Source organism: Clostridium tanneri, assembly GCF_033659955.1.
Lineage (GTDB): Bacteria > Bacillota > Clostridia > Clostridiales > Clostridiaceae > Clostridium_AM > Clostridium_AM tanneri.
The window spans coordinates 1-57,671 of the sequence record NZ_JARUJP010000004.1; the positions used below are offsets into that span (position 1 = coordinate 1).

50 protein-coding genes, 1 riboswitch and 2 other annotated features are annotated in these 57,671 nt (G+C 33.0%); of the genes, 11 read left to right on the forward strand and 39 right to left on the reverse strand.

Annotated elements, in window-relative coordinates; genetic code table 11:
• Positions 1-508 precede the first annotated feature (508 nt).
• The 3 genes from P8V03_RS04515 to P8V03_RS04525 all read right to left on the reverse strand — a co-directional run bounded on the left by P8V03_RS04515 (position 509) and on the right by P8V03_RS04525 (position 2,360).
• Positions 509-913, reverse strand: a complete 405-nt coding sequence (locus P8V03_RS04515; RefSeq protein ID WP_318796928.1) for a ribosomal maturation YjgA family protein — start codon at positions 911-913, stop codon at positions 509-511.
• Between the two features lie 99 nt (positions 914-1,012).
• The gene (locus P8V03_RS04520; protein WP_318796929.1) at positions 1,013-1,951 is read right to left on the reverse strand and encodes an EamA family transporter; all 939 of its coding nucleotides are present in this window, start codon (positions 1,949-1,951) and stop codon (positions 1,013-1,015) included.
• Between the two features lie 100 nt (positions 1,952-2,051).
• Positions 2,052-2,360, reverse strand: a complete 309-nt coding sequence (locus P8V03_RS04525) for a hypothetical protein (RefSeq protein WP_261673140.1) — start codon at positions 2,358-2,360, stop codon at positions 2,052-2,054.
• Positions 2,361-2,643: 283 nt separating this feature from the next.
• On the opposite strand from P8V03_RS04525, the gene P8V03_RS04530 reads away from it, so the two are divergent.
• Positions 2,644-4,506 (forward strand): sensor histidine kinase, encoded by a 1,863-nt coding sequence (locus P8V03_RS04530; protein WP_318796930.1) that lies wholly within the window; start codon positions 2,644-2,646, stop codon positions 4,504-4,506.
• Positions 4,507-4,602: 96 nt separating this feature from the next.
• Here the strand turns inward: P8V03_RS04530 and P8V03_RS04535 are convergent, their stop codons facing one another.
• Positions 4,603-5,154, reverse strand: coding sequence for a rhodanese-like domain-containing protein (locus P8V03_RS04535; protein ID WP_318796931.1), 552 nt, complete (start codon positions 5,152-5,154; stop codon positions 4,603-4,605).
• A gap of 266 nt (positions 5,155-5,420) precedes the next feature.
• Between P8V03_RS04535 and P8V03_RS04540 the strand changes: the two genes are divergently transcribed.
• The 3 genes from P8V03_RS04540 to P8V03_RS04550 all read left to right on the forward strand — a co-directional run bounded on the left by P8V03_RS04540 (position 5,421) and on the right by P8V03_RS04550 (position 10,030).
• Positions 5,421-6,281 (forward strand): YitT family protein, encoded by an 861-nt coding sequence (locus P8V03_RS04540; RefSeq protein ID WP_318796932.1) that lies wholly within the window; start codon positions 5,421-5,423, stop codon positions 6,279-6,281.
• Positions 6,282-6,500: 219 nt separating this feature from the next.
• Positions 6,501-8,243, forward strand: a complete 1,743-nt coding sequence (locus P8V03_RS04545; protein WP_318796933.1) for an ABC transporter ATP-binding protein — start codon at positions 6,501-6,503, stop codon at positions 8,241-8,243.
• Positions 8,243-10,030 carry an ABC transporter ATP-binding protein gene (locus P8V03_RS04550; protein WP_318796934.1) on the forward strand — a complete coding sequence of 596 codons (1,788 nt, stop codon included), beginning with the start codon at positions 8,243-8,245 and terminating at the stop codon, positions 10,028-10,030. The genes P8V03_RS04545 and P8V03_RS04550 overlap by 1 nt, the downstream gene beginning before the upstream one ends.
• An 82-nt stretch (positions 10,031-10,112) precedes the next feature.
• On the opposite strand, the gene P8V03_RS04555 is transcribed toward P8V03_RS04550, so the two are convergent.
• Positions 10,113-12,068 carry a translation factor GTPase family protein gene (locus P8V03_RS04555; RefSeq protein WP_318796935.1) on the reverse strand — a complete coding sequence of 652 codons (1,956 nt, stop codon included), beginning with the start codon at positions 12,066-12,068 and terminating at the stop codon, positions 10,113-10,115.
• 39 nt (positions 12,069-12,107) lie between these two features.
• Positions 12,108-12,320, reverse strand: a complete 213-nt coding sequence (locus tag P8V03_RS04560; RefSeq protein WP_318796937.1) for a hypothetical protein — start codon at positions 12,318-12,320, stop codon at positions 12,108-12,110.
• Positions 12,321-12,507: 187 nt separating this feature from the next.
• Positions 12,508-12,691, forward strand: a riboswitch (Lysine riboswitch).
• A 139-nt stretch (positions 12,692-12,830) separates the two neighbouring features.
• On the opposite strand from P8V03_RS04560, the gene P8V03_RS04565 reads away from it, so the two are divergent.
• A complete protein-coding gene (locus P8V03_RS04565; protein ID WP_318796939.1) occupies positions 12,831-14,204 on the forward strand; it encodes an APC family permease in 1,374 nt (457 codons plus the stop codon).
• Between the two features lie 115 nt (positions 14,205-14,319).
• A complete protein-coding gene (locus P8V03_RS04570; RefSeq protein ID WP_318796940.1) occupies positions 14,320-15,945 on the forward strand; it encodes an amidohydrolase in 1,626 nt (541 codons plus the stop codon).
• A gap of 251 nt (positions 15,946-16,196) precedes the next feature.
• Here the strand turns inward: P8V03_RS04570 and P8V03_RS04575 are convergent, their stop codons facing one another.
• Positions 16,197-17,870 (reverse strand): sensor histidine kinase, encoded by a 1,674-nt coding sequence (locus P8V03_RS04575; protein ID WP_318796941.1) that lies wholly within the window; start codon positions 17,868-17,870, stop codon positions 16,197-16,199.
• Positions 17,871-18,161: 291 nt separating this feature from the next.
• Here P8V03_RS04575 and P8V03_RS04580 point away from each other — a divergent pair, with 291 nt between their 5' ends.
• Complete coding sequence (locus P8V03_RS04580) at positions 18,162-19,163, forward strand: ABC transporter substrate-binding protein (RefSeq protein WP_318796942.1); 1,002 nt, start codon at positions 18,162-18,164, stop codon at positions 19,161-19,163.
• Complete coding sequence (locus tag P8V03_RS04585; RefSeq protein ID WP_318796943.1) at positions 19,135-19,881, forward strand: ABC transporter permease; 747 nt, start codon at positions 19,135-19,137, stop codon at positions 19,879-19,881. The genes P8V03_RS04580 and P8V03_RS04585 overlap by 29 nt, the downstream gene beginning before the upstream one ends.
• 5 nt (positions 19,882-19,886) lie before the next feature.
• On the opposite strand, the gene P8V03_RS04590 is transcribed toward P8V03_RS04585, so the two are convergent.
• Positions 19,887-20,891: a 2-hydroxyacid dehydrogenase gene (locus P8V03_RS04590; protein ID WP_318796944.1), complete on the reverse strand. Its 1,005-nt coding sequence runs from the start codon at positions 20,889-20,891 to the stop codon at positions 19,887-19,889.
• 358 nt (positions 20,892-21,249) lie between these two features.
• Here P8V03_RS04590 and P8V03_RS04595 point away from each other — a divergent pair, with 358 nt between their 5' ends.
• Positions 21,250-21,849 (forward strand): ABC transporter ATP-binding protein, encoded by a 600-nt coding sequence (locus tag P8V03_RS04595; RefSeq protein WP_318796945.1) that lies wholly within the window; start codon positions 21,250-21,252, stop codon positions 21,847-21,849.
• A 68-nt stretch (positions 21,850-21,917) separates the two neighbouring features.
• Here P8V03_RS04595 and P8V03_RS04600 read toward each other — a convergent pair whose 3' ends face one another.
• The 16 genes from P8V03_RS04600 to P8V03_RS04675 all read right to left on the reverse strand — a co-directional run bounded on the left by P8V03_RS04600 (position 21,918) and on the right by P8V03_RS04675 (position 39,027).
• Positions 21,918-22,433, reverse strand: coding sequence for a shikimate kinase (locus P8V03_RS04600; protein ID WP_318796946.1), 516 nt, complete (start codon positions 22,431-22,433; stop codon positions 21,918-21,920).
• A 42-nt stretch (positions 22,434-22,475) separates the two neighbouring features.
• Positions 22,476-23,288 carry a shikimate dehydrogenase gene (gene aroE, locus P8V03_RS04605; protein ID WP_318796947.1) on the reverse strand — a complete coding sequence of 271 codons (813 nt, stop codon included), beginning with the start codon at positions 23,286-23,288 and terminating at the stop codon, positions 22,476-22,478.
• A complete protein-coding gene (locus P8V03_RS04610; protein WP_428978963.1) occupies positions 23,289-24,422 on the reverse strand; it encodes a chorismate mutase in 1,134 nt (377 codons plus the stop codon).
• A gap of 107 nt (positions 24,423-24,529) precedes the next feature.
• Positions 24,530-25,600, reverse strand: coding sequence for a chorismate synthase (gene aroC, locus P8V03_RS04615; RefSeq protein WP_261673158.1), 1,071 nt, complete (start codon positions 25,598-25,600; stop codon positions 24,530-24,532).
• Positions 25,581-26,861 carry a 3-phosphoshikimate 1-carboxyvinyltransferase gene (gene aroA, locus P8V03_RS04620; protein WP_318796949.1) on the reverse strand — a complete coding sequence of 427 codons (1,281 nt, stop codon included), beginning with the start codon at positions 26,859-26,861 and terminating at the stop codon, positions 25,581-25,583. The genes aroC and aroA overlap by 20 nt, the downstream gene beginning before the upstream one ends.
• Positions 26,862-26,902: 41 nt before the next feature.
• Positions 26,903-27,970, reverse strand: coding sequence for a 3-dehydroquinate synthase (aroB, locus tag P8V03_RS04625; protein WP_318796950.1), 1,068 nt, complete (start codon positions 27,968-27,970; stop codon positions 26,903-26,905).
• On the reverse strand, positions 27,967-28,824 hold the full coding sequence (locus P8V03_RS04630) for a prephenate dehydrogenase (RefSeq protein WP_318796951.1): 858 nt from the start codon (positions 28,822-28,824) through the stop codon (positions 27,967-27,969). Before P8V03_RS04630 ends, aroB begins: the two co-directional genes overlap by 4 nt.
• A 33-nt stretch (positions 28,825-28,857) precedes the next feature.
• On the reverse strand, positions 28,858-29,871 hold the full coding sequence (aroF, locus tag P8V03_RS04635) for a 3-deoxy-7-phosphoheptulonate synthase (protein WP_318796952.1): 1,014 nt from the start codon (positions 29,869-29,871) through the stop codon (positions 28,858-28,860).
• Between the two features lie 248 nt (positions 29,872-30,119).
• Positions 30,120-30,290 (reverse strand): hypothetical protein, encoded by a 171-nt coding sequence (locus P8V03_RS04640; RefSeq protein ID WP_318796953.1) that lies wholly within the window; start codon positions 30,288-30,290, stop codon positions 30,120-30,122.
• 112 nt (positions 30,291-30,402) lie between these two features.
• The gene (gene leuB / locus P8V03_RS04645) at positions 30,403-31,482 is read right to left on the reverse strand and encodes a 3-isopropylmalate dehydrogenase (protein ID WP_318796954.1); all 1,080 of its coding nucleotides are present in this window, start codon (positions 31,480-31,482) and stop codon (positions 30,403-30,405) included.
• The gene (leuD, locus tag P8V03_RS04650; RefSeq protein WP_318796955.1) at positions 31,482-31,973 is read right to left on the reverse strand and encodes a 3-isopropylmalate dehydratase small subunit; all 492 of its coding nucleotides are present in this window, start codon (positions 31,971-31,973) and stop codon (positions 31,482-31,484) included. The genes leuB and leuD overlap by 1 nt, the downstream gene beginning before the upstream one ends.
• A gap of 39 nt (positions 31,974-32,012) precedes the next feature.
• Positions 32,013-33,275 (reverse strand): 3-isopropylmalate dehydratase large subunit, encoded by a 1,263-nt coding sequence (gene leuC / locus P8V03_RS04655; RefSeq protein WP_318796956.1) that lies wholly within the window; start codon positions 33,273-33,275, stop codon positions 32,013-32,015.
• A gap of 260 nt (positions 33,276-33,535) precedes the next feature.
• Positions 33,536-35,065 carry a 2-isopropylmalate synthase gene (locus tag P8V03_RS04660; protein WP_318796957.1) on the reverse strand — a complete coding sequence of 510 codons (1,530 nt, stop codon included), beginning with the start codon at positions 35,063-35,065 and terminating at the stop codon, positions 33,536-33,538.
• Positions 35,066-35,265: 200 nt separating this feature from the next.
• Entirely contained in the window at positions 35,266-35,472 is a 207-nt protein-coding gene (locus P8V03_RS04665; RefSeq protein ID WP_318796958.1) for a hypothetical protein, read from the reverse strand.
• A gap of 109 nt (positions 35,473-35,581) precedes the next feature.
• Positions 35,582-35,832 (reverse strand) — a binding site (T-box leader).
• 38 nt (positions 35,833-35,870) lie between these two features.
• Positions 35,871-36,125, reverse strand: a binding site (T-box leader).
• A 142-nt stretch (positions 36,126-36,267) separates the two neighbouring features.
• Positions 36,268-37,140: a DUF1002 domain-containing protein gene (locus P8V03_RS04670; protein WP_318796959.1), complete on the reverse strand. Its 873-nt coding sequence runs from the start codon at positions 37,138-37,140 to the stop codon at positions 36,268-36,270.
• Between the two features lie 504 nt (positions 37,141-37,644).
• Positions 37,645-39,027: a rhodanese-like domain-containing protein gene (locus P8V03_RS04675; protein WP_318796960.1), complete on the reverse strand. Its 1,383-nt coding sequence runs from the start codon at positions 39,025-39,027 to the stop codon at positions 37,645-37,647.
• Between the two features lie 319 nt (positions 39,028-39,346).
• Between P8V03_RS04675 and P8V03_RS04680 the strand changes: the two genes are divergently transcribed.
• Complete coding sequence (locus tag P8V03_RS04680) at positions 39,347-39,619, forward strand: DUF1294 domain-containing protein (RefSeq protein ID WP_261673174.1); 273 nt, start codon at positions 39,347-39,349, stop codon at positions 39,617-39,619.
• Positions 39,620-39,678: 59 nt separating this feature from the next.
• On the opposite strand, the gene P8V03_RS04685 is transcribed toward P8V03_RS04680, so the two are convergent.
• From P8V03_RS04685 to P8V03_RS04705, 5 genes are all read right to left on the reverse strand, one after another.
• A complete protein-coding gene (locus tag P8V03_RS04685) occupies positions 39,679-40,254 on the reverse strand; it encodes an ECF transporter S component (protein ID WP_261673175.1) in 576 nt (191 codons plus the stop codon).
• A 209-nt stretch (positions 40,255-40,463) separates the two neighbouring features.
• A complete protein-coding gene (locus P8V03_RS04690; RefSeq protein ID WP_318796961.1) occupies positions 40,464-41,216 on the reverse strand; it encodes an exodeoxyribonuclease III in 753 nt (250 codons plus the stop codon).
• A gap of 159 nt (positions 41,217-41,375) precedes the next feature.
• Complete coding sequence (locus tag P8V03_RS04695; protein WP_318796962.1) at positions 41,376-42,617, reverse strand: NAD(P)-dependent oxidoreductase; 1,242 nt, start codon at positions 42,615-42,617, stop codon at positions 41,376-41,378.
• Between the two features lie 194 nt (positions 42,618-42,811).
• A complete protein-coding gene (locus P8V03_RS04700) occupies positions 42,812-43,183 on the reverse strand; it encodes a pyridoxamine 5'-phosphate oxidase family protein (RefSeq protein WP_261673178.1) in 372 nt (123 codons plus the stop codon).
• Between the two features lie 203 nt (positions 43,184-43,386).
• Positions 43,387-43,542: a hypothetical protein gene (locus P8V03_RS04705; RefSeq protein WP_261673179.1), complete on the reverse strand. Its 156-nt coding sequence runs from the start codon at positions 43,540-43,542 to the stop codon at positions 43,387-43,389.
• A gap of 383 nt (positions 43,543-43,925) precedes the next feature.
• On the opposite strand from P8V03_RS04705, the gene P8V03_RS04710 reads away from it, so the two are divergent.
• Positions 43,926-44,885, forward strand: coding sequence for a 3D domain-containing protein (locus tag P8V03_RS04710; protein WP_318796964.1), 960 nt, complete (start codon positions 43,926-43,928; stop codon positions 44,883-44,885).
• A gap of 112 nt (positions 44,886-44,997) precedes the next feature.
• On the opposite strand, the gene P8V03_RS04715 is transcribed toward P8V03_RS04710, so the two are convergent.
• The 10 genes from P8V03_RS04715 to P8V03_RS04760 all read right to left on the reverse strand — a co-directional run bounded on the left by P8V03_RS04715 (position 44,998) and on the right by P8V03_RS04760 (position 57,604).
• On the reverse strand, positions 44,998-46,347 hold the full coding sequence (locus tag P8V03_RS04715) for a Na+/H+ antiporter NhaC family protein (protein WP_318796965.1): 1,350 nt from the start codon (positions 46,345-46,347) through the stop codon (positions 44,998-45,000).
• A 157-nt stretch (positions 46,348-46,504) separates the two neighbouring features.
• Positions 46,505-47,311, reverse strand: coding sequence for a pyrroline-5-carboxylate reductase (gene proC / locus P8V03_RS04720; RefSeq protein ID WP_318796966.1), 807 nt, complete (start codon positions 47,309-47,311; stop codon positions 46,505-46,507).
• A gap of 49 nt (positions 47,312-47,360) precedes the next feature.
• Complete coding sequence (gene hypD / locus P8V03_RS04725) at positions 47,361-49,736, reverse strand: trans-4-hydroxy-L-proline dehydratase (RefSeq protein WP_318796967.1); 2,376 nt, start codon at positions 49,734-49,736, stop codon at positions 47,361-47,363.
• Positions 49,737-49,742: 6 nt separating this feature from the next.
• Entirely contained in the window at positions 49,743-50,645 is a 903-nt protein-coding gene (locus P8V03_RS04730) for a trans-4-hydroxy-L-proline dehydratase activase (protein WP_261673184.1), read from the reverse strand.
• A 165-nt stretch (positions 50,646-50,810) separates the two neighbouring features.
• The gene (locus P8V03_RS04735; protein ID WP_261673185.1) at positions 50,811-51,368 is read right to left on the reverse strand and encodes a helix-turn-helix domain-containing protein; all 558 of its coding nucleotides are present in this window, start codon (positions 51,366-51,368) and stop codon (positions 50,811-50,813) included.
• A gap of 316 nt (positions 51,369-51,684) precedes the next feature.
• Complete coding sequence (gene fliY / locus P8V03_RS04740) at positions 51,685-52,803, reverse strand: flagellar motor switch phosphatase FliY (RefSeq protein ID WP_261673186.1); 1,119 nt, start codon at positions 52,801-52,803, stop codon at positions 51,685-51,687.
• 2 nt (positions 52,804-52,805) lie between these two features.
• A complete protein-coding gene (locus tag P8V03_RS04745; RefSeq protein WP_318796968.1) occupies positions 52,806-53,750 on the reverse strand; it encodes a flagellar motor switch protein FliM in 945 nt (314 codons plus the stop codon).
• A gap of 194 nt (positions 53,751-53,944) precedes the next feature.
• Entirely contained in the window at positions 53,945-55,096 is a 1,152-nt protein-coding gene (locus P8V03_RS04750; protein ID WP_318796969.1) for a CapA family protein, read from the reverse strand.
• Positions 55,097-55,214: 118 nt separating this feature from the next.
• Positions 55,215-57,218, reverse strand: coding sequence for a M56 family metallopeptidase (locus tag P8V03_RS04755; RefSeq protein WP_318796971.1), 2,004 nt, complete (start codon positions 57,216-57,218; stop codon positions 55,215-55,217).
• Positions 57,219-57,229: 11 nt separating this feature from the next.
• Positions 57,230-57,604 carry a BlaI/MecI/CopY family transcriptional regulator gene (locus tag P8V03_RS04760; protein ID WP_318796972.1) on the reverse strand — a complete coding sequence of 125 codons (375 nt, stop codon included), beginning with the start codon at positions 57,602-57,604 and terminating at the stop codon, positions 57,230-57,232.
• Positions 57,605-57,671 lie beyond the last annotated feature (67 nt).

Below are 57,671 nucleotides of genomic sequence, written 5' to 3' on the forward strand. Positions count from 1 at the left end.
CATTGAGAAGACTCATTAAAGAATTGCTGGTTTATATTATAGATAAGTTTTACTTACCTTACTCTGTTTAATTTTCAAGGATCATTTCGTCTTATCTCGACTGCTTGTACATCTTATCATCTTTGTTTGCTCTTGTCAACAATATTTTAAATGTTTTTTATCTTTAATTCTTGTTGAAAGATTTTACTATTGACTAGCCGCCTATTTATTTTGTTACCCATCAAGCGACGAAGACTATCTTACCATCTTTAATACTATTTAATATAATAGATTTATACTTTAAGAATAAGTTAAATAACGTATACTCCTTTTTACTTCTAATATCTTTGTAATGATTCTATTGATACACCTGATTCAGTTTATTTATATTACAACTAATGTTAGTTCTATTTTCCCCTTAACTTTGCCAATAGTTTGAAATTCATCTATAACATTTTCTTAGTTATCTCAGTTGTTATTTGGTTAATTAAAAATATAGAAAAGGATGTCATAAGGTAGAAAATACTTTCTACCTTGTGACACCCCTTACCATAGCTAAATATACTAATTCTATAATCATACCTATTCCAACTCCTACAGCATAGGCTATCAAGTCACTCCATAAAAATCCATATCCCAATACTAATCCGCCTAACGTTGTCTTTCTGATATTGTCTATCCAGTTTGCATGATATAATTGGCTTAATTCAATAAGGTAACAAAAAGATATTGCCATTACTGCAACTGTCTTTGTTGTCTTAGCTCTTAGGATGAAAGCAAAAGCAATAAAAATCACTAATGCCCAGAGGATATCCCCTAAGTATATATTTAAAAATTCCGGTATAAAACTTTTCATTCGTCTTGAGTATAGTCCTAAAAAAACTACAACCATTGTCATAAATCCATATAACACTCTATTACGTTTATAGATCATCCAAAAATTTCTCCCTAGTATCATAAAAAATAGGTATTTAGCTAGTTCTAAATCTATTCAAGTTTCTTATATTAATTTTTCTCTAAATTCATCAATCTACTATTCCGCAATGCTCTCCCCATTTACCTTCTCTTGTTGGCTAACTTCAGCGGCTCCAGAAGTCTGAACTAAAAATACTCCAACTAGAATAACAACAGTTGATACTAATATAGTTATAGATACAGCCTCTTTCAAAATAACTGCCCCTAAAAGCACTGCAACAACAGGATTAACGTAAGCATAAGTGCTTGCTTTAGATGCTGGCCATTTTTGTAGTATATAGATATAACAGCTGTAACCTACTATAGAGCCAAATAAAACTAAATATAAAAGTGCTCCTACGCCTCTACCTGTTAAATGAATTTTAGACAGTTCTCCAAGAAATGTTCCTATAATTGAAAGCCCTATACCGCCTGATAACATTTGAATACCTATATGAGTTACTACTGACCCAGAAGCCTTAAAACTTTTTGAATAAATAGAACCACTAGACCATAGAATTGCACTTAACATTACAAAAATTACTCCCTTTGCACTAGTTGCACCTGTACTTAAGTTTGGTAGCACAAGTAATCCAACTCCTACAAATCCCATTAAAATACCGCACCATCCTTTAATATTCATTGACTTACTTCTCGTAAAAAATGTCTCTATTATAGCTGTATAAAGTGGGCCTGTAGCCACAATAAGAGAAGTCATGCCAGAACTTACCCATTTCTCTCCCCAAACTACTAGACCATTTCCACCTAGTAATAGAAACATTCCTACTATTGCTATCCTTTTTATATCCACTGTCTTCTTTGGAAACTCTAACCCTTTTAGCTTAGCAAAAGCTAACATAATTGACCCAGCTACTAAAAATCTTACACCTGCAAAAATTGTAGCAGGCAACTCGCTTACTCCTATACGAATTGCTAGGTATGTAGAACCCCAAAAAATACATACAGCTAAATATGCTAAAACAACCTTCTTTTCTTCCTTATCTTTATTGCCATTCAATCTTATTCAACCCCTTCCTCTAACAATTATAATGCTTATTAAAAATTATTCAACTATTCGTAGAAAACAATAGTTTTTCAACTGCAAAGGCTCCACTAACCTACTTCCAGTTATAAGGCTCAAGGCCTGCCTTGATAATTGAGTTATTATACTTCTCAATCTTACTTTCAAAGTATTTCCTAACCTCGTTAACAGTTATTCCTATGCCTCTGTCTTCAATGTCTAGATAAGCACATGCAACAATAAATTCTTTTTCTGATTTGCTAGGCTTTCTTTCTCTTTCTAGCACAAATTTAATATAGCTATCTCTAAGTAAGCTAGATATCCATATTTGTTCTTTTTGTTTCAATTGACACCACTTTCTACCAACTTGCTCCTGCTTTTTTTCTTTACTATTATTATTTCTCATTAGCTTAACTTATCTCCTTAATATTAATCTTTACCTATTCATCAGTAAAAGATTATATCATAGAATTTTTGTAAATTTAAGCTTGACAGATAGAATATTTTCTTCATTTAAAAGTAAGTTTTTCATGTATATTTTTGTTATCAAATAACTTCTAACCTTTACTTTAAACCTAAAAATAGTAGCATATATTGAATAAATATGTAATTTCTGGTACGATGTAACTATTGGAAAATTCAGTAATATTTTCATTCACATGTAGTCACATTTGTTAGGAGTGAACAAGGTGGAAAAATCTATTAGAGCAAAAATACTAATTTTAATCTTCATTACATTAATTCCTTTATCAATTTTAGAATTTGTAAAAATTCAAAGTAACTATCGTAACAGAATTGAAGCTGAGTTAGTAGCTAGCCAGGATTTTGCTGAAGCTATAAGAAATTCTTTTCTGGTCTTTCTTAATAAGACATGGACAAGCCAATATGCTATAGGAGCAGCCATAACTTCAAACCCTCATTGGAATGAAAAGGATATTAGCTCCTATCTAAAAAAAATTCTCCAAGAGGATGAAACAAATATCGGATATTCTTGGCTAAGTCCTTCTGGAAAGGTTATTGCAACAACTAACGATCAATTAAAAGGAAAAAGCATTTTAGATAGTGATTACACAGATAAAATATCAAAGGGCAGAGATGAAATAATATGTAATATAACTCCTAGTTATGATAACAAAAAAATAATATTACATGTTGTAAGAGCCATTAGAGTTAATAACCAGCTAATGGGTATTGTTGTTACTGGACTAGACATTAATAAATTAGATAAAATTTTTCCTTCACATAGACTAGCAAAGGAAAGCACTTTTGGCATTGTTGATAGTAATGCCAGGATTGTGTATCGTAGCGATGGCAAGAATACTCCCTTTTCCCAAAGAGTAGTTCCAGAAGACTCTCCCTCTAGAAAAGCTCTAAAGGGCGAAATTATTAGGACTTACTCCATGTACCATGGCTTTGATGATTTAGAAAGAATGGCAATAGGTTACCCTATTAAAGAAATAGGATGGAGCTGTTTTGTAAGTAGTTCTGTACCAGAGCTGTTATCAAAAGAAAGAGCACTAGTAAAAAATAATCTTATAATATTTATATGTATATATATAATTTCATTTATTATAGCAATTGCTTTCTGTAATAACTTTATTAAAAGGATAAGAAAATTAAGGGATTCTGCTAATGAAATAATAAAGGGTAATCTAAACGTTAATGTAAGCGGATTAGAAAAAGATGAATTAGGAGAAGTCGGTGAAGCCTTTAACACAATGGCGGAGTGTTTACATAAGCGGGCCAAGGAAGTAGAGGAATATAACAACCTAAAAGCACAGTTTTTCTCAACTATGTCTCATGAACTAAGAACACCTTTAAATATTATATTAGGCTGTATTCAGCTTCTTGAAAAGTTAGAACCTTCCAATGAAATTTTCAATAAATTATACTATAAGTACATAAAAATGCAAAAACAAAACAGCTATAGACTGTTGAGACTTATTAATAACTTAATAGATATTAATAAAGCAGAGTCTAATTACATTAAAATCAAGCTAGAAAATAATAACATCATTAAGGTTATTGAGGATATAACATTATCTGTGGTTGAGTATACTAATTTAAGCAATATTGATATTATATTTGATACCGAAATAGAAGAAAAGATAATGGCTTTCGATTCTGATATGATGGAAAGAATTATGCTAAATCTACTTTCCAATGCAATTAAATTTAGCCCTCAGGGAGGAATCATAGAAGTAAATATCCTGGATAGAAAAGAAAAAATTATAGTTTCAGTTAAAGATTCTGGAATAGGTATACCTGAAGATAAACTCCAAATGATATTTGATAGATATGGTCAAGTAGATAGTTCTCTAAGTAGAAAGACTGAGGGTTCAGGCATTGGACTATCCTTGGTTAAACACTTAGTGGAGCTTCACGAAGGTAAAATTTATGTAAAAAGTCAGCTAGAAAAAGGAAGCCAATTTATATTTGAGTTACCTGTAAAACTGATAGATGAGAACGGCCCTATAGATAACATAAAAACCCTAACTAGAGTTGAAAGAGTTCCCGTAGAGTTTTCAGATATTTATACTGAGACATCATAGCACATTTGTATAAATCAATAGGGAGACAGAGTAATCAGTGCCTAAGTTACCCTGTCTTCCTATTGATTTATGTAGATATAATTTAATTATTAAAAGTTATTTTTCCTCTGAATATTTTGCGTCTCTCCAGCCAACTATTCCACCTGGATATCTGTATACATTTTTATAACCTAACTCCTTAGCTATTTTAGCTCCTACATCACTTCTTTCACAGGAAACAAACCCACAGTATACAACAATTGCTTTATTCTTATCACTTGGTAATAGTTTAACAAAGGCTTCCTTTTGTTCCGGTGTTACATCCTTTATTCCCGTCTTCGGCAATTCTGCGTTAACAGCTCCAGGAATATGCCCTCCTTTAAAATTAGAGACAGGCATTGTATCAATAATAGTCATTTCCTTCTTGCTATCAATCCATCCTTTTAACTCTTCTGTACCTACAATTGCGTACTTGCCTTCTTCTGAGGTTTTTACAAGTCTTATTGCTGCCTTTTCAATATTCACCTCATTACCATCTACTGCTGTACCTGCTTTTTTTGTAGTTGTGGATGTTTGAACTGTTTGTTGTCCACTACTTGATGAACAACCTGCAAAAACGCCTACCGATAGTACCATAGTTATAAGCAAAATCAAACCCTTCTTCTTCATAATAATTCCCCCATTTGCTTTTTTATTGATCTCTTATGTAAAACATAGTTGCCTGTATTATTAATTAATAAACCATCTTGATTGTAACAAAGCATAAAAAGCATTTAAATAATTATTAATAATTAAAATCATAAAAATTCTCCCTATTATAAATTGCTATTTGATAAAATGCTCATAATCATTACTCTTAAAAATCATATATAATTTTAGTAAAGTTGTAACATAATATAATAGATTAAACCCTTACATATAAAGGAGACTATAATATGGGTGAAAGGTTTGTTTTTAAATACAAAGTAACTGACTTGTTTTTTATAATAATAGGTACAATTATAAGCTCAATAGGAATAAATATGTTTATTATTCATGCCAAACTCTTAAGTGGAGGCGTCACCGGAATAGCGTTAATTTTTCACTACTTGTTCAAAATTCAAGTAGGATATGTTATTCTCCTAATGAACATTCCCTTATTTATCTTAAGCTTTATAAAACTAAGCAAAAGATTTACTTTGTACTCCCTGGTAGGCACTCTATCTCTATCTCTTTCATTGATAATAACTCACCCAACTTCTAATATGTTAAATATTGATGACAACTTACTTTACTGCTTATACGGAGGAGTAATTAATGGAATTGGTTTTGGATTAGTGTTTGTTCATAATGGTTCTACAGGAGGTTTTGATATAGTAACTATGTTAATTAGAAAAAAACATTCTAACTTTAACATAGGAAAAATATCTTTCCTTATTAATTTAGTAATAGTCTCTATAAGTGCCTTTATATTTGGGCTATCTAACGCTTTATATACACTAATAGCAATGTACACAACTTCTTTTGTAGTTGATAACATGGTAAGAGGTTTTAATAAAAGTAAATCCGTTTTTATTATTACTGAGAAACAGGAGGAAATTGCGGATGCTATATTAGAAAGTCTCCATAGAGGGGTTACATATTTTTATGGAGAAGGTGCTTATACTAAAGAACATAAAAAAATACTATATTGCATAGTACCCTTCTCTCAATTGCCAAAACTGAAACAAATAGTTACTGCCTTAGATGAGAAAGCCTTCTTAACTATTTCTGATGCATCAGAGGTTCAAGGAAAAGGGTTTAAAAACACATTATAAACCTTCTCTTGTAGCTAACTATAATCTTAACTTGGAAACCAAAAAGTAACTTATTGACATCTATTATAAAAGACTGTAAGCTTAATGTAGTTAATTCTGCGACCTTTTACATATAATTAATAGAAGAATATTATATCATTAATTAATAATGCTAAAATCATGGTACATCCATGATTTTTTAATTGTAAAAAGTTGCCTTAGGGAAGGGGGATACTAATAATGAAAGAGACCTTTAAATATGTATGGAAGCATAAGCTAATGCTTGCAATACCTTCTATAGCTATGACAGCAGCAATATTTATAGATATGCTGAATCCTTATTTACAAAAATTAGTAACAGATAGGGTTTTTATAGGAGGAGAGCAAAGTTTACTATGGCCAATACTCTGGGGCTTTATTGCAGTTACCCTTAGCAGAGCCGTACTGGGTTACGCTAAAGAATACCTATTTGATGTACTGTCAACAAAGGTTAGTATTGATATAAAAAAAGATTTATTTAACCATATTCAAAGTCTACCCTTTAGTTATTTCGATAACATGAATACAGGAGAGCTTATGTCCAGAATAGGTGAGGATGTAGACAACATCTGGAGAAGTGTTTCCTTTGGAGTAAGATTATTTATTGAAAATATTATTTACTTTGTAACCGCTTCAGCAATACTATTTTACTTAGACTGGAAGCTTACCCTTGCCTGTCTAGTAGGAATGCCTCCTATAGCCTATTTAGCTCTGCAGTTTGAAAAGAAAATTGGAGAATCTTATGGAAAATTAAGCGATCAGGGGGTAGCCCTTAACACCGCTGCTCAAGAAAATATTGCAGGAGTTAGACTGGTTAAGGCCTTTGCAAGAGAAAAACATGAAATTTTAAAGTTTCTTAAACTTAATGAGGAAAACTATAACCTTAATATGGAGCAAAACAAGATAATGGCAACCTACTTTCCTCCTATTGAGTTCTTAACTAATATTTCTATGGTATTTTTAGTAGTACTAGGAGGAGTATTTGTAATGGACAACTCTATGTCTATAGGCACCTTAGTAGCCTTCAGCGGCTATATATGGATGTTGATTTGGCCTATGAGAATGCTTGGATGGCTTACTAATTTAATAGCACAGTCTAATGCCTCTGCTAAGAAGATACTGAATATCATGAATGTGCAACCTCAAATTAGGGATAGTGAAGATCCTATAAGGCTTCCTCATATGAAAGGAACTATAGAATTTAAAAATGTTTTCTTTAAATACAAGGAAGATTATGTGTTAAAAAATGTAACCATGAAGATTGAGGCAGGCAGCACTGTTGCCATAATGGGAACTACAGGCTCCGGTAAGTCTTCAATTATTAACCTTATTGGACGATACTATGATGCAGCAGAAGGTGAAATCCTGATAGATGGCTACAACGTTAAAGACATATCTCTTAAAGACTTAAGAAGCAAAATGGCTGTAGTTCCTCAAGATACTTTTCTGTTCTCCGACAGTATTGAAGAAAACATCCGTTTTGGCAAGGCAGATGCTTCTTTAGAGGAAATAAGCGAGAGCTGTAGATTAGCTTGCGCTGATGAATTTATCCAGGAACTAGAGGATAAATACCACACAGTAATTGGCGAAAGGGGTATCGGTCTTTCCGGTGGTCAAAAACAAAGACTTTCTATTGCCAGAGCACTTATAAAAGATTCCAGCATTTTAATTCTTGATGATTCTACCTCTGCACTGGATATGGAAACAGAATACCAGCTTTTAAAGAATTTAAATGAAAGACATAAAAAGGCTACAACCTTTATAATAGCACATAGAATTTCAGCAGTTAAAAATGCAGACCAGATATTTTATGTGGAAGATGGACAAATTGTAGAAAGTGGAACTCATGAAGAACTTCTTTTGAAAAAGGGCAAATATTACGAAATATACTGTGAACAATTTAAAGATTTTGATACTTTAGCTTCTGCTAAGGAGGTGGGATAATGGCTATAAATACTGTTAAACAGGATGAAGAATTAAAAAAATTATCTAATATAGAAGTAGGCAAAAGACTTTCTTCTTATTTAAAAGACTATAAACTAAAAGTCTTTACTGTGTCGCTGCTTTTAATATTTGTAATGGTAGTCAACCTTATAAACCCTTACCTCCTTAAAGTAGCTATAGACAAGAATATTAAAAATCATGATTTAAAGGGTTTGTTATTAATAGGTGCATTTATGCTGTTATTGAATCTCATATCAATGACTGCTTCCTATTTCAGCACTATGAAAATGGCTTCCGTTACTAACAATATACTTTTAAAAATACGACAGGATCTTTACAGTCATATTCAAAAGTTGTCCTTTGCATTCTTTGACAACAGACCAGTAGGTAAAATACTAGCTAGGGTTATAGGTGATGTTAACGCTCTTAAAGATTTGTTTAACAACAGTGTCACCAACTTTATTCCTCAGCTGTTAACTATTATCTGCACTGGAGCTATGATGTTTTATTTAAATGTGAAGCTAGCCCTAGCTTCCATGGTACTACTTCCTGTTCTTGGCATAAGCCTCTTTGCTATACAGATAGTCTCCAGAAGAAGATGGCAGGACTTTAGAAGAAAGCGTTCTACCTTCAACGCCTATACCCACGAGGACTTCTCAGGTATTAAGGTAGTTCAAGGTTTTTCTAATGAAGAAAAAACTTCAAAAACCTTCTTAGGCTTAGTTAAGGATATGATGAATTCCTTCATAAGTGCTGTAAAACTTAATGACTTATTCTGGCCTCTAGTGGATTTATCCTGGGGATTAGGTATGGTAATACTTTACTGGACCAGCGCCAAACTATTTACCAGCAATAGTATAACTATGGGTACCATTATAGCCTTTACAATGTATATAGGTATGTTCTGGAGACCAATTTTAGAGATAAGTAATTTCTATAATACCTTAATAATGAACTTTGCTGCAGCGGAAAGAATATTTGAAATAATGGATGTAAACCCAGACATTATTGATGTAACTACTGCCTCAAAAATGGCTAAAATTAAGGGGCAAGTAGAATTTAAAAATGTTACCTTTGGCTACGAGGATGGTACTGCAGTTTTGGATAGTGTAAGTTTTAAGGTTAACCCTGGTGAAACAGTAGCGTTAGTTGGAGAAACTGGTTCTGGAAAAACTACCATTGTAAATCTAGTGAGCCGCTTCTATGACACACAAGGCGGAGAGGTTTTAATAGATGGAAAAAATGTTAAAAATGTAGAACTAGAGTCTTTAAGAAGCCAAATGGGTATTATGCTTCAGGACACCTTCCTATTCTCCACAACTATTAAGGAAAATATAAGATACGGTAAGCTTGATGCCACAGAGGAAGAGGTTATTGCTGCCGCCAAAGCCGTTAATGCTCATGACTTCATAATGAGTCTAGAAAAGGGCTATGATACAGAGGTTAACGAAAGAGGCTCCAGATTGTCTGTTGGACAGAGACAGCTTATTTCTTTTGCAAGAGCACTGCTAGCAAATCCGAGGATATTGATTCTAGATGAAGCTACTTCCAATATTGATACACAAACGGAAAAGCTTGTTCAAAAAGGTATTGAAAAGCTGCTTCAAGGAAGGACCTCCTTCGTTATAGCTCATAGGCTTTCCACTATTAGGGACTGTGATAAAATTATGGTGGTTGACGATGGTAGAATAGTTGAAACAGGAACTCATGACGAACTGGTAGCGTTAAAGGGACTATATTACAATCTTTATACATCCCAATATAGATTTTTAAGCGAAGGTGCTTAAAAAAGGAGGTTATACCCTTTTTTAAAAGTGGTATAACCTCTTTCTTTAATCCCTACAAAACAAATAATATCTTCTTCAATTGTTAATATAAGCAATGCATCTCCTCCTCTGCCCTATCCCAATTCACAACATAAGCTTGCCCTTTAGAACAGAAAATTGAAGAGGATGTATATTCAGGATCTGCATTTTTGTTATAGTTAATCTTTTCAATAATCTCTTCTTTATTATGGCAGTGACTGTAACCGCCAAAAACTAAACTTAAAGTGCCCTTTCCACCTGTAAAGGAAGCTAACTCAGTACTATAATTCATAAAGGTGGCTACTGGTACCTTACCTGTTAAAATAGCCTTATCCCCTATGATCTTAGGGGGCTGAAAGTTTCCATTAGCCTTTTCTAGGTCAGATAAAACTCTTCCCATGTGGTCTAGAGAAACCTTAATCTTGAAGCTGTAATAAGGTTCTAACAAAACATTTTTTGCTTTTTCCAATCCCTGTCTTAGAGCCCTGTAAGCAGCTTCTCTAAAATCACCACCAGAGGTATGTTTATTGTGAGCTCTTCCTGTTAATAAGGTAATCTTTACATCTGTTAGCGGCGAACCAGTAAGCAGTCCATGATGTTCCCTTTCAAAAATGTGATGACCAATTAAATTTTGGTTACCAGTTGTTAAATGGTCTGGGTGACAGAGATTCTCAAAGATTATTCCACTGTTCCTCTCGCCAGGCTCTAATTTAAGATGAACCTCAGCATAATGACCTAAGGGTTCAAAATGACCACAGCCCTTTACCACTGATTCTATAGTTTCCTTATAAAGAATTTCTGGCCTTCCAAAGGATACATTTAAATTGAATCTTTCTCTAATCAGCTCCTCTAGTATCTGCAGCTGAATAATTCCCATAACACTAATTTGGAGCTCTTGAAGACTTTCTTCCCAGGTTACATTTAAAGAAGGGTCTTCTGCTTCCAATATTCTAAAACACCGTAAAATTTCCTTTATATTTAGAGAAGGATCAAATATCACTTTAGATTTTAAAGTAGGCACCATTTCATAAACTGCTTTTTCCCTTAATATTCCTAGGCCATCACCAGCGGAAGCATTAGATAATCCTGTTACTGCAAAAATTTCTCCAGCATATACCTCATCCACAGCGTTAAATTTATTTCCATTATAAACTCTAATACCAGTTATTTTCTCACAAATTTTTTCTTCTGCATCACCATAGCACAGTTCCTCTCTTACCTTCAACCTTCCACTTAAAGCCTTTATATAGGTCACCCTCGTACCATTTACATCATGACCAATTTTATACACTCTTCCTGAAAAATCGCCTTCTTTATAATACTTTGTAAGGGTCAATTTATCTAATTTCTCTAGAAAACTTACAATGCCTATATCTTGAAGAGCAGAACCATTGCAGCATGGAAAAAGCTTATTCTCCTTAATCATAGTCCTCATGGAGTTTAGCCATAGATCAAAGTGGAAATTATCCTCCATATATCTTTCAAGAAGCTCTTCATCTCTTTCAGCAATAAATTCTACTAGTTCTTCACTCATACTAGCTTCATTAAAGGAAGTTGTTATATCACAAATATCCTTCGTTAAATTTACACGAATTTCTTCCAATACCTTTTCTAGGTCTGCACCTGCTCTATCTATTTTATTTATAAAGAAAAAGGTTGGTATATTGTGCTCTCTAAGAAGTTGCCATACCGTTTCTGTATGGCCTTCTACCCCTTCTACAGCACTGATTATTATTACGGCATAATCCATTACCTGTATGGCTCTTTCCATTTCAGAAGAAAAGTCTACGTGTCCAGGAGTATCTATTAAATAATAATTTGAGTCATTGTAAGTCATTACTGCCTGCCCTGAAAATACAGTAATTCCTCTTTCCTTCTCTATATGGTGGCTATCCAGAAAGGCATTTTTATGATCAACCCTCCCCCTCTGTCTAATACTTTTTGTATGATAAAGCAGCTGTTCTGAAAAGGTAGTTTTACCTGCATCTACATGTGCTAGTATTCCAATGGTTTTGTTCATCTTGTCACCTCTGTCTTTTGCTATAAACCTTACTCTCTCTTATTTCTTTCCTAATAAATGCTCTACTTGCCTAATATTATTTTTTATTTCCTCTATCTCTGCTTCATATTTTCTTACCGCAGCACCAGGAACATGTATTCCAGTTTGTCCTAGCACATGCATTCTTTCCTCCTCTACATCCTCTAAGTATTCCTTCAGTTCTAAAAGCTTTTTTTCCAATTCCCGCGAAGTCATTTTTTCAAAGTTACCCATTTTAATCTTCACTCCCCTAAAAATTAAGTGATTACAGGACTTTCTTGTATTTATAGCTAAATTATACTATAGCTATAAAACCGAAACAATGATAAGAAAAATTGAAATTTTCCTTCATTTGCTCTTGACAACTTTAACCATATTGTATTAATATTAAAAAAAATGAATAATGCCTCATCTCCTAAAGAGGTGAGGTAGAGGCGCGATGTCTAAAAGTAAGTATATGGAGGCTGGAAACCGGAGAAGTATACAGAAAGGAGCCATCGCCGAAATCTTAAGAACCTAAAGCTTAAGGTTGGGTCTGCATCAAAGAGGTGCAGGACTGTCATTAGAATAACTGACCATTATTCTAATGGAGCGCTATCTCATTCTAGGTTTAAGGGGGAGGTGTAGGTATGCATACTTATATGTATAAAAGACACACTTAACAACCTGTTAGGTGTTTTTTTGTTTCCATTTTTATAGAAAAAATGACTTTTTAGTTAAATTTAGTATGAAAGGAATGTTATAATGGGTAATAATAATAAAATATCAGAACTTACAAAAATAGATACGGAACTTAAAAGAGAAATGGGACTTTTCAGTGCTGTGTCCATAATCGCTGGAATTATGATAGGATCTGGAATATTTTTTATAGGCTCCTTTGTACTTCAGCGTTCAAACAATGCTCCCGGTTTCGCTATGCTGGTTTGGCTGGCAGGAGGAGTAGTTAGTTTACTTGCAGGACTTTGCTATGCTGAACTTGGAGCAGCTATGCCAAGGTCTGGAGGAGCCTACGTTTACTTAAGAGAGGCTTTCGGTCCTTTAGTTGGTTTTCTGCAAGGCTGGACCTTCTTTTGGATTGGTGCTTCCGGCTCTATTGCAGCTCTTGCGGTAGGTCTTGGAACCTATTTTAGCAATCTGTATCCCCTATCTCCTATGGCTATAAAACTTTTTGCAGTAGCAGTTATAATTATTTTAACAGTTATAAACTGCCTGGGAATCAAATTTGGAAGCTTAATTCAAAATGTATTCATGATTGGAAAACTAATCCCTATACTAATAATTATTGCTTTAGGCTTTGCTCTTGGTGGTGAACATAATCCTATGACAGTATCACCTGGTGCAGGGACAGGAATTGCAGGAACCTTTGCTGTAGCCTTAATAGCATCCCTTTGGGCTTATGAAGGGTGGACAAACCTTAATACAGTGGCAGAAGAAATTAAAAACCCTAGAAAAAACCTCCCACTTGCAATGATTATTGCTATAACTGGTGTTACAGCAGTTTATATGCTATTTAACTATGCTCTTTTAAAGGTTTTACCAGTTGGTGTTATAGCTTCAAATGCAAACCCTGGTGCCGCTGCCGCAGTGAAACTTATAGGTTCTGCCGGCGGAATTTTAGTTACAATTGGAGCTTTTCTCTCTATATTTGGTTCTTGTAATGGCTGTGTACTTGCTTTTCCACGTTTGTACTACGCTATGGCAAAGGACGGTATTTTCTTTAAATGGTTTGAAAAAATTCACCCAGAATATAAAACTCCAGTACCAGCATTAATTGCTTCTGCTGTAGTATCTATATTATTGATTTTCACTGGTTCTTTCCAGCAGCTAACAACAATGGTTGTATTTTCACAGTGGATATTCTATATTCTTACTATATGCTCTGTATTTGTACTAAGAAAAAAATATCCTGATATGGAAAGACCTTATAAGGTATGGGGATATCCAATATTGCCAATTCTAGTAATATTAGTTTCTCTATTTATTTTAGTAAATACTTTAATTACAGACCCTCGCTCTTCACTAATAGGACTTATAGTTCCTATAGTAGGCGTACCTGTGTACTATGTGTTTAAAAATAGAATGAATAATGAGTCTAATAAGAAAAAAATAGAAGCATAAAATTATACCATCCTGCAATTAAAGATTACAGCTTTAGTTGCAGGGATAAATATATACTATATGACTAGTAAGGATATTAAACTATAAAAAACTTCTAAACTGGAGGTCTTAAAATATGGACTTAATAATAACAAATGGAAAAATTCACACCATGGACAGCTCTAAAGAAATTGTAGAGGCTGTTGCTGTTAAAAATGGAAAAATAATTAAAATCGGAAAAAACAATGAGGTTTTATCCCTTAAAACTGAAAACACTGAGGTTATAGATTTAGGTGGAAAAGTAATGGTTCCAGGCTTTAACGACAGCCATATGCACCTTCTAAACTTTGCAAATAGCTTAAAAATGGTAGAGCTAAATAACTGTACCTCTATAGATGATATACTGCAAAAAACAAAGACTTTTATAGAGGAAAAAGCTATAGAGAAAGGTAAGTGGGTCTTAGGAAAGGGCTGGAACCACGATTACTTTCAAAGTGAAAAGAGATTTCCTACAAGATATGATTTGGATAAAATATCTACGGAGCATCCAATAGTTTTAACTAGAGCCTGCATTCATATAGCAGTGGTTAACAGCAAAGCCCTTGAACTTGCTGGTATTACAAAGGGCACTCCTCAAATTGAGGGAGGACAGTTTGATGTAGATGAAAAGGGTGAGCCTTTAGGTATTTTTAGAGAAAAGGCTCTTGCTCTTATAAACAACAAAATTCCAAGCCCGACTTTACAAGAAGTAAAAGAGATGATAAAGGAAGCAGCAGCCTATGCTAACAGCCAAGGCCTAACCTCTATTCAATCTGATGACTTTGGCCACATTCCAGGTGTAGATTACGATATGGTTATAAAGGCCTATAAGGAATTAAAAGATGAAAACAACCTAACCTTAAGAATATATGAACAATACCTTCTAAAAACTATGGATAAAGTAACAAACTTTTTAAGGGAAGGCTATATGACAGGACAGGGTGATGAGTTCTTTAAAATAGGACCTCTTAAAATATTAGTTGACGGCTCTTTAGGTGCTAGAACTGCAGCCTTATGCGCACCCTACTCTGATGACCCTTCTACCTCTGGTATATTAGTTTATACTCAAAAGGAATTGGATGAACTTATAGGAATAGCTCACAGACAAGGCATGCAGGTTGCAGTTCACTGTATCGGAGATAAACCAATGTATATGACCTTTGAAGCAATAGAAAAAGCCTTACAGGTTATTCCTAGAAAGAATCACCGCCACAGCATAGTTCACTGTCAAATAACTGATGAGACTTTACTTAACAAGTTTAAGGAACTAGATGTACTAGCTCATATTCAGCCAATCTTTATCCATTATGACTTGCATATGGTAGAAGATAGAATTGGAAAGAACAGAATGGAAAACTCCTATGCCTTTAAAACAATGCTGCAAAAAGGAATTCATATTGCACTTGGCACTGACTGCCCTGTAGAGCCACTAGATGTTATGCCTTCAATTTACTGTGCAGTAACTAGAAAGGATCTTAAAGGTTACCCAGAGGAAGGCTGGATGCCGGAGCAAAGGCTTACCGTTGAAGAAGCCCTTTATAACTACACCCTTGGAAGTGCCTATGCCTCCTTTGAAGAAAACATTAAAGGCTCTATTACAGAAGGTAAACTAGCAGACATGGTAGTTTTATCTGAGGACATTTTTCAGGTTTCTGAAGATAAAATCAAAGATATTCAAATACAAATGACTATATTAGGTGGAAAGGTTGTCTTTAAAAGATAGACGCCCCTTCTAATAACCTGCAAAGGATAAAAAAGTACTGAGGCATTCATTGTAATGTAAAAGAGACTCTATAGGTGAAATACTTTTTTTCTAGTGTTCACCCCATAGGGCCCCTTTTACTGTCTCAGTATTTTTCTATTTCACTTAAGGTTCTAATAAGCACAGCTTCACTATATATTAGCTACAGCAATTTAAACCAAGAAATTATTTCCGGTACCCTATTTAAATTTACAATTATATAGTTCACTTTATCACTCCTTTAAAGAGTATACGAAAAAGCTCATTCTAGTACCCTTCTGTAATCTTTTAATATCTATACCTTTTCCATAAATATGTTTTAACCTGTTATGTACATTTGAAAGTCCAATTTTATTTTTTTTAATATCTCCCTCATATACCTTCTGAATAACCTCTTCAGCTATGCCCACACCATCATCTTCAACAGTTATTTTTACTCTGTTTTCATCAAAGGTCTCTACCATAAGCTTTACAGTACCACTTCCGCTGCCTTCTAATATTCCATGTTTTATAGCATTTTCTACTATAGGCTGGATTATAAGGTTAGGAACCTTTGTGTTTATACTGTCATCAATATCATATATAAAGTTAAGCCTATTACCAAACCTAGCCTTTTCAATTTCTATATAAGCTTTAACCTGTTTAATTTCATCCTTAAGGGTTACAAAACTCTCTATGTTTTCTAAACTATGTCTTAAATAAGTAGATAAATCTATTATTAATTGTCTTGCTCTATCTGGACTAATTCGTATAAAGGATACAATGGTATTTAAAGCATTAAATAAAAAGTGGGGATTAATTTGAGCTTGAAGAGCCTTTAACTCTGCCCTACTTGCCATTTCCTTTAGTTTATTTATTTTGCTGATTTCTAACTGATTAGATATTATATTAGAAAGTCCTTCTGCTAAATTTTTAATCTTGAAGGATATAGCATCTTTTTTTCTGTAATAGATTTTTAAAGTACCTGTAATTTCATCTTCATCCTTTATAGGCACTATGATTGCAGAGTTAAAAGGGCAGGTATCAGAAGTACAGTTTATTTCTTCAGAGCTGTTTAGCCATAAAATCTCTCCAGACTTCATAACCGTCTTTGTAGCCTCTGTTAAGATTTTTCCTCCTTTTTTATGATGATCTGAACCAAGACCAACATGAGATAATATATATTCCTTATTAGTAATTGCTACTGCATCAGCGCCTACATAATCCTTTATAATATTACAAATCTTTCCTAAGGATTCCTCATTTATCTCCCTAAAATAAGGCAAAGTTTTATTAGCTATCTCTAAAGTAATTTTTGCCTGCATAGCTTCGATTTCTTCCTTTTCATCAAAAAGATTTTGAATTAAGGAAATTAAAATAGATACCCCAATTGCATTAATAAAGGCCATAGGAATATAAATTTTCTCAACTATCATAAGAGCAGAAGAAAAGGGCCTTGTTATAAGTAAAATCAAAATCATCTCCAGAGTTTCTGCAACTATTCCCCCAAATATCCCATAAATCCATCTATTTTGCTTTCTACATTTTTTGTAAATATAAGCAGCTATTAGTCCGGATAAAACTGCATTTATAGAGCAGGGTACCGCAGTTATTCCCGCCCTGTCTATAAAAAGTCTATGTATACCAGAAATTAAGCCGGAGCCAATACCAACAAAGGGACCACATAAAATCCCTCCAGCCATTATACCAATTATTCTGCTATTAACTATAGCACCGTGTAAATCCATTCCAGTATAGGTTCCAAGAATACCAAAGCTGCCAAATATAATGGACAAAGTAACTCTATCTATGTTCTTCAGTTTATCCCTTTGAATTATATTTCGAAAGCTTCCTGACCGTGATACTATAAAGGCCAGTAGAATTATGTAGCCAAGATTATTTATTAATTTTTGAATCAAGTTTATCAAAATTAAACCACCTCTGAGAATGTAATCTGTCTAATTTAGTATACCACCTTTATAATAGAAAAGCATATACACCCTTTAATTAAGCACAGTTGATTTAGCAGTAATATTGGGGGCTACCTACAGTTTCTATGCTGCTCAGTAAACACTAATACATAACCGCTGTAAAAATGTAATTTTACATAAATATACATTTTTCAATAGATTTAAAGATTATTTTGGTATATAATTATAATTATAGTTATTACTTAACACTAATGTAACATAACTACTAAAAAACCAGGGGGTGTCAAAATGAAAAGAAGAATAGGAACCCTACTTATATCATTAATGCTTGTATTTTCAGCATTATTTACAGTAGGTTGTTCAAAGGAAACTAGCAATTCAGGACAAGCTCCTCAACAGGAGAAAAAAGAAAAAATTAAAATAGCGGTTTTAAAGGGTCCTACAGGAATGGGTATAGTGAAGCTTATGGAAGATAATAAAGATCTTTATGATATTTCCCTATTTGACTCACCGGATCAGATAGTTTCTAAAATTGTAAATGGTGATGTAGATGGAGCTGCAGTACCGTCTAACCTAGCACCGATTTTATATAACAAAACCTCAGGAAAAATTCAATTATTAGGAGTAAATACTTTAGGAATTCTTTATATAGTTGAAAATGGCAATAGTATTAAAGATATTAAGGATTTAAAGGGAAAAACTATTTATTCCAGCGGTAAAGGCGGTACACCGGAATACACTTTAAACTACATTCTAAAGAAAAACGGCTTAGAGCCAGATAAAGATGTTAAAATTGAGTATAAAATGCAGCACAGTGACTTAGCTGCAGCAGTAGCATCAAAGGAAGTACAAATAGCAGTGCTGCCAGAGCCTTTTGTAACTACTACCAAAATGAAAAACAAAGAGCTTCAGGTTCCTATAGACCTTACTAAGGAATGGGAAAAGGTATCAGGAGACAAGGGCAAGTTGATTATGGGTACTTTGGTATTTAGAAAGGACTTTGTAGATAAGAGATCGAAGGATGTACAGGACTTTTTAACTAAATATAAAGCTTCCGTAGATTTTGTAAACAATAATAAAGCAGAGGCAGGAAAACTTATAGAGAAAAATGGAATAATAGCTAATGCTAAGATAGCAGAAATGGCTATTCCAAAATGCAATATAGTATTTATGTCTGCAGAGGAGTCAAAAGAAGCTTTAAATAAATTTTATGAGGTTCTAAAGGAAAATGATCCTAAATCCATCGGAGGAAAAATCCCAGATGAAAAGTTCTATTACAGTGGAAAGTAAAAAGATAGGCAGAAAAATAGGTATACTAGTATTTTGGTTTTTTATTTGGGAGCTTTGCTCCCTTTTTGTTAACAATCCTCTTTTACTGCCTTCTCCTTTGGAGGTTTTAAAGGTACTATCTATTCTTACAGGGAAATTATATTTTTGGAGAAGTGTTTTCAGCAGTATATTTAGAGTATTAGTGGGACTTCTTTTCTCTATAACAATGGGCTTATTAATTGGGGTGGTTGCTGGACTAGTAAAATTTATAGAAGAACTTCTTCAGCCCTTTATAATAGTTGTTAAAGCTACTCCAGTAATGTCTATAATAATACTGGCTTTGGTTTGGTTTAGGTCTTCTAATGTAGTAATTTTCACAACTATTTTAATATGTTTCCCAATAATATATACTAATGTACTTCAGGGTATAAAAGCAGTAGACATTAATTTAATACAAATGGCTAAAGTCTACAAGGTTAAAAGAAAGTATATTTTAAAGGATGTTTATTTACCTTCTATTAAACACTATGTTATCTCTGGAGTGCTTATGTGCTTAGGTCTTGGCTGGAAGGTTTCTGTAGCCTCTGAAATTTTAAGTACACCTAAATACTCCATAGGCTTAAACCTTCTAAATGCCAAGTCCACTTTAGAAACAGCAGAACTCTTTGCCTGGACTATAGTTGTAGTACTTTTGAGTTTTATTTTTGAAGCTCTTTTTAAGTACTATGTTAGGAAATAATAAGCTTATAATCCATTTACAATATTACTAGGACGCTGCCCTTTTAATGCAGCGTCAATATTCAACCAGTTTTTCTTATGGGCACGGTAGAAAAAGCTAGTAGTAACTCCACCGATATGTGGTGAAAAAATAATTCGGTCAGCATATTTCTCCGGTAAATTTAAAAGTATGTTATCTAATGTAACAGGTATTGGAGCCACAGTATCTAAGCCGGCACCTTGTATTTGTTCCGATACAATGGCATGATAAAGTGCTTCATTGTCAACGATTTCACCACGGGCTGTATTAACGATATATGCACTTGCCTTCATTTTACTTAGAAATTCTTTATTAATCATTCCGGTTGTTTCAGGGGTCACTGGACAGTGAATACTGATAATATCACAGGTACCTGCTAGTTCCTCTAAATCCATGTAAGAAACCTTGTATTCCTCTTCCACATCTAATGCTTTTCTGGTTCTGCTATAATAGTATAGCTGGCATTCAAAGGGTTCCAGCCTTTTTGCTGTTGCCATTGCAATGTCACCGAATCCAATAAGACCGACTTTACAATCAGACAGTTCTGTGATGCCTTCTATCATCATTTGTTCCTTCATATGTATTTGATTGCCTTCCCTAACCGTACGATCACCGACGGTAATTTTACGAAGTAATGCCAGCATTAAAAGCACTGTCTGCTCTGCCACTGCAGCTGCATTTGCACCTTTGCTGTTGCAGACATATATGCCCCTTTCCCTTGCAGCTTCACAATCAATGCCGTTGTATCCAACACCTTCTGACTGGATTATTCTTAGATTAGCCATCTTACGAATAACATTCCCTGAAAGCTTTGCCGTAGGGTCAATAGCAATGGCCTCTGCATCAGAAGCAACTTGTAACAGTTCCTCATCACTTGCATCACGAGGACAGAAAACCATAGTAATATCTTTTATAATATCTATGTCCGGCATATATTTTTTATAACGGTCTTTATTTCCCATAATTAAAATCTTCATATTGTACTCCTCCATATTTAAAGTAATATAATAGTAGCAATTGTCAGAGATAAGTATTTTAACAACTTTAATGTACTTCTAATAGATTATTTGCTTCTTACATACTTATTATATAACAGCATTGAAACAACATAAACTATATAGTATAGTTATTGTAAAGGGATAAAATGGCAACAAAAAGTGTTGACTTAACTCTAACTTTGGAAATAATGCTGTTTTACCTATAGATATTTAGATTAAAAATTTATTATCTATTATTAGAAAGGATATATAGCATTGTATAGTTATTCTATATTGTCTAGACAATTGTTTGAGCTGACAGTATCCTTCAAGCTTTAAAGAAAATTAATACATGCTATAAACTATTAGAACTATGAAAAATAATTGCGAAGTACAGTTAATAAATTTATGTAAGTCCTATGACGGACATAAAGTTCTAAGTAATTTAAATATGAATATAGAAGAAAATAAAATTACTGTTATTACAGGCCCCTCCGGCTGTGGAAAAACTACTTTGCTAAAGATAATAAGTGGTGTTGAAAAGGAAGACAGTGGACAGGTGCTTTTAAAAGATAACAGCATATCCTATATATTTCAGGAGGATAGACTTCTTCCGCACCTTACAGTTTACCAAAATATTGCTTTCGTATTAAAATCTACAATGAATAAAGAAGAAATGGACTTCCTTATAAATAAATATTTAGATTTAGTTAAACTACTAGAGCATAGGGATAAGTTTCCAAGACAGTTAAGTGGCGGAATGAAGAGAAGGGTGTCTATCGCAAGGGCTTTTGCTTATAAAAGTAGATTGCTTTTAATGGATGAACCTTTTAAAGGCTTAGACGATAAATTAAAGAAAGAGATAATTGAAGAATTTTTACATATTCATAACACTGATAAAAGAACTGTTATCTTGGTAACCCATGATATGAAGGAAGCAGAAGTCCTAGGAGATATAATTTATACCCTGTAATAGTTTGAGAATCCTAAAAAATACGAACCAAGCATCTACTGTTAACTGTAATGCTTTGGTTCGTATTTTTAATCTGTAGCCAGTAATCCTTCTAAAGTCAACCTTTCTATTATTATTTTTATAGCCTTCTCTATACCCTTATCGTTAACTATATGATAATCGCAATACTCCTTATAAAGCTCATATCTCTCATTAAAGAGTTCATACAGCTTATGTACTCCCTCCTTCAAAAGAGGTCTTCCTGCTACTTCTACATCCTGTGCAATATTCTCTACTGGTCTATCTATAAAAACTATAACGCCCTTTTCTTTAAGATCTCTAATATTTAAATAGTTTTTTACTACACCACCGCCAGTGGCTATAACCAGATTTTCTCCGTTACTTAATTTGCCCACAGCTTCTCTTTCCAAAGCTCTAAAATAACCTTCACCTTTATTAAATAGTTGATCTATAGTCTTACCGCTTATTTGTTCTATATATTCATCCAAATCCACAAAATTATATTCTAACCTACTAGACAATATTTTACCTATAGTTGTCTTTCCACAGCCTGGCATACCTATTAAAACTATGTTTTTATACATTTTTATAACATCTCACTATCTTATTATTTTGCTATTGAAGTATTAAAATTTGCTCCTTATCTCTTTATATATTTCTTCAGTAGTTTCCTCAGCAATTGCTACTCCCTGCCAAATTTCCTGTGCAGCTACAGCTTGTGCCACTAACATATAAAGTCCATTTACAGTTTTAAGACCTAGTTCTTCCGATTTCTTAAGGAAAATCGTTTGATCTGGATTATATATTAAATCCACAGCTACAGAAAATCTTGATAAACTCTCCTGATTCACTGGACAGCACTCCACCTCAGGATACATTCCACAGGGAGTACAATTTATAATAATATCTTTAGCTCCTAAATTATCCATGTCTTTATAAGACATTATTTTAAAATCTTTTATTTTTTTTAGTCCATTTTTGGGATCTCTGCTTATATAAATAATATCTTTTATTCCATTGTCTATAAGATATTGAACTACTGCCTTAGAGGCACCTCCGGTACCCAGTATTACTGCATCTTTGTTACAAATATCTATTTGACCATTTTTTAATGAAGCACCAAAGCCATGATAATCAGTATTGTATCCTGTAAGTATTCCATTGGAAAAGGATATAGTGTTAACTGCACCTATCTTCTCTGCCTCTTTAGAAAGCTTATCTAGGTATTTTATAATCTCTATCTTGTAAGGTATAGTTACATTTACCCCCTTAGCTTCGAGAGCTTTTAATCCTTCTAATGCCTTCTGTAGATTCTCCTTTTTTATTTCAAATAAATTATATTCTCCCTTTAATTTCATCTTTTCTAAAATTAACTTATTTATTTGAGGAGAGAAGCTATGTCCTAATTTTTCTCCTATTAACCCATAAAAATTACTCATTTATATACAATTCACCTCACCTTTATAATTTCCTAGCAGTTTAAAGTATAGGCTTTTTTCCTTTATTTCTTCTACTATTCTTTTAGTCCTATCTTCTAATATGTTACCTTGAAAATCTATATAAAAGAAATATTCCCAAGACTTATCTGCAATAGGCCTTGACTCTATTTTCATCATATTGGAGTTATTTTCTGCAAAGTATTTTAAGATTCCGTATAAAGCCCCAACCTTATGAGGCAGCGATGCAACTATAGTTAACTTATCACATTCTTCTTTAGGTTCCATGTGCCGGCCTATTATTATAAATCTAGTATAGTTATTACTATTATAATTGATATTTTCCTTTAAAATATCCAGCCCATATACCTCTGCTGCCTTTTTACTAGCTACACAAGCTTTACTTTTAAGATTTTCCCTACTAATATATAGAGCACTTTTTGCAGTATTAAAATAGGGAATAAGTGTCCACTCTCTATGATTATCAAAAAAGTCCTTACATTGCAAAAAACCCTGTTCATGAGAATATACTTCCTTTATATCAGAAAGGTCAGTGCCCTTAACTGCCATTAGATTATGATTAACTTTAATACACTTTTCACCTATTATATAGAAACCATACTTACGGAGTAAATCATAAATTTCAGCAATACTTCCTGTAGATGAATTCTCAATAGGTAAAACAGCATACTTTATATCCCCTCTGTCTACTGCATCAAAGACCTCCCTAAAGGTTGAAAAACACCTGGTTTCTGTTTCCGTACCGAAGTATTCCAGCAATGCTTGATGACTAAAAGAGGCTTTTACTCCCTGAAAACCAACTTTGCAGCATGTATTATTATGTTCCACTTTATTCCCCTGTAAAACTTCAGATATTATTTTTTCCTGGGACCTTCTGCTTATTGTCATCATAGCCTGAAGAAATTCTTTTAAACTAAGTTTTAAAGACTCATTTTCTATGCTCTGTAAATGTTTATTTATAATTTGGTCCTCTCTTGTCCCATCAAATATCTCCATGGAATTTTTAGCTTTATACTCTGCCACCTTAGAAACTGTTGTCATTCTCTTCTTAAATAAATTCACTAAGGCTTCATCTATTTCATTAATTTGTCCTCTCAAATCCTCCAGTTCTCTCAATATTATCACTTCCTCTTATTCAAATAGACAGTAACTTCTACAATTAATTCGTTAAATTAAACCTATTTAAACTGAGATTTTAGAGACAGCAAATGCTACTAAACAAGTTAACATAAATCCAGTATAGCTATAGCTGCAGCAGCTTCTACTACTGGCAGCGCCCTAGGCACAATACAGGGATCATGTCTTCCTATTATCTCCATCTCTCTATTTTTGCCACTGTCTATATCTATGGTTCTCTGAACCTTACTAATTGAAGGCGTTGGTTTTATGGCAACTCTAAAGACTAAAGGCATTCCATTAGTAATTCCTCCTAAAACTCCTCCATTATTATTACTATAGGTTCTTACCTTATCTCCATCCATATAATATTCATCATTAGCCTCTGACCCCTTCAACTCTGTTATATGGAATCCTGAACCAAACTCTACTCCCTTTACTGCTGGAATAGAGAATAAAAGCTGTGCTAGAGTACTTTCTACAGAATCGAAGAAAGGCTCTCCAATTCCTACTGGCAGATTAATAACTGCCGTTTCTATAACTCCACCTACCGAATCTTTTTCTTCCCTAGCTTTTATAATAATATCTTTCATTTTTAAGGCGATTTTTTCATCTATTGTTGGAAACAAGTTTTCTCTTAATGTTATTAATACTTTCTCATCTATATCAACCATATTAAAACTTTTGTCTTCTAATTTACCAATACTCTTTATATGACTTCCAATAACTATACCTTTTTTTTCTAAAATCTGCTTACACACCGCTCCTGCAAATACTAGTGGTGCTGTTATTCTTCCAGAAAAATGTCCTCCTCCTCTATAATCGTTAAATCCTTTATATTTAATATATCCAGTGAAATCCCCGTGAGAAGGTCTCATTAGGTTTTTAGTTTTTTCATAATCCTTTGAATGTTGATTTGTGTTATAAATTATTGCACAGAGAGGTGTTCCAGTAGTCCTTCCATTAAAATATCCGCTTAGTATCTGGAAGCTGTCTTCTTCTTTTCTTGAAGTTGCAAGCTTACTTTTTCCCGGAGCTCTTCTTCCCATTTCTTTATTAATATAGTCTAAGTCTAATTCTATACCTGGTTCAAGTCCATCTATATTTATTCCTATTGCTTTTCCATGAGACTCTCCAAAAATAGAAAGCTTAATATTATTACCCCAAATTCCACTCATCTACACTACCTCCCAATTCTTTAAAATGCTCCCAAAAATTCGGATAGGATTTTTTTACAGAATCAGCATCTTCTATTATAAGAGGCTCCTTACATCTTGTAGATGCCACTGCCAGTGCCATAGCTATGCGATGGTCGTTCCAGCTGTTAACCTTGCCTCCTATGAGGGTTTCCTTTCCCCTTATTATTAATCTATCTTCCTTTTCCTCTATGTCCGCTCCAATTTTATTAAGTTCAGAGGTTATAGCTGCTAACCTATCAGATTCCTTAAATCTAAGCCTTTCTGCATTTACTATTTCTGTAGTCCCTTCACTTAAGGCTCCTAATACGGTAAGCACAGGCACTAAGTCTGGACATTCAGAAGCATCTATCACCGTTCCCTTTGTTTGAGAGGGTAAAGCTTTAACTTTCTCTCCTTCTACAACAATCTCTCCACCCATGGATTTTATTGTTTCTATTATAACTTTATCTCCTTGAAGAGAATTCATACTCATTCCATTACATACCACTTCTGATCCTAAAACATTAGCCACAAGCCAGAAGGCAGCCTGGGAGAAATCTCCTTCAACCTTATAATCTGATGCTATATATTTTTGATTTCCCTTAATAGTGAATTCTCTATAATCAACATTTTTCACTTCTATTGAGAAAGCTTTAAGGACATCTATAGTTAAATCTACATAGGCTTTAGACTGCAGTTCCGTTGTAACTGTTATCCTTGAATCTCCTTCTAAAAGTGGAAGTGCAAACAATAGACCACTTATAAATTGTGAACTTACATCTCCCTTGATTCTATATTCACCAGATTTTAGTCTTCCATTAATAGTTAATGGTAGCTTTCCATTTATATTTTCATATTGAATTTGCTGTTCCTCAAATATTCTATAATAATCTCCTAAAGGTCTCGCAACAAGCTTACCCTTTCCATTAAAAGTAACCTCTTCTCCTAAGGTGGCAGCTATAGGTATTAAAAATCTTAAGGTAGAGCCAGATTCAAAACAATCAATACTATTGCCTTTTGCCTCCAATTTAGATGTACCTCTTATTTTTATTTTTGACTCTCCTTTGTATACCACTTCTACTCCTAAATTGCTCATAGCTTGACAGGTTGCCTTCACATCTTGAGAAAAAAATAGATTTTCAATATTACTAACTCCTTCAGACAAACTGGCACAAATTACTGCTCTGTGACAAAGGCTTTTTGATGATGGAACTGCTATGCTTCCCTTTAATTTACTGGGATTAATTCTTATATGTTTCATAAAACCTCTCCTACTCTTCTTTACTAGCAACTAATCTAATTTTAAATATACTTTTCTAATTCATCAACTTTTACTTTTCTAATCATGCCTTCTCCCATTTTCCTAAGTAAAATTAAGTTAATATTCTCTCCACTATTCTTTTTGTCTAAAGCTATAGCTTTAAAGATTTCTTCTCTATCCATTAGTGGGGCCTTATAAGGCAGTTCATACTTTTCCAATACTTCTTCTACCAATTTTGAACTCCCTTTTTCTGTAATTTGAAGTTTTTCACTTTTTCTAGTTATTTCAGCCATTCCAATAGCCACCGCTTCTCCATGGGTATATTCCTTATAACTAAAGTATTTTTCTACAGCATGACCTAAAGTATGTCCGAAATTGAGAAGCATTCTATCTCCAAAGTCCTTTTCATCTAGTTCTACCACTGATTTTTTTATACTACAACACTTAAGTATTAAGGTATCTATGTTATCTAGGAGTTCTTTATCATCTTTAAAGTTTAGGAGCTGAAAAATAATGCTCTCATCTCTTATACATCCATATTTTATAACCTCTGCTAATCCATCATGAAAGAACCTTTTGTGTAAGGTTTTTAATAACTCTGGATCTATAAAAACAGCCCTTGGGTGATAAAAGCTTCCGATTAAATTTTTTCCCCAAGGTAAATCTACCGCTACCTTCCCGCCTATGCTGCTGTCAACTTGAGCTAGAAGAGAAGTTGGAATTTGAATATAAGGAACTCCCCTTAAATAGGTGGAGGCTGCAAAGCCTCCTAAATCTCCTACAACACCACCACCTAAAGCTATTATTAAATCCTCTCTTCCAAGCCTAAAATTTGATAGTTTTTCATATATCTCTTTAAGGGTATCTATAGATTTACTCTCCTCGCCAGGTTTTACAGAAATAATTTTTGTATTAAATCCTCTTTTCTCTAAAATCTCCTTGAAGTTTTTTCCGTATAATTTTTCTAAATTATTATCTGTAATTATAGCTATTTTTCTATTTTTATAATGTTCATCAAGGTAATCTCCTACCTTATTGAAAATATTTCTTTCAATATATATACTATAGCTATTCTCTTTAAGCTCTATTTTTAGTATGTTGCTTTTCATAAAATCTTTCTCCTTTTTATAGAGGCACTTTTTAAAATATCAGTTAATGTTTCCCTATCCTCTAATTCTATAGCTTTTTTTATTTCTTTAATACCCTTTTCGAAACTCTCAATTTCATCAATTAAATTTTTCGAGTTCAGTGTAAAAAGTTCTGACCACAACGTTGAATTTATTGCTGCAACTCTTGTAACGTCTTTAAAGCTTCCTCCAGTAAACAGCCCGATATCATTTTCTGTAATGTTTGAATTCATAAGGGATACTGCTATAACGTGTGGAAGGTGACTTGTAAATGATATTATTTTATCATGTTCTTCTGGAGTTAAGTATACTACATTTTTACATCCTATTGCCTTTGCCATTTTTTCTATAAGCGCTATATTTTCTTTTTTGTTTCTTTTAGTGGGAGTAATTATATAATTAGCATCCTTAAAAATATCCTTGGAAGCCTGCTGAAAACCCTTTGATTCTTTTCCTGCCATGGGATGTCCTGCAACAAAATCTATTTCTTGAGGTAGGAAAGAATTTATCTTTTCCACTACCTCAATTTTTACTCCACAACTATCAGTTATCACAGCACCCTTTTTAAAATTCATTATATTATTTCTTACAAACCTTATGGTTTCCTCTGGGTAAAGAGCTATGATTATCAAATCAGCTTCCTTTAGTATATCCCCACTATTATCACAGCCCTTATCTATTATCCCCATTTCAAAGGCTGTATGCAAAACCTTTTTGTCCATGTCTATTGCATTTATTTGAACTGGTCTTAATTGTCTAAGTGCCATTGCATAAGAGCCTCCTATAAGACCAAGACCTACAATTACTATATTAAATCTAAAGTCACATTCATCCAATAATATCTCCCCCAGATTTATAATTTAGGTATTCTAAATTACCTTTTTTTCTATATTAGCCATTACAGCTAAGTCTTCCATAAGTGATTTAAATCTTTCCGGTTTTATGGATTGCTGCCCGTCACATTTAGCATTTTCAGGATCATTGTGTACCTCAACAATCAAACCGTCTGCTCCAACAGCCACCGCTGCTTTGGATAATGGCTCTACCATCCACCACATTCCTGCTGCATGACTTGGATCAACTATTACTGGTAAATGACTTAATCTTTTTATGGCAGGTATGGCACTTAAATCTAAGGTGTTTCTTGTGTAAGTTTCAAAAGTTCTTATACCTCTTTCACATAGAATTATTTTTTCATTGCCTTCTGACATTATATATTCTGCAGACATAATCAATTCTTCAATGGTGGCAGATAAACCTCTTTTTAAAAGTATAGGTTTATTTGTTCTTCCTAGCTGCTTTAAAAGTTCAAAATTCTGCATGTTTCTAGCCCCTACCTGTATAATATCAACATCTCTTTCAAAGTCATCTATCATATCTGGGGACATAATTTCTGTTACAATTGGAAGCCCAGTTTCCTCTCTAGCAATTTTTAATAGTTCTAAACCATGTTTTTTAAGCCCCTGAAAGCTGTATGGTGAAGTTCTTGGCTTGAAAGCTCCTCCCCTTAAGAATCCTGCCCCACTTTCCTTTACCTTTTTTGCAATTTCAATAATCTGAGATTCACTTTCTACAGAGCAAGGACCTGCTATAACAGCTAGTTTATTTCCTCCTATGGTTTCATCTCCAACCTTTATAACTGTATCCTCAGGGTGAAATAGTCTATTAGCTAATTTATAAGGCTGCTGCACCTTAGTAACTCTTTCCACAAACTCCTTTGCTTCAATTTTACTTGGGTCAATTCTTGTAGTGTCTCCAATAAGCCCTAATACGCATTGTTTTTCTCCCTGCACTACACTTACCTTACAATCCTCTTTTTCAATTTTTTCTATTAGTTTAATTATTTCTTCTCTAGTTGCATCATTTCTCATTATTACTATCATGTATTCCCCTCCTAAATTTCTTAAAGATTTTAATATCACTATCTTATACTTAAATTCTATAACCTTACTAAGCATCATCAACATTCTAAATTCATAATGAAATTTTATTTAATATATAATTAATAACTCTTTGCCGGCTTAAGAGCTAATTAATATACATATTGATATAAGTGAGTATACTTTCTATAAATTTTGATAAAAAAAATAAGGCTCTAATGAGCCTTATCTTATAAATCAAATTTATGCTATTATACCTGTAGAAGTCTCCTACAGGATATAAACTTAGATTTATTAAACTCATTGAGAACGGAAATAAATATTTTTTTGCAGAAAAAGTAACCAGCGCTAAAGTAAAAATAGCCCCAGCTAAAGTAAAAATAAAGTTTTCCGCTTATTCCCTTTCCAATGATATTTTTCATAATTTAATCCTCCAAACAGTTCTTAATTTATAAATCACTTTAATTAATTTCCATCTTAAAACTATATTATTAAAAATTATATCACCTAGATTTTCTATGTCAATAAAAATTTTTATATTTTTTTAAAAATTTGAAATTTTGAAACTTCATTAGCAATAAGGTTTCCCATTTCTTCAGTGCCTACAACTTTCATTTTAGCTTCCATAATATCCAAGGATCGGTAGCCTCTCTCAATAACTCTAGCAACAGCTTTCTCAATGTCATTAGCTGCTTCTTCATTATTAAAGCTGTAACGAAGCATCATAGCCGCACTCATAATAGCTGCAATAGGATTAGCCTTATCCTGTCCTGCTATATCTGGAGCAGATCCATGTATTGGCTCATATAGCCCCACATTTCCTTCACCAAGACTTGCAGATGGCAACATTCCTAGAGATCCAGTTAGCATTGAAGCCTCATCGCTTAATATATCCCCAAACATATTTTCTGTAAGAATTACATCAAACTGTTTAGGATCTCTAATAAGCTGCATTGCTGCATTATCTACATACATATAGCTTAACTGAACATCTTTGAAATCCTCCGCTATCCTATTAACCACTTCTCTCCAAAGCCTGGAGCTTTCAAGTACATTTGCCTTATCTACAAGAGTAAGCTTTCCTGCTCTCTTTCTTGCTATTTCAAAGGCTTTTACTGTAACTCTCTCTATTTCTGGTACTGAATAGGCAATAGTATCCCAAGCTTTATCCCCTATTCTTTTCTTCTCTCCAAAATATGCTCCACCAATAAGTTCTCTAACTATCATGATATTTAATCCATCACCTAGAACTTCTTCTTTTAGGTTTGAAGCAACTTTAAGCTCCGAAAAAAGAATTGCCGGTCTTAAATTAGCAAATACACCTAATTCTTTTCTTATACCAAGAAGGCCTGCCTCTGGTCTTATATTTCCAGGTAGCTTATCCCACTTAGGGCCACCAACAGCTCCCAAAAGTATTCCATCACTATTCTTACAAATTTCTATAGTTTCATTGGGAAGAGGTACTCCTGTTACATCTATAGCTGCTCCTCCAAGTAACGCCTCTTTGAAATTAATACTAAAATTATATTTATTAGATACAGCTTTTAACACCTTAACGGCTTGAGCAATTACTTCTTTACCGATTCCATCTCCTGGTATAACTGCTACTCTCATTACTTACCAACCTCTTTCTTTAAGTAATTTATAAATCCATCTGATTCCATAACTTTTTGCATAAACTCTGGAAAAGGAGCTGCCGAATAAGTTTTGTCTTTAGTTCTATTAGTGATAACCCCTGTGCTAAAATTTATAGAAATATCATTACCCTCCTCAATATCCTCTGCAGCTTCTGGGCATTCCATTATTGGAAGTCCAATATTTATTGCATTCCTATAAAAAATTCTTGCAAAGGTCTCCGCAATTACACAACTAATGCCAGCAGCCTTAATTACTATAGGTGCATGTTCTCTAGAAGAGCCACATCCAAAGTTTTTTCCTGCCACCATAATATCTCCACTTTTTACCTTGCTTGAAAAGTTTTTATCTAAATCCTCCATACAATGAAGCATAAGCTCCCTAGGTTCACTGGTACTTAAGTATCTAGCTGGTATAATAACGTCTGTATCTATGTTATCCCCATATTTAATTACATTTCCATTCATCATATTATAAAGCCTCCTAATAACTAAATTTTCCAGATTATATTAAAAAATCTCTTCTGGTGATGAAATTTTTCCTGTAATCGCTGAAGCCGCTGCTACTGCTGGACTTGCTAAATATACTTCACTTTCTGTATGTCCCATTCTCCCTATAAAATTTCTATTTGTAGTAGCTACTGCTCTTTCACCCTTAGCTAAAATTCCCATATGTCCTCCAAGGCAAGGCCCGCAAGTTGGTGTACTTACTACCGCTCCTGCTTCTATAAAAATTTCAATAAGACCTTCTCTTATTGCTTGAAGGTAAATTTTTTGAGTTGCTGGAAAAATTATGGTTCTAACTTTTGGATTTATCTTTCTTTCCTTTAGAATTTCAGCCGCTACTCTCATATCTGATATCCTTCCGTTAGTACAAGATCCTATAACTACTTGATCAATAGCTACATCTCCTACTTCATCAATAGTTCTTGTGTTTTCGGGAAGATGTGGAAAAGCTACTGTTGGCTTGACAGTTCCTAAATCTATTTCTATAACTTTTGAGTATTTTGCATCTTCATCAGCCTTAAAAATTGTATAATTCTTTTTAGAATGTTCCTTCATATACTCTATGGTCTTTTCATCTACTTCAAAAATTCCATTTTTTGCTCCAGCTTCAATAGCCATATTTGCCACAGTAAAACGATCGTCCATAGATAGGTTCTTAATTCCTTCCCCTGTAAACTCCATAGATTGATAAAGAGCTCCATCTACTCCTATCATCCCTATAATATGAAGAATTAAATCTTTTCCACTTACCCAAGAATTCAATTTGCCTTTAAGTATGAACTTTATAGCCTCTGGCACTTTAAACCAGGTTTCTCCTACAGCCATAGCAGCACCCATATCTGTGCTTCCAACTCCGGTGGAAAATGCACCTAAAGCTCCATAGGTACAAGTATGTGAGTCCGCTCCAATTATCACATCTCCAGAAACCACTAGTCCCTTTTCGGGAATTAGAGCATGTTCAATTCCCATTTGACCAATTTCAAAATAGTTTTCTATATCCTTGTCATATGCGAATTCCCTTACACATTTGCATTGTTCTGCTGATTTAATATCTTTGTTTGGTGTAAAGTGATCTGGTACAATAGCTATTTTATTCTTATCAAAAACCTTATCTGCCCCTATTTTATTAAATTCCCTAATTGCTACAGGAGTTGTAATATCATTGCCAAGTACCAAGTCTATCTTAGCCATAATTAATTCTCCTGCTTTTACACTATCTACTGCTGCATGTGCAGCTAAAATCTTTTGTGTCATTGTCATTCCCATTTTATTGCCCCCTATCTATTTTACTCTAATACTCAACTGTCAACAGTATATCTCTTTACTATATAACAGTGACAAAATTTCTTTTTCATTATCAAATTAAAGTTTTTTAATAAACTTAAATAGCACTGAGTTCCTGATTTGATTTAACTTCGTAAGTAAAACTTTTCCAAGTATATATAAACCTATTATAACGTATTACATAACTTATCTTTAGATGCACTTATCCAATATCTTACTGATAAATGAACAATTTATAATTTTTATGCACCAATGTCATTAGAATTAAGATAGAGCATCTTATTAATTGCATTAATAAATGACTTTGCACTTGCCTCTACAATATCCGTACTTATTCCTTTGCCTGAAAATATCTTGCTTTCCTTCTCAATCTTTAGTGTAACTTCTCCTAAGGCATCCTTTCCTGTACCTACTGCTTTTATAAAATAATCCTTTAAATTCACGCTAATGCCTACAGCCTTTTCAATAGCTTTAAAGGTTGCATCAACGGGACCATCACCACAAGCAGCCTCACTAAAAGTTTCTCCATTAAAGTTAACCTTAACAGTAGAGGTAGCGACAGTGCTATTTCCACTTGAAATTTGATAATATTCAATGGTGTATATCTCCGAAGTTCGAAATACCTCATGATTTATTAATGCTTCAATATCTTCATCAGATACTACTTTTTTCTTATCTGCTAAATCCTTAAATTTCACAAAAGCCTCATTTATCTTATCATGGCTTACATTAGTGTAACCTAATTCCTTTAGTCTTTCCTCGAAGGCATGTCTACCTGAGTGCTTACCAAGAACTATAGAATTTTTCTTTAATCCCACAGATTCCGGTGTCATTATTTCATAGGTTTCTCTACACTCTAAAACTCCATGCTGGTGAATACCAGATTCATGAGCAAAGGCATTTACCCCTACTACCGCTTTATTATTCTGAATTTGCATCCCTGTAATGTAGCTTACTAGATTACTTGTTTTAGTTATCTGTTCTGTTATAATGTTGGTATGACAATTAAAGTGAAGGTTACGAGTTTTTATAGCCATTACTATTTCCTCTAGTGCAGCATTTCCAGCTCTCTCCCCTAATCCATTTATAGCACATTCTACTTGTTCTGCTCCATTTTCAACTGCTGCCAAAGAATTTGCCACTGCAAGTCCTAGATCGTTATGGCAGTGAACACTTATTATAGCCTTGTAAATATTAGGGACATTATCTTTAATATCTTTTATAAGGGCTCCAAATTCACTTGGAGTTGAATAACCTACTGTATCTGGCATATTAATTACATCAGCTCCTGCATCTATTGCAGTTTCTATAACTTTATACAAAAATGCCCGTCTTGTTCTAGTACCATCCTCTGGAGAAAATTCAACACTTGGACACAGAGACTTGGCATAGGATACCATTTCATAAACTCTTTTTAAGACTTCCTCTGGCTCCATCTTTAGTTTATGCTCCATGTGAATATCAGAAGTAGCAATAAAAGTGTGAATTCTAGGATTTTCAGCATACTTTAAAGCTTGCCATGCTGTATTAATATCCTGTTTTGTTGTCCTAGCCAATCCTACAATAACTGGTCCCCTTATATTCTCCGCAATTGCTTTAACTGCCTCAAAATCCCCCTTGGATGCAAAGGGAAAGCCTGCCTCAATTACATCTACCCCTAATTGTTGAAGCTGTACTGCAATCTGGAGCTTTTCTTCTATATTTAAACTCACACCAGGAGTTTGTTCTCCATCTCTTAAAGTGGTGTCAAAAATATATATTTTCTTAGTCATCTTATTTCCTCCTTATAATCAATGCATTTCTGTTCCTGTAAAAACCTAGTTATTTACTGTAGTGAGAAGATCCAAAATTGAAGTAACTCTTAATTGTGTACACTTAACTAATTACAATATTGATTAAGTAAGTGGTAAATGTCTTAGGTACATTTACCACCTACATTATCTAAAGCAACTTAAAATTGTCTTTTCTAAACTTAGAACATCATAAATACTGTACAATAATCACTGTTACCAGAAGACTCTTCTGATTTCATATTACTTAAATAGTTATAATATGATTTTCCTGCTTCATAAACTAAATTCATTCCTGTATTATTCCCTGCCTTTTCAGCAGCATCTATTGATGTTTCACTATTTCCTGCGGAACCATTAACTTTATTAAACTCCTGACATTTTAACATTTTGCCCCCTCCTCATAATTACATATCCTCAACAAATTTACATATATTAATAAACTTTCTCTGGCCAGAAGAAAATTATTATCATTTTAGGGTATAAAAAATAGACCTCTCTTGGGGCGAGAAGTCTATCGCGGTACCACCCAAATTTTTCACTTAATTTAATAACGGCTTATTGCCGGCTCAACTTACTTTATCTATAAACTAAAATGAGATTTTTTTAAACCTTCTCCTTTTTAGACTATACTTATTTCAGTCTACAACTCAAGGGTGAGTTTCAATATGTGTATTTATGAGCTTTCACCACTGCTCACTCTCTGAAAAATACTTAACATATCTACTTATTCCTATCATAGTTTTTACTCATTATTTATTTTTAGAAATAAAAAACAGACCTCTCGCCTTGGGGCGAGAAGTCTGTTCGCGGTACCACCCAAATTTTTTACTCAATTTGATAACGGCTCATCACCGGCTCAGCTTACTATATTTGATAACTAAAAGTCAGATAAAATTTAAATTTCATCTAGTTTAAGTTACCAATAAGTTCAGCTTACAACTCAAGGGTGAGTTTCAATATGTGTATCTGTAGGCTTCCACCAATACCTACTCTCTAAAAGATACTTAGCATATCTACTTATCCCTATCACAGTTTTATATACTTATTAATATATATGAAAATATCAACGGAATATACTAGCTTTTAAATTAGTATTTATTTTTAAAATTTTCTGTTTTTACTATTTTAACTCCATTTAATACCAATGTCAATACCTTTTAAGCAACAAATTATCCTCTTTATTAACTAGAAAGTTCTGAGAAAAAAGCCTTTATAGCCCTAAATATTTTTTCAAAAAACCCTTGGGCTTCATCACTTTGTAGTACTGCTTGTAACCCCTTTGAAACATCGTTTAGTTGGTTTTTTAGTGCATTAAAATCTAGATTTAAGCTGCTTATCTTTTTCATTACTGCTATTATTTTATCTATATCTTCCTGGCTTAAGTTGTAGTTGTAGTTGTTAACTATATTAACTACAATATCCTTTACTTCCTCGTCAGTCTTAGGCTTTTCCTTTACAACTTCTTTTTTAACTTCATTTATTAATCCTGCTGCTTCATCTTGTCCTATTTTTTCTCCTAATTTACCAGTGACTACTAATTCTTGATTGGCAGCCTCTTTTTTATTTTCATCAATTTTTTCACCAGCACTGCTGTTCTCAAAACCCTTTAATATTCCTGTGAGAGCTGCTGTACCTGATACATTAAAAGGCGCAGATACTTTTACTGTAGCATTTTTTATACCTGCAGTAATTAAAGCATTTTTTATCATACTTTCACTAACCCAGTATATATTGTTTGTAGATATAACTAGTCCTCCCTTATCTGTAGGTTCTACGTAAGAACAGGATATGGATTTTGTTCCAATCTCCTTTGCAGATGCCACTTCTGCTAGATATTTAGCTTCCTCTGCATTAGTTACTTCTAACACACTAGCTTCCTGTCTATTCACTCCAAAATACTTAAGCATATCTTCCTTTTGCTTACTGCTTAAATCTGCTCCTAAAGTAACTACTTTAAAGGCATCAGCATGAACTCTTTGTGCTGGTATAGCTATTACAGTGGATATAGCAAAAACTGCTACTAATAATCTACTTATAATTCTTTTCATTTTCAAGTCTCCTTTTTATAGTATCATTTTTATTTAATTATACCATAAATTTAAAAAATATAGAAAGAGTAGACCTTTAGTTGTCTACTCTTTCTATTTAAGTAAAAATAAATTTTATTAACTGTATAAATAATACAGCAAAAGCTGATATTAGCAGCACATAATAGGATACTAGTGTTTCACTATCTAACTTAAGTGCACAGATTACTATTATTAAATTAAATAGTATAAACAATAAGTGCCACTTAAACTTTTGAAAGTCTCTATAGTATCTAATAGTTAAAATTAAGATTACTAACAATATAAAAATTAAAGCATAAATTATTTTAATCTTTAAAGAGACTTTATCAAAAGCTGCATTCCTATATGTTAAAGAACGCATTATTCCCATCTTTTTATCTGACAGAAAGTGTATTGTCATGGCAAATATCACTAAGATTACCTGAAAAAAAGTTCCTATCCATTTTAAAATATTTTTTATTTTCATATTTTAATACCGTTAAAATATATCTATTGTTGTTTTTTAGGTTCGCCTGTTTCTATTGGATTTGCTGGGTTTCCAGTGTTCCCACTCCATTCATTCCAGCCTCCATCATATAGAGATATATTTTTTAATCCCATTACATCTGCATATAACAATACTTCTGCTGCTCTCCATCCAGTTCCGCAAAAGAAGGATAACCTTTGCTGTGGGGTAATTCCCCATTCCTTCCACATATCAATAATTTCATCTTTATTACGCATTGTATTATCTATATTTCTATAATGTTCTAAACTTGAGTTATCTGAGCCAGCATGTCCCCATACTGAACCTGCTGGACGACCCATAGGTTTTATATAGTCATATCCTGAGGTCTTGCCTATATGTTCATCCCAACTTCTTATGTCCACCAATCTGCTACCTTGTTTATCTGCTATTATTTCTTTAGCTTGTGGTAAATCAATAATATAGTCTTTATTTGCAGGAACCTTTGCTCCAAAGGAAGCTATAGCAGTCTTTTTATTAGATGTTTTTTCTAGGTCATATCCTGCAGTTTTCCATTTAGCAGTTCCGCCATTTAATACTCTAACATCCTTAACACCTATATACTTTAGTATAGCCGCTACTCTATAGGCTGCCATTGAATCAGCACCGTACAATACTGTTGTAGTGTCTACTGTTATTCCATTGCTCTCTGCAAATTTTTGAAGCTTGTCATCAGAAAGACGATTCCAAAGAGGTCCTTCTTCTACTTCATCAGTATTTATATGTACTGCCCCTTTAATATGACCTTCCTTTAAATAATCTGGAGAATCTTTCTCTTCCCCCCAAGAAACTTCAAAAACCTTATATTCTTTACCGTTATAATTTTCCGGTTTTTTACCATCAATTAAATCCTTTACCCAAGAAGCTGGAACTAACATTTGGTAGTTAACATAGGCTTCTATAGGAAGAGTTTCATCTTTTGCCCAATCTTTAACATCATAGCTATATATATTTTTATATCCTTTTTGAGATAAATAATCTGCAACTTCCTTCCCATCTTTTCCGTTGGCATCATATAAAACCACATTTTTTTCAGGAGATATTCCCTTTGTTTTTAAAGCTTCCTCTAAAGTCTTGTCTTTATTTTTGTTATCAACTTTCAACCATGCTGCTGAAAAATCTGTTGCCCCTTTAATATGTCCACCTCTTTTTACACCATCAAGTTTCCATCCATTAAAAGCATCATTTTCTCTTGTGTCAACTATAACCCAATCACTTTTGCCAACCTTATCCTTTAGGTCTTTTGTGGAGATAGTCTTAATTTCATCAGTGTTTTTAGCCTCTTGCTTACCGCCACAGGCAGATAGTACTGACGTAGATAGAGATAATGCTAGAACCACTCCTAATAATTTACTAATCTTCCTCAATTTACTGATCCTCCTTAAAGTTCTTAATATAAAATACCAAGTATTAATTTTAATATTATTATATAAAAAAGTAAATGTATTGATTTATTGCATTTTTTTATAATTCTCTGTCTATATATAGCAGATTCTTATAGTCATATTTCTAGCTGAAAATTCTAAGAACTTTCTATTGCTTCAAAATAACCTTAGGGAAAGTTAAAAAGATGTAAAGATTTTTTTAAACCAAATCTGTTATAATTCTTATAGCTATATAAAATAATTTTTTAAAATTAACATAAGAACAAATCAGTTGTAATAGACAAATTTAGGGGGGGTACCAATGAAAATTTTCTTATATTACTTAATAATTATAAACCTATACGGATTGTTTTTAATGTTCTATGACAAAAATAAATCCAGAAAAGGTCAATGGAGAATACCAGAAGCTAGGCTTTTTATTGTAGCTACTGTCTTTGGTAGTGCTGGAATATTTTTAGGCATGCAGCTATTTAGACATAAAACTAAGCACTTAAAGTTTATATTAGGTATTCCTGCTATAGGATTTGTGCAATTGTTTATAATTTTTAAGTGTTTTATGAATATTGCACAGTAAAAAATACAAACATTAAAAAATCACCTTTTTTAAGGGTGATTTTTTAATGTTCTAAATTTTTATTGATAAACTTTTAATCTTCCATGTAAAGCCTTTACTAATAGAATTGCAATTATCATTCCTAAGGTTACTTGAGCTATATTACCTTGAATACCTGCCAGAGCAATGATAAAGGCCTCTCTAAAAGTCCCTGCTTTAACTACTATATATTGCACAATTACGATTTTAGCTAAGAAATATCCAAAAACCATCCACGCACCGCCAAGAACAAAACCGAGGATATTATTTAAAATATTTTTACCCTCATAATTCCCTCTATAGGCAATAGATGCAGCTATATAAGCCATTATTCCCTTTATTAGGAAGGTAAAAGGTACATAGTAAGCATATCCTAGAAGAAAATCTGCTAAACTCATACCTACCGCTGCTGTTATAGCTCCCTTTTTCTTTCCAAAAAGAATTGCTCCTAAAAATACCATACTGTCACCTAAGTGGTCATAGCCCACACCAAAAAGTGTAGGAACTTTAATAACCATAGTAGCTACACAGGTTATAGCTATCATAAGTGCCATTTGAACAAGACTTGCAGTTTCTATTGTTTTTGGCTTCTTTTGTAAGATACTTTCTTTTTGCATAAAACTCTCCCCCTATGAATAAATTGCTAATGTTATTTGCATTCTTCGTGCAAAATAATTCATTTGCTACTATTATATTCCATAAAGAATTTTGTGCAAAATGTATCGGTACACTTTATATAAGTATACCCATTTTAGAGCTAAGATTATTCCTTTAATATTATACCATGCTTGGAGTTATAACTCCTTCTATACTTAGTAATTATATACTATTCCACAACAAGTTCTACAGGACAATGATCTGAACCTAAGACTTCAGTATGTATACCTGCACTTACTAATTTATCCTTTAGTGAATCTGAAACACAGAAATAGTCTATACGCCAGCCAGCATTATTCTTTCTGGCATTAAATCTGTAAGACCACCAAGAGTAAACCCCTTCTTTATCTGGGTTAAAATATCTATAAGTATCAATAAAACCAGAGTTAACAAGTTCGGTAAACTTGCCTCTTTCCTCATCGGTAAATCCTGCATTTTTTCTGTTTGTCTTAGGGTTCTTAAGGTCTATTTCCTTATGAGCTACATTTAAATCCCCGCAGATAATTACTGCCTTGTTCTTTTCTAAAGACTTTAGATAATCTCTAAAATCATCTTCCCACTTCATTCTATATTCCAATCTAGCTAATCCTTCTTTAGAATTTGGTGTATAAACTGTTACCACATAAAAATTTTCAAATTCTAAAGTAATAACCCTTCCTTCTTTATCATGTTCTTCAATACCTATTCCATAAGCTACACTTAGAGGCTTAATTTTGGTAAATATAGCTGTTCCTGAGTAACCTTTCTTTTCAGCATAATTCCAGTATTGATAATAACCTTCAAGGTCTAAATCTATTTGGCCTTCCTGCAGCTTACTTTCTTGAATACAAAATACATCTGCATCTACTTCCTTAAAAAAATCTAAAAACCCCTTTGTAACACAGGCTCTCAATCCATTAACGTTCCATGATATTAGTTTCATAAATGTTCCCTCCAAAGTTGTATTTTAAGTATTAATTTGTATATTTCCTCCCATTATAATACTATAAAATAACCTCTTTTTACCAGAATTCTTCCTAATTATGAAATAATTATAGTTTAGTTGCATATAAATCTCAATATAAATATGCCACTTTGCTGCCTATTCATTTCTAAGTTCTGTACAGAATCTGTCGATTGTATCTGCAACGGTTTTTGCATGGTTAACAGCTACAACTACTGTTCTTGCACCTGTAACGACATCGCCTGAAGCAAATACTCCTTCTCTAGTGGTATGACCTAGTTCATCTGTTACTAATAGGCCTTGCTTTGTAGTTTCAAAACCCCTGTTATTCAGAACTATATTGTTTCTTGGAGACTGACTAACAGCCACTATTACAGAATCACATTCAAATAAAGACTCCGTTCCCTCTACTGAAACTATTCTTACTTTTCCATTTTCATCAACTGTTTTCTTGGTGCTTATATATTTTACTCCCTCTTCTAATATTTCAACAGGAGCTTTAAATAGTTCAAATTGAACACCATCTTCCTTTGCTTCCTCAATTTCTGCTTTCGTAGCAGTCATATCTTCAAAATCTTTTCTATAAAGTATATATACCTCTGAAGACCCATTTCTCTTGGCAGTTCTTGCTGCATCAACAGCTACATTTCCTGCACCAATTACACAAACTCTTTTTCCTAAGCTATATACCTGTGGAGCTTTTAAATAGTCTATTGCATAATGAACATTTCCAAGACTTTCTCCTTTGATATTAAGAGTCTTAGGATTCCACACTCCTGTGCCGATAAATACTGCTTTATATCCATCACTAAATAGTTTATCTATAGTTATTACCGGTCCTATTAAAGTATTAGGCCTTATCTTAACTCCTAACTGAACCAACTTTTCTTCTATCTTATCTAAAATACTTTTAGGCAATCTAAACTCTGGTATTCCGTATCTTAATACCCCACCTATTTTTTCTTTACTCTCAAATATTGTAACCTTATAACCTTTTCTAGCTAAAATAAAGGCTATTGTAAGTCCTGCTGGACCTGCCCCAACAATAGCAATCCTATCCTCTAGTTTATTTTTAGGTTTAAGTTCTACATTTTCTAAAAAATTCATTGAGAGATGCTTTTCAATTTCATGAAAACTAATAGGCACGTCTTTTATTCCCTTTATGCAACTCCCTTTACACTGTTCTTCATGAGGGCATACTATCGAACAAATAATTGATAAGGGATTATTGTCAAATAATATTTCCCCAGCCTTTGTTAATTCCCCTTTCTTAAACAAATCAATAACTTCCGGAATTGGAGTATTTATAGGACAGCTGTGCTTACATCTTGGGTTTTTGCATAATAGGCATCTTCCTGCTTCTTCATTTAACTTAATCATTTGTATAAAATCCTCCTAGTTACTAAAAATAATTCTTTTCTCACTAAAATTAATATATCATCTTTGCAGTAATTTGTCATTTTAATCAGTATTTTGTCGATAATGAGTTGTATCTTAATGCTTTTTACATATATTTAAAAAGCTGCATCCTAAAAGATACAGCTTTTTTCTTAATACTTCATACTTAGTGAGGATTATAAAGTTTGTACAGCAGAAGTGATTTTAACTTCCAAGGCAGCTCTTGCCCAAGGAAAGCTAACCTTAATTAAATCATACTTAGCTCCTTCTTTTAAAAACTCGGCAGTTCCTCTTATTAAAAATCCAGTACCTGGACCATTAAAGCCCTGAACTTCTCTACTTCCTATGGTAAGCTGTACTGCATTATTTTTTTCTATATTAGCTTCTGTCTCCTTCATATATCCTGCAGGAATTAAAAAGCTATCTTCTCCTGTTACTCTAATGTAACTATTCCAAGTGTTGACAACATGAGGCTCTTGCTCTCCTTGAGTAACTATAGCTACTACTCCCTCATATTTTAATATTTCCAGTAATTTTTCTGGCATCATCTATGTATTCTCCTCTCATTGAAACATTAACTTCATTATATAATCTTTTCTATTTAAGTAAATTATATGCCTATTTAAGCTTAAAATCAGTAACATATGTTACTTTACAGGAATATGGATAAAAACACAGCCAGCGTAGATATTGGTTACAATCCCCCGCTAGCTGTAGTTTCTAATATTGTTGCCATCTATAGGCATAAACATTATATAAGTTCATTTAAATCCGGTTGTTCGTCAAAAATTAGCTTTTCTCCATTGTTAACAGATATAAATGGTATTCCCACTCTTCCCTGCTTTTTAATCTCATCAAATTCCGGTCTGTTATCTCTAAATTTAAGATACAATTTTAGATTAAACATACTTTCAGTAATATCAACAAAGGCATATTTTATATTATTTTCAGAAAGAAACTCTTTCAGTGGATCACAATCCGGTCAATACTTACTTCCAAAAACAACTAACTTTTTCATAGTCATTCCTCCTTAAATCTAACAATAATTTATTCCTCTTTAAAATGCATTATAATTTCTTATACATTCATATCTTATTATAAACAATATTTATAGATTATTCTAGGCAATTATATCCTAATTTTAAAGTAGGTAAATGCCACTAAAAACTGCTATATAGCTTTTCCCTTTGCATAAACTTGAATTTAAGTAGTGTTTAATGGTATAATAAGGAACGGCAATAAATTTGAAGTAATATTGTATATTGATAACTAGCTTAAGGAGGGGTAAAAGTGAATAAAAAAACTTTATCTGTTATCATGACCTTAGCTTTAGCTGTAATCATAAACGCCAGTGTTTTTGCTGCACCAAGCAGTGGTACAACGAATACATTAAAGCAAACTCAAGATGAAAAGAAAAAATTACAATCGAAGGTTCAAGAATTAGATAAACAAATTGATGATGTTTTAAAGAAAATTGATGTCAATAAAAAATCTATGAATAAAATTGCTGAAAACATGAAAAATACTCAAGCCAAATTAGAAGCTGCAGAAAAAAACTCAAGGGAACAGGAAGATTTATTTAAAAAGAGGGTACGAGCTATGTACATCAGTGGTGCAGATAGCTATCTTTCGGTAGTTTTATCTGCTGATAACTTAACTGACCTTATGTCAAGGGTGGACATGATTTCAAAGGTAATAGGTTATGATAACGAAATCACTGCAAAGCTTAGAGAAAAGCAGAAGGCTATATCAAAGGAAAAGGATGCCTTAAGTAACGAAAATAAAAAATTAGAAGCCTTAAAGGAAAGTAATGAAAATACTTTGGCAACTTTAAGTAAGGACATTAAAGCACAGAAGGAACTTCTAAGTAAAGCCACTGAAAAGGAAAACCAGCTATTAGCCGTTGAAGCTTCTAGCACTGTCAAAAAGAGCGGTACTTTATCTCGTGGTAGTTCAAAGTCCATTTCATATTCAAAGGTGCTGACTATGCAATCAACAGCTTATACAGGAGATGGTATTACAGCTTCCGGAGCTGGGACCACAAGAGATGCTGGTGGATATAGCACTATAGCTGTAGATCCAAGAGTTATACCACTAGGTTCTAGAGTTTACGTAGAAGGTTATGGATACGCTGTTGCCAGTGATACTGGTGGTGCTATAAAAGGAAATATAATAGATGTATTCTTTCACTCAGAAGGAGAAGCTAGAAGTTGGGGTAGACGAACGGTTACCGTTTACATACTTAATTAAATAGTTTTCCTGAAACACAAATTTTATAAAGCGTATGTAATATTCTAAAATAATAAAAACACTATCAAAGTTTTTTAATTTGATAGTGTTTTTATTATTATCAGAATAGGCTTTAAGAATTTAAACCTGCCACAGCACTTTTTTTATCATTCCTACTCCTTAAGGATATTAGATTCCAAATTGGTAGAATATATATATATATTAAATAAGGTATACAGGAACTGTCCGTTCCTAGGATGGTAATTGGCACAAGGAGAGCAACATTCCAAGGAATTAGTGCAGAAATCATTATGGCTGTATTCTCTAAATCTATAGCTATACTTGAATTATCTATTTCATTTTTTTCATAGGCATTTTTGTTTAGCATATGAGTCAAAATTACTGCAAATACCTGACTGCAGCCCACAGCAGCAGTAAATATACTAGTAATTATCATATTTCTAAAAATTTCATATCTATAATTGGCTTTTCTTGTTATAGTTTCAATACTATTTAACATTTTAGTTTCTTCAACTATGCCTGCAAATGCTGATGCAACCAATATAACTAAAGATGTTTTCAGCATTAAAACTAGTCCTCCTCCTTTTATTACATTATAAAGAGTATTAGTTTTGTCCATACTATACCCAAAAATTATAAACTTAACGCAGTTTACTACAGTTTCATGCTGCATAAAAACCGCTAAAAAAAATGAGGTAATTATGCTTATAATAATAGAAACTCTAACCTTGACTTTAAACGCTGAAAGCACAATAATTACCACTGCTGGAAGCAAAGCAATAAGATTTATGTTAAATGCCTTGGCAAGTTCCACATTTATACCGCTGACGGAACTATGAAGTGGAAATACTCTTGATATTGTATAATAGAAGATTATTGATATACCAAAGGGAATGATGCATGTCTTGAACATGTTCCTAATATTATCATAAATATTAGTTCCTGTTAAATAGGCTACTAAGCTGGCACTTGAAGACATAGGAGAACACCTATCACCAAAATAAGCCCCAGCAATGATTGCTCCAGCTGTAGCTGCAATATTTGCCCCTCCTCCCTTTGCAATTACCATAAGGGCTATCCCTACCGTTCCTGCTGTTCCCACCGACGTACCAATTAAAGAGGATACAAGGCAGCTGATTAAAAAGGCACAGAGAATAAATATATTGGGTTTTATTAATCCTACTCCATAATAAACTATAGCTGCTACAGTACCTGAAGTCATCCACATAGCTATGACAGCTCCTATAAGCAAAAAAATTTTTATGACTATAAAAGATTTTTTTCCTCCATTATAAATCATAATTAGGGTATCTTTTGCAGAGTATCCTCTTTTCAATGACAATATAGAAAACAGCACCAGACCAACGGTTAATGGATATGCAAGAAATATTCCTTTATAAACACTTAAAACTAGTAATATAAATGTTATAGTAGTCGCTAAAATTAAATCCAAAGTAATCACCTTCTAAAACTCCATTTATTTCTTCTTTAATTATATCAGATATGCTGTCTAATTGACCTAAAAATTGATAATTATATATTATCTAAAAACTAAGATAAAATTCACTAATTTTAACCATTAAAAAAGGTATGAAAAAACTTTCATACCCTTTCTTAAGCTACTTAGACATCTCAATAGATTTTTTAGTACAACTTCTCATTGCAGAAATAACTGCATCTCTTAAGCCCTTTTCTTCAAGAGTAGCTACTGCTTCAATAGTTGTTCCTCCTGGAGAGCAAACCATATCTTTAAGTGCTCCTGGATGCATTCCTGTTTCTATCACCATTTTTGCTGCACCTAAAACCGCCTGTGCTGCAAATTTATAAGCTTGATTTCTTGGCATACCATCTAAAACAGCGGCATCTGCCATAGCCTCAATAAACATATATACATAAGCTGGTGATGAACCACTGACAGAGGTTACAACATCCATTAAATTTTCACTTACAACTTCTGATTTACCAAAGCTTTCAAAAATATTTTTAATTTCCCCTAATTCTTCCTTAGTTACTGCATCATTAGGACACAAAGCAGCCATTCCCTCTCCTACAAGTGCTGGTGTATTAGGCATTACTCTAACCACTTTTATCTTTCTTCCAAACTGTTCTTCTGTTCCATTAATAGATTTTCCTGCTGCAATAGTAACTACTACTACATCTTCTTTAATCTTATCCTTTATTTCTTTGATTATCACTGGATATAAATTCGGCTTTACCGACAGTATTAAAATATCACTATTTTCAGCAGCAGCTTTATTGTCCTTAGTTACTTTTACTCCATATTTTACTTCAGTTTCAGCAAGACTCTTTTCATTTAAGTCAGCCACTACTATATTAGCTGGTGAAACTATTTTTGCTTTGATTATTCCCCCAATCATCGCCTGTCCCATGTTACCGCATCCAATAAACCCTATTATTTTGTTCATTTTCCTTCACCTCTTAAACACTTTCCCATAATAATTTTCAATAAATAACCTAGCAGCATGCTCCTTCAAAGGATTGTTCTGTTCTATCGATTATTTCCTGCTGTAAAACCTTATCTAGGTTGTTGAAATAATCGCTATATCCGGCAACACGAACAATTAAATTTTTATATTCATCTGGATTCTTTTGGGCATTTATTAAAGTTTCCTTACTTACTACATTAAATTGAATGTGATGACCATCCATTGTAAAATATGCTCTTACTAAGCTTGCCATATTATTTAAACCTACTTCTCCCTGTACAACAGAAGGGTCAAATTTTTGATTTAATAAAGTTCCTCCCGTTCTTAAGTGGTCCATCTTGGCAGCGGATTTTACTACTGCTGTAGGTCCCTTTACATCCGATCCTTTTTCCGGAGAAATACCCTCTGAAACTGGAACCTGTGCTTTTCTTCCATTTGCACTTGCTCCCATAACAGAACCGAAGTAGATATGACAAGTAGTTGGAAGCATATTTATTCTGTGAACTCCTCCTCTTCCATTCTTTCTGCCATTTACCTCATTATAGTAAGCATCAAATATCTGCCTCATTACAGTATCTGCATAGTCGTCATCATTACCGTATTTAGGGGTCTTATTCCTTACCAGATTTAATATATCCTCATGACCTTCAAAGTTGTCTTTTAATGCTTCCATTAACTCTGACATAGATACATTCTTTTTATCGAAAACTTGATACTTAATGGCAGTTAAACTGTCTGTAATAGTTCCTATACCTACTCCTTGAATATAAGTGGTATTATATCTAGCACCACCGGCATTATAATCCTTTCCCTTTGAAATACAATCACTGGTTACTACTGAAAGAAATGGTACAGGCATTAAAGTTGCATATAATCTTTCAATTACTCTATTTCCTCTAACCTTTATATCTATAAAGTGCTTAAGCTGTTTCTTAAATGCCTCAAAAACTTCCTCAAAGCTTTCAAACTTTGTAACATCTCCTGTTTCTATGCCTAGCTTTTTACCAGTCATTATATCTACGCCGTTATTAAGTGTTATTTCAAGAATCTTAGGCAAATTAAAATATCCTGTGAGAATATAAGCTTCCTTTCCGAAAGCACCAGCTTCAACACATCCACTAGTACCACCACATCTAGCATCCTCTATTGATTTCCCCGCTCTTACTAGCTCTTGAATAACTGCATCTGCATTAAACATAGATGGCTGTCCCCATCCCTCTCTTGAAACTTCACAGGCCCTCTTTACGAATCTTTGTGGGCTCTTTTTACTAATTTGAACATTTGAACTAGGTTGCAGTAATCTCATCTCATCTATTACATCTAATAGAAGATAACTTACTTCGTTAACTCCATCTAATCCGTCTTTTCTTACTCCACCAATATTGATGTTGGCAAAGTCTGTATAAGTTCCACTTTCTTTTAAGGTTATTCCAACCTTAGGTGGTGCCGGTTGATTATTAAATTTAACCCAAAAACACTGTAATAGTTCCTCTGCTTCCTCTCTTGTCAATGTCTCCTCTTCTAATTCCCTACTATAGAAAGGGTATAAATGCTGATCTAATCTTCCTGGATTATATGCATCCCATGGATTTAACTCTGAAATAACACATAGGTGAACAAACCAGTACATCTGAAGAGCTTCTCTAAAATTTCTTGGAGCATTAGCTGGAACATGGCTACATACTTGTGATATTTCAAGTAACTCTTTTTTTCTAATAGGGTCCTCTTCCTTTTCTGCCAACTCTGCAGCATATTTTGCATAACGTTCTCCTAAAGTAATTACTGCATCACAGGCTATATTCATAGCTTCTAGTTGATTTCTCTTATCTAAAGCTTCGTCATCTCCATAATAGTCCAGTTTCCCCATAGCTATTTCTATATCTTTTTTAAACTCTAAAAAACCTTTATTAAATATTTTATCGTCTCCAGTAGTATGTCCAGGTCCCCTTTGCTCCATAAATTCTGTAAATATTCCTGCGGAATAACACTCTTTCCATTCCTCAGACATGCTTTCTAGAATTTTATGTCTCATAGATCTCTTTTCCCAGTATGGAATTATGACTTCCCTTTGAATTCTTTTATCTTCCTCAGTAACCTTAAAAGATATTTTTTCTCTCATATCCATTATTTCAAAATCTTCTATTGTGTGACAGCATAATTCAGGATAGGTTGGAGTTGCTGCTGGTGCCTCTCCTCTTTCTCCAACTATTAACTCCCCTTCGTTTATGCACAGTTCTTTTCTAGTCATTAGTTCTTTTAAAACTAGTGCTCTAAGTACAGGAACGCTGACCTTTCCTTCGTATTTTTGATAGACATCATTCTCAATTTTAGCTCTTTCCATAGAAATTCGTGGCTCTGCATTTAAACTCTGCTCTTTTAATTTTTTTACTCTTTCAGTCATCATGATCCGTTACCCCCCTATTTTAATCCTTATTCCGGACTTTTTAAATTTATCTGCTATTTCCTCCATCCTTTCATTAGATGGCTTTTCCATACCAGATAACCTATAGTCCATTTTAAGCCTTCTATACTTATCCATACCCATTTTATGATATGGCAATAAGTTTACCTGTAGAACATTTAGCTTTTCTATAAATTCTATAGCTTTTTCAATATGCTCACTATCATCATTGACACCTGCAATAATAGGCATTCTTATGAATATGTTACAGTTTTTATCTGATAGTTTTTTTAAATTTTCTAGGATTAAATCATTAGGTACATCCATATATTTCTTATGCATATCGTTATTCATATGCTTAAGATCAAATAAGAATAGGTCAACCTTGTCAAATATTTTCTCAAAGTTTTCCCAGGCCACATAGCCGCTGGTATCTACAGCAGTGTGAATTCCCCTTTCTTTGCAAAGCTTTAAAAGCTGGGCTAAAAAATCTGCATGAATTAAAGGCTCTCCCCCTGAAAATGTGACTCCTCCATTGGATTCATCATAAAAAACCTCATCCTTTATTATTTCCCTCATAAGCTCCTGAGCTGTCATATCTTTTCCTACATATTCCCTAGCATTATTCGGACAAAAATCAGTACATTTACCACAGATTTTACATTTGTTCTCATCTACAACAGGATAACTATCCTTGAACTGGATGGCCTTTTCAGGACATCTCTTGATGCAGCTCCCGCATCCTGTACATCTTTCTTCAAAGAACATGATTTCATGCTTTAAACTCTGACTTTCTGGATTATGACACCACCAACACTTTAAGGGACAGCCTTTTAAAAATACTGTTGTTCGAATTCCCGGCCCATCATGAATAGAGTACTTTTGAATGTTAATTACAGTTCCTGACGTCATTTCATCCTCCTATTAGCGTTAAATTTTTAACATTTATACTTAAAATAAATAATATCTAGTATTATTTATAAAAAAGTCAAACTCTCTAGATATTAATATTATTTATTTTTATTTTATTCTTTTACCTTACCAAAGATAAACTTGCTCAGTGAGTTTAATAGTTTACTACCTAAGAACACTTGGACCATTTACGGTCAAGATTTTTACAGTTTTGCTTGTGTAATTTGCCCAATTGTGGACAATGCTTGAGTTATAATGAGCACTATCTCCAGGATACAGTTCATGCTGTTCATTATTTATAAATAGTGTTAAAATTCCTTCTAAAACATAAATAAATTCTTCACCTTCATGTGGATAAGGCGCTACTTCCTCTTTGCTATTTGTAGGTAGTATCTCTATAAGCCTAGGCAGAAAGCTTTTCTCTCCTACATCATTTGTTAAATGATAGTGTATAAACTGATTACTATAGACCTGGAACACCTCTTTTTCATAGCTTCGAAGTATAACTTTTTTATTACTCTTAAAATCATCTAGAAAATAGGATAAGTTCACCTCTAGAGCTTTAGCAACCTTGTCTAAAGAATCTATAGCTATAGTGGTCAATCCTCTCTCTAATTGAGATAAAAACCCAATGGATAAATTTGTTTCGGCACTCAAATCCTTTAAGGTTAAATTTTTACTAATTCTTAATTCTTTTATCTTTCTTCCTACATCTTCTGTCATAAGTATTTCCTCACTATTTTTTAGTAAAATCTCGCTATTACGGTGCTAATATTTTAATAATTCTTACAATTATAATTATAATACTTATCTTTGGTAAAGTCTACTGTTTTTTCACTATGCTGAAAAAAATTTTATAGTTATAAAATTTAAACTACAAAATCACATTTAATTATTTCACAAAAAATTTATTTCTCTAATATAGAAGCGTAAATGAAAGTTAAACTTTAGCTGCTCAGTTGATTTTAATTATTAAAGATTTATAAATAAAAAAGGTTCACAATCTTTCATTTTCAGAAAAATTGTAAACCATCCCTTTTTAAATATTGTCATTATTTACGTCTGTAATATTTATAGCAAGATTACCATCTACTACAACCACTTCTCCATAGGCAATTACCTTTCCATTGACCTGTAGTTCTACTGGTTGATTTTCCATCTGATTTAACTGAAGCAGCGTTCCATTTTTAAAATTTAAAATTTCTTTTATGCTCCTCTGAGCATCTCCTAATACTACCTGTATATTTAAAGGAACATCTAGTATTGAGTTGGTATTCCTAGATACATTATCAAAATCACTAAATTGTTTATACTGAACTTTTTCTATACTATGCTCTAAAGAAGTTCCCTGTTCAGCATAACCTGCTATGCTGTTTTCTTCCTGCTTCTCCATAACAATTGCCTGTTCTTTTATTTTTTCTACAGCATCTTGCTTACTTTCGATTACAATATCATTAGATGGGCTCTCACAAGGAGCTTCAGTTCCCATCATTATAGACGCTATTTGCTTCACTGTTTCTCCTGATAATACCTGCATAATAACACTATCTAACAGATTTTCTATATGTAATCTAAAGGCTACTTGAACAACTTCCTCCTCTTCTTCAATGTTTTCCGACATATTAGAAGTCATAGAATCCCAAATCTTTGATTTTGGAGGAGATATGTCTACTTTCCTTGAGAACATAGTTGCCATAGCTGTAGCCGCTGAACCCATCATTTGATTCATTGCCTCAGAAACTGCACTTTCTTCTATTTCAGATAGTTCGTCTGAAGTAACTTGTCCCTCTCCGCCCATCATTATATTGGCTACTATAGCTGCATCTCTAACTCTCATTATCAAAATATTTTTTCCTGCAATTCCGGCAACATACTTTATCTCTAAAGCAATATTAGGTAGTTCAAAACTCTCTCTCATTTCCTTTAAGGTTGTAGTAGATATAGTTGGAGTAGTTATGTTAACCCTTTTTCCTATCATATCTGATAAAGCTGTGGAAGCAGATCCCATGGATATATTACCTACTTCCCCTAATATATCTTTTTCAATATCTGTTAAAATAATATTAGACCTGTTACTGCTTTCTCCATTCAACTGCTCATCACTAATATTTCCTTCTAATAAAGCATTTATTTCTTCTTGTGATAATCCATTACTCATAATTACACATCCTTACCTAAACAATCTATTATTTTGACCCCTTTGCGATGGTTTAATAAACCTACCTCTCCGTTGAAACAATGTTTTTCTTCCACTAATATACTTACCTTATTACTATACTTTTTATTAGTGACTAAAATTTTTCCCTTTTTTAAATTCATAACCTGATCCAAGGATAGCTGAAGTGTATCTAATATAACTTTTATATTTAGATTTGTGCTATCTAAATTATTACTTAACTGTCCATTTGAACTCCTATGTGTTACTTTTAATTTTCCTGAATGTTTTTCTATAGTTGAATATGGTATGCATATATTAAAGAAAGCATTTATCTTGCCAACATTTATTGAAAATGATAATAAAACAACATGTTCATCCTTTTCAAACAGGTTTATTTTAGCTGGATCTGTTTCCACATATTCAAGTTCTTCTCTAATAGTTAACACATCACTCCAAGCTTCTCTAAGTGCTGCTATAAAATCACTGGTTATTTCCATAAAAGTATTCTTGTCTTCTTCAGAAAATGTTGAAATATTTAATTCACAAGTTTCACCTTTGCCTAAAAGAAGATCTTCTATCTGAAAAACCAAAGTAGGACTTGTTTCAAATAGTAAGTATCCTTCTAATGGATTCAATTTAAATACTGTCACAACTGTTGGACAAGGAATAGACCTTATAAATTCTTCATATCTTATTTCCTCTATAGACTCTAACGCAATCTCTGCCTTTACGCTACTTACAATAGATGAAGATAATATTTCACTGTATTTTGTATGAATATATTTTAAAACCTCCATATCCTTATCAGAGAACCTTAGGCTATCCTCTAATACCGTAGAGGGAATATTACTTTCATCAGCAGTTACTGTTTCTTCCCCAATCATTTCGCCAGCTGCCATAGCTGCCAGTAACGCATCTATTTCACTTTGAGATAAAACATCTGACATATTAAGCCCTCATTTCACCGATTAATTAGATTAATTAAATATCTACCTTTGACTAGGTTTTCTTAACTAACCTTATTATAGCAAACTATTGAGATTATGAGAAATATTTATTTTCATCCTAATTCAGCTAGCATTAGAGATAGCAGCTGGCTACGCTAAGCATAAGAGAGGGTTTGCTATTAGCGAACCCTCTCTTAGTGTTGTAAAAATACAAAATCATTCTTTAATTCAAAATCTAAATTCATAGAAATTTTATTTAGCTTAGCCAGAACTTCCTGTTCCCTGTTTCCTTTTAGTGGTGTAGGACAGTAATCATTTACATAACTCACAGATGAAATACTGCACGGAATGACTTTGATTCCGTAAGATACAAGGTTATTGTCCTTAAATACAAATTTTGTCTGAAGGATAAAGGTGTCCTTATCTCTTGGGTTCATATTACCACCAAAGGCAAAGTTTCCAAGACTATATGCAATAATTTTATTTTTATACTTTTCAATTCCCTGAATTACATGAGGATGATGACCTACAATTAGGTCTGCTCCTTGATCTATAGCATAATGAGCAATTTGTTTTTGCCCTTCACTTGGATAATAGGAGTTCTCCTGTCCCCAATGAAAATTAATTACAACAGTATAACCTTTACTTTTTAGTTCTTCTATATCGCCTTTAACCTTCTTTAGGAAAGCCTCATCAGAGCTAAATCCCCTATATCCTAAAAATGCCATCTTATTTCCATTAACTTCAGTTAACCACTTATTTCCTTCACCAAAGTAATTAATTCCCTCTGCCTTTACTGCAGCAATTGTATCTTTAAAACCTTTATCTAGATAATCGTATATGTGATTATTAGAAAGGTTTACTGCTTCTATATTTCCTAATGGAAGGCTTTTTGCGTATTCTGGAGGAGCTTTAAAATTAAATTGCTTCTCAGCTTTTACTGTTGCATTTGTAAAGGTGGTTTCTAAGTTAACAGTAGTAATATTATCCTCTTTAAAAATTTCTGCCACATTCTTAAAAAAATAAGAATAATCATTCCCCTTTTGATTTAAAACTGCTGGTAGGCTATTAGCATATCCAAAATTTGTATCATGTCCTATAGTGCAATCTCCAGCGCTACTTAAAAGCACCTCTGTTTGAACTGGTTCTTTTTTATCAATAGTATTTTTTTCATTATTACTATCTTTTTCACTACTATTATTGCTAGAAACCTTTTCATCAGCTAGTTTCTTATAGACAGTTTTATGTAAACTATAATAAGAACCTCCAACAAATACAAGGAACATGAGGACAGTTATAACTATTTTTTTCACCTTTACTTCTCTATTCTCTTTCTTCCTTACCAAAAATATCCCTCCATTTTCACTATGATTAATTTACCCTATCAAAACACACTTAACTGGGAACCATAATCTCCCCAGCAAATTATAGTTCCCACTAACCAACTGGAAATATATCTAATTTCTACATTTTTTCTAATATTCCTTTTCTATAACTTTCCACTTTTTCTGTAATTTTATAATTACTTTCTTCCAATATATTAATGAAACCTTTTATATTCCCTAAAGTTTCACTATTATTACTTTCTTTTATTGCATTTGTGTAGCTGATTTTAGCTTCAGGCACTAACTCTTTTGTATCATATTGAAAAATTGGAGTATTATTTGCACCGTATAAGATAAAGACTATATATTGCTTATACAGCTGCCTTACATCATTTATTTTTACTGAATTCCCGTACTTACTAATGAACTCTTCCTGTTTCAGTGCTCTTTTCAACAACTCATCCCAGCTAATCATAAGAGCTGCATCTTTTATAGGAGTCTTATTTGATTCAACAGCCATTATTTGTATATAATTCTTAATATCTTCTGTTACATATGGGCTATATTGTTTATAAGACTCATAGTCCAACACAGGAAAGTACATTCCCTCTGCAGTTTCAATTTTATATCCACCGTTTCTTGTTTCTACTAACAGATCTTTTAGTTCTTTGTCCTCAATGTAGTCTATTTTGTTTATGTTAAAATTAATGTTATATATTTTGTTAATCTTACTTTGCATATCATCATTAGAGAATCTTTCCTCTAGCTTAGGCAAATTCTTTTTCTGCATTTCTTCCAGTTTAAAAATCATTGTTGATGCATATTCCTTTGAAACCTTTGCAACATTGTCATTTACAACTTTGATGAATTGATTTGTACTAGTATCTTTCTTTATTAAATCATCAAGGTTATCAAGTATGGCCCTTTGTTTCTCTGAGGTTAAAACCTCTGATTCCTCCTTTGATATTCCTTTTTCCTTATTTTCTTTTGAACTATTTAATCCTAGGTATCCTTTAAAGGACTCATTGGCATTTGTTAACCCTACTCCAGCTAAAATTAGAGTTACTAATATTGTGATTACTGTCCTCTTTATTGATTTTTTACTAAACTTTGAAATCATGATAATCCTCCTTTTTAACTCAGACTTATTTATCATTCCTGTTACTCCTGGAGCTAGGCGGTTATTAAAAAACATCTTTGTCAAGTTTATTATTGTCTCACCGTAGCTTACACGTTCTGTGAAGCTTATACTATTTAGAACCGTTTCATCACAGGCAATTTCGCAGTCTAATTTCATTCTGTTTAGTGCATACCATATTACAGGATTAAACCAGTGTATTGCTTGTACTAATATAATTGTCCAATTTATCAATATATCCTTTCTCTTTACATGAGCAAGTTCATGTAGAAATATATATCTTATTTCTTTCATTGAAAATTCATCAATAATTCCTGAGAATATGAAAATTTTAGGTTTTAAGAGTCCTAAGAGATAAGGTGCTTTGTTCTCATTATTAATAATAATAGAAATGTCTCCTTTTACTTTCATTTCCTTTTTACATTGCTGCAAAAGCTGAGTTATGTTATCCCTTTCCCATTTAGATCCTTTTTCACCTATCCTTTGAAGCCTCATATTCACAGTTATCACATATATAATTATAGTTAAAATACCTATAAACCATATTCCAGCCAAATAACTGCTAATAGCACTCCTATTATTACTTACAATACTAATATCCATAGTATTATTTTTGTAAATTTCCTTGTTTATTGAGTTTCCTATAGTAACCTTATCCTTCAAATTACTATTTATCTCTTTCGTAGAATCATTATTTATTGCTTTATTTTGTAAGTTCTCGTTACTGTGGTCTTGCTCCTTAATACTGTTATCTTTATTTAATATATTATTTTGAAGTAATTGAATGCTTCTTTGAGCACTGCTGAATAAATTAAATATACTAAAGTTGCTTTGCAGGTTATAGGGTATTATAAGCCTTAGGATAAGAAGAAACCAAATATAATAGTGCCATTTGGCACTTAATCTATTGTTAAATAGTTGTTTAATCATTACTATTAACAAAGCAACTATACTTCCCATAAAAGATAAAGGAATTACTGTTTTAAACAATATTAATAAATTCATATCTCACCTACTTAGTTCTTACTTTTATTCAATATACTCTGCAACTCTTCAATTTCTTCTTCTGTTAGTTTCTCTTCTTTTATAAAATTTGAAATCAGAAGATTAATAGAACCGTCATAAACTTTTTGTAAAAAAGATTTTGTTTCTTCTCTTTTACATTCTTCTTCAGAAACAAGTGGATAGTATAAATAATGTGATGAATTCTTTTCTACTCCAAGTGCCTCTTTTTTAACTAATCTACTTATGAGTGTATGTATGGTCTTTGAACTCCATAGGCTGTCTTGTTTTAAGCCATCAATAATTTCACTTGAAGTAATAGGTGTCCTTTTCCACACTACTTTCATAACCTGCCACTCTGCATCTGATATCTTAGGTAATTCCTTCAATTAATAACACCCCTTCTTACAAATGTAGTCTATATAATTAGATTACATTTGTAGTACCATTTTGTCA

Coding starts and splice junctions, on each gene's coding strand:
- P8V03_RS04755 (WP_318796971.1), bottom strand. CDS start 57,218: ATGAATTTATTAATATTGTTTAAAACAGTAATTCCTTTATCTTTTATG.
- aroA (WP_318796949.1), bottom strand. CDS start 26,861: ATGAAACATATAAGAATTAATCCCAGTAAATTAAAGGGAAGCATAGCA.
- hypD (WP_318796967.1), bottom strand. CDS start 49,736: ATGATGACTGAAAGAGTAAAAAAATTAAAAGAGCAGAGTTTAAATGCA.
- P8V03_RS04640 (WP_318796953.1), bottom strand. CDS start 30,290: ATGAAAAATATCATTGGAAAGGGAATAAGCGGAAAACTTTATTTTTAC.
- leuD (WP_318796955.1), bottom strand. CDS start 31,973: ATGATGAATGGAAATGTAATTAAATATGGGGATAACATAGATACAGAC.
- P8V03_RS04570 (WP_318796940.1), top strand. CDS start 14,320: ATGGACTTAATAATAACAAATGGAAAAATTCACACCATGGACAGCTCT.
- P8V03_RS04735 (WP_261673185.1), bottom strand. CDS start 51,368: ATGACAGAAGATGTAGGAAGAAAGATAAAAGAATTAAGAATTAGTAAA.
- P8V03_RS04730 (WP_261673184.1), bottom strand. CDS start 50,645: ATGACGTCAGGAACTGTAATTAACATTCAAAAGTACTCTATTCATGAT.
- P8V03_RS04705 (WP_261673179.1), bottom strand. CDS start 43,542: ATGTTTAATCTAAAATTGTATCTTAAATTTAGAGATAACAGACCGGAA.
- leuB (WP_318796954.1), bottom strand. CDS start 31,482: ATGAGAGTAGCAGTTATACCAGGAGATGGAATCGGTAAAGAAGTAATT.
- leuC (WP_318796956.1), bottom strand. CDS start 33,275: ATGGGAATGACAATGACACAAAAGATTTTAGCTGCACATGCAGCAGTA.
- P8V03_RS04745 (WP_318796968.1), bottom strand. CDS start 53,750: ATGTCAGATGTTTTATCTCAAAGTGAAATAGATGCGTTACTGGCAGCT.
- P8V03_RS04685 (WP_261673175.1), bottom strand. CDS start 40,254: ATGCAAAAAGAAAGTATCTTACAAAAGAAGCCAAAAACAATAGAAACT.
- P8V03_RS04580 (WP_318796942.1), top strand. CDS start 18,162: ATGAAAAGAAGAATAGGAACCCTACTTATATCATTAATGCTTGTATTT.
- P8V03_RS04560 (WP_318796937.1), bottom strand. CDS start 12,320: ATGGGTAACTTTGAAAAAATGACTTCGCGGGAATTGGAAAAAAAGCTT.
- P8V03_RS04555 (WP_318796935.1), bottom strand. CDS start 12,068: ATGAACAAAACCATTGGAATACTAGCACATGTAGATGCAGGTAAAACT.
- P8V03_RS04585 (WP_318796943.1), top strand. CDS start 19,135: ATGAAAAGTTCTATTACAGTGGAAAGTAAAAAGATAGGCAGAAAAATA.
- aroE (WP_318796947.1), bottom strand. CDS start 23,288: ATGAGTAATTTTTATGGGTTAATAGGAGAAAAATTAGGACATAGCTTC.
- P8V03_RS04680 (WP_261673174.1), top strand. CDS start 39,347: ATGAAAATTTTCTTATATTACTTAATAATTATAAACCTATACGGATTG.
- P8V03_RS04525 (WP_261673140.1), bottom strand. CDS start 2,360: ATGAGAAATAATAATAGTAAAGAAAAAAAGCAGGAGCAAGTTGGTAGA.
- aroC (WP_261673158.1), bottom strand. CDS start 25,600: ATGAGTGGAATTTGGGGTAATAATATTAAGCTTTCTATTTTTGGAGAG.
- P8V03_RS04590 (WP_318796944.1), bottom strand. CDS start 20,891: ATGGAGGAGTACAATATGAAGATTTTAATTATGGGAAATAAAGACCGT.
- P8V03_RS04600 (WP_318796946.1), bottom strand. CDS start 22,433: ATGTATAAAAACATAGTTTTAATAGGTATGCCAGGCTGTGGAAAGACA.
- P8V03_RS04665 (WP_318796958.1), bottom strand. CDS start 35,472: ATGTTAAAATGTCAGGAGTTTAATAAAGTTAATGGTTCCGCAGGAAAT.
- proC (WP_318796966.1), bottom strand. CDS start 47,311: ATGAACAAAATAATAGGGTTTATTGGATGCGGTAACATGGGACAGGCG.
- P8V03_RS04690 (WP_318796961.1), bottom strand. CDS start 41,216: ATGAAACTAATATCATGGAACGTTAATGGATTGAGAGCCTGTGTTACA.
- P8V03_RS04515 (WP_318796928.1), bottom strand. CDS start 913: ATGATCTATAAACGTAATAGAGTGTTATATGGATTTATGACAATGGTT.
- P8V03_RS04550 (WP_318796934.1), top strand. CDS start 8,243: ATGGCTATAAATACTGTTAAACAGGATGAAGAATTAAAAAAATTATCT.
- P8V03_RS04565 (WP_318796939.1), top strand. CDS start 12,831: ATGGGTAATAATAATAAAATATCAGAACTTACAAAAATAGATACGGAA.
- P8V03_RS04535 (WP_318796931.1), bottom strand. CDS start 5,154: ATGAAGAAGAAGGGTTTGATTTTGCTTATAACTATGGTACTATCGGTA.
- P8V03_RS04660 (WP_318796957.1), bottom strand. CDS start 35,065: ATGACTAAGAAAATATATATTTTTGACACCACTTTAAGAGATGGAGAA.
- aroF (WP_318796952.1), bottom strand. CDS start 29,871: ATGATAGTAATAATGAGAAATGATGCAACTAGAGAAGAAATAATTAAA.
- P8V03_RS04545 (WP_318796933.1), top strand. CDS start 6,501: ATGAAAGAGACCTTTAAATATGTATGGAAGCATAAGCTAATGCTTGCA.
- P8V03_RS04695 (WP_318796962.1), bottom strand. CDS start 42,617: ATGATTAAGTTAAATGAAGAAGCAGGAAGATGCCTATTATGCAAAAAC.
- P8V03_RS04595 (WP_318796945.1), top strand. CDS start 21,250: ATGAAAAATAATTGCGAAGTACAGTTAATAAATTTATGTAAGTCCTAT.
- aroB (WP_318796950.1), bottom strand. CDS start 27,970: ATGAAAAGCAACATACTAAAAATAGAGCTTAAAGAGAATAGCTATAGT.
- fliY (WP_261673186.1), bottom strand. CDS start 52,803: ATGAGTAATGGATTATCACAAGAAGAAATAAATGCTTTATTAGAAGGA.
- P8V03_RS04700 (WP_261673178.1), bottom strand. CDS start 43,183: ATGATGCCAGAAAAATTACTGGAAATATTAAAATATGAGGGAGTAGTA.
- P8V03_RS04540 (WP_318796932.1), top strand. CDS start 5,421: ATGGGTGAAAGGTTTGTTTTTAAATACAAAGTAACTGACTTGTTTTTT.